The following is a 57,671-nucleotide window of genomic DNA, read 5'->3' on the forward strand; positions in this document are numbered from 1 at the left end:
CCGATCGGGCCGACCTTGCCGTCGTCGTCGATGGTGCCGGTGCCGGCGACGAAGGCGCCACCGGTGAGGCTGCCGGGGGTGAGCTTGTCGTAGATGCCGAGCGCGAACATCAGGCCGGCACTCGGCCCGCCCACGTCGGCGAGCTTGATGTCGATGGTGAACGGGAACGTGTGGTCGGTCCCCGCGGAGATCCCGACGATGGCCCGCTTCTCGCCGCTGTCGTCGGAGGTCGCGGTCGTGATGGTCACGTCCTGCGTCCTGGTCGCCGTCCTGTTCTTCTTCTCGGCGGCGGCCTGCTCCTTCGCGGGCACGATCGTGAAGGAGACCTTCTCCCCCGGCTTGTGCTCGGTCACCAGCTCGGCGACGTCGGCCGGCTCCTTCACCGTCGTACCGTCGACGGCCTTGATCACGTCACCGGCGTGCAGCCTGCCCTCGGCCGGGGAGTCCTTGACGACGGTCGAGACGATCACCCAGGACCGTACCGGGACGTCCAGCTCCTTCAGGGCGGCGACCTTGGCGCTCTCCTGGGACTGGCTGAACTCCTCGGCGTTCTCCTGGGTGGACTGCTCCTCGGTCTTGCCGTCGGGGTAGAGCGTGTCGTGCGGCACGACCTTGTTGTCGTGCGCGAGCCACCCGTAGACGGCCTCGACGAGGTTCATCTTGTAGTCGGCGCTGGTGACCCGCACGGTGGTCATGTTCAGATGCCCGCTCGACCCGTACGTCCTGCGCCCCGAGATCTGGAGTACCGGCTCGCCGTCGTGGTCCCCGAGCGTGTTCACGGTCGGCCCCGGTGACATCTCCGAATACGGCACGTTGATGAAGACTCCCGCGCACAGAAGCGCGATCAGCATCAGGGTGGAGGCGAGCATCGTCGCGGTGCGGCGTGGCATAGCACGACAGTACGGGACGTCCCTGTCAGCGCATCGTCAGGGCCGCGTCCGGGTCATGCGCCGGACGCGTCGGGTCATGTGCCGGAGCGGGGCTTCTCCATGGCCGCACGGAACCGGGCATATCCGTCCAGTTCGGGGCCGTCGCTGCGGGCCTTCCGGGTCCGGTTGGCCCAACTGCCCCACACACCGGCGCCGATCGCGGCCAACAGCGGAATCAGCAACCAGACGAGCGCCCCCATGCCGACCTCCAACCCCACCTGAACGATCGCCACCGAACGATCGCAACTGACTGATCAGCAGATTAACCATCCGCACGGACAACGCTCACGCCAGGGGTGCGGTTACGCAACCGGAGAGGTGAAGGACGAACGAGGGTTCGGCGGGCGGGCCGGATTCAGCGGGCGGGCCGGACTGTGCAGGCGGGCCCGTTCAGCAGGCGCCGACCCACTCCTCGGTCCCGTCGGAGAACGTCTGGTGCTTCCAGATGGGCACCTCGTGCTTGAGATCGTCGATCAGCTTCCGGCAGGCCTCGAAGGCCTCACCCCGGTGAGGGCAGGAAACGGCGACGACGACGGCGAGGTCACCGACCCCGAGGTCCCCGATCCGGTGGACCGCGGCGAGCGCCCGCACCGGGTACTCCGCGACGACCTTCTCGGCGATCCGCCGCATCTCGGCCTCGGCACTGGGGTGACACGAATACCCGAGTGCCTGGACATCGGCACCCCCGTCGTGGTTCCGCACGGTCCCCACGAACAGGGCGGTCCCTCCGGCGGCGTCGTCCCCGACGGCCCGGAAGACCTCGTCCAGGGAGAGAGCCGTCTCACGAATGGCGAGCAGCTTGACCGGGTCCTGCGCGACCTGCTCACCGGGATGGTCGTGTGTGGGTGCCATGCCTCCATCGTGCCGTACGCCGGCCACGACGGGGAACCGCGATCGCCCGGCACGCGCGCGTGGCCGTTCGGAGCCTCCTGGAGAGCCGACGCCGTCAGGCTGCGGGGAGTCGTGCCCCTGGGCGGCACGGACGAGTCGCCGAGGCGGGGAGAGTGGGGGCCCGTGTGGGACGCACGCCCGGCGCGGGCGCCGTCCGAGACCCGCGTGCCGTCGCGTCCCTCAGATCCGCCGCCGCGCCTTGCGGGCCCGCCGGACCACGGCCGCCGCACCCAGCAGGGCCACCGTCGCCCCCGCGGCCCCGGCCGCCGTCGCGTCCTTGCGCCCGAGCCGCCGCCCGACCACCGTGTGCCTCCCGGAAACCTCTTCGAGGAGCTCGGCGAGCACTTCCTCATTGGTCCACCGCGGCCGCCACCCCGCGTCGTGCAGCCGGCTCCCGCTCACCACCCAGGGGTACATCGTGTACGCCAGGTCCCCCGCCGGGGACGGCGTGAGCCCGATGCGGTGCAGCCGGGCCGCCGCCCCGAGCGCGACCGCCGACGGCAGCTCCATCCGCCGGATCCCGGTCAGCTCCTCGACCTCCTCCTGCTCCAGCCATCCGTCGCACCCGACGGCGAGCTCACCGTCGACCTTCTCCAGGACGGCGTACTCCAGCGCACTGCACAGGTCCTCGACGTGACAGAACTGCCAGGCGGGCCGGGACCCGGTGACGACGAGCAGCCGGGGCGACTCGAAGTACCTGGTCAGCGCGGTGTCCGTGCCGCCCACCAGGACTGCGGGCCGCACGACGGTGACGTTGAGTCCCGGATGCGCCCGAGGGGCCCTGCGGGCCAGCCGCTCGATCTCCAGCAGGTCGCCGACCCCGGTCGCCTCCGCCGTCGCCCGCAGCTCGGCGTCCTCCGACAGCGGCAGCTCGTTGTCCGGCAGGGCGCCGTAGACCATGGAGGACGTGCACAGCACGACCCGGTGGACCCCGGCCGCCGCGGCCGCGGTCAGCACGGTCTGCGTCCCCCGCACGTTGTAGGCCGTCCGGGCGGCGGCATCGGTCTCCAGGTCGAGATCGAGAGCCAGGTGCACCACCGCGTCGGCGCCCCGCAGCTTCTCCGCGATGGCCGGATCCCGGACGTCCAGGATGTGCCACTGCGCCGCCGCGCACTCGCCCCGCCGCTCGTCGAGCGCGATGACCTGCCTGATCTCCTGCGAAGCGGCGAGCCGCTCGGTGAGCAGGGCGCCGATGCCGGACGCGGCACCGGTGACCGCGACGACGGGCCCGCGCATGGCGGGACTGGTTGACGGGTTTCGCGCTGCGCGAACCTGCGGATCTGGGGAACTCACCGGGCGTCTCCAGCGGTTGTCTTCAGTACGGACGCGAGTGACGCGTACGTACCAGGTGGCATCCATCCTGCCGCAGGCCGACAGTCGGCGAAGCACCGAGGCCCGAACCGCCCATTGGTGTCTACGCTGGGTGGTGTTATCGGGCAGTCGCGCCGTCGGGACAACCGGCGGCCTTATCAGCCGAGGAATCCCGTGAGTGACACCCCATTCGGATTCGGCCTTCCGCCGGAGGAGCCGGACGACGGCGACGAGGGCAAGAAGAAGGACCCGCAGAGCGGCGGTGGTCAGGGACCGGCCAACCCGTTCGGTTTCGGCGGGCTGCCCGGCTCCGGAGGCTTTGGCGGCCCCGGTGCGGACAATCCGCTCGCTGCCATGTTCGGTTCGCTGAACCCCACCGACCTGGGCGCCGCCTTCCAGCAGCTGGGCCAGATGCTCTCGTACGAGGGCGGCCCGGTGAACTGGGACATGGCCAAGCAGATCGCCCGCCAGACGGTCTCCCAGGGCACCGCCGACGGCACGAAGGACGCGAGCGTCGGCCCCGCCGAACGCAACGCGGTCGACGAGGCCGTCCGCCTGGCCGACCTGTGGCTGGACGACGCGACGTCCCTGCCGTCCGGCGCGGGCTCCGCCGTGGCCTGGAGCCGCGCGGAGTGGGTCGAAGCGACCCTGCCCGCGTGGAAGGAACTCGTGGACCCGGTCGCCGAGCGGGTGGGCGCCGCCATGGGCGACGTCCTGCCGGAGGAGATGCAGGCCATGGCCGGCCCGCTGATCGGCATGATGCGCTCGATGGGCGGCGCCATGTTCGGCACGCAGATCGGTCAGGCCGTCGGCGTGCTCGCGGGCGAGGTCGTCGGGTCCACCGACATCGGCCTGCCGCTCGGCCCGGCCGGCAAGGCCGCGCTGCTGCCGGTGAACATCGAGGCGTTCGGCAAGGATCTCGGCGTGCCGAGGGACGAGGTGCGGCTGTATCTCGCCCTGCGCGAGGCCGCCCACCAGCGCCTGTTCGCGCACGTGCCGTGGCTGCGCTCGCACCTGTTCGGCGCGGTCGAGGGGTACGCGCGCGGGATCAAGGTCGACACGGCCAAGCTGGAGGACGTCGTCGGCCAGTTCGACCCGCAGAACCCCGAGCAGCTGCAGGACGCCCTCCAGCAGGGCATGTTCCAGCCGGAGGACACGCCCGAGCAGAAGGCGGCCCTGGCCCGTCTGGAGACGGCTCTGGCACTCGTCGAGGGCTGGGTCGACGCGGTCGTGCACACGGCCGCGAAACCCCGGCTGTCGTCCGCGGACGCGCTGCGGGAGACCCTGCGCCGCCGTCGCGCCTCGGGCGGCCCGGCGGAGCAGACGTTCGCCACGCTCATCGGCCTGGAGCTGCGCCCGCGCCGCCTGCGGGACGCCTCCCGCCTGTGGGCCTCGCTCACCGACGCGCGCGGTGTCGACGGCCGGGACGCCCTGTGGGCCCACCCGGACATGCTGCCGACCGCTTCCGACCTGGACGACCCGGACGGCTTCGTGCACCGCGAGCAGCTGGACTTCTCCGAGCTGGACAAGATGCTCGGCGAGGCGGCGGGCAAGCCCGACCTGAAGAAGAAGGACGACGGCTCCAAGGACGCGGACAAGGGCGACGACACCGAGTGAGCCTGTACGACGACACGGTCCTCGTCCTGAAGCAGTACGAGGACCAAAGAGAGCTGCGGCAGGCCTACCTCGACCATGTGGCGCAGCACCCGGACGGCCTGTGGAAGGCGTGCCGCTCGGGTCACATCACGGCGAGCGCCCTGGTGATCGACCCGGAGCGCGGCCGGGTGCTGCTGACCCTGCACAGGAAGTTGCGCGCGTGGCTCCAGATGGGCGGCCACTGCGAGCCTCAGGACGCCTCCCTCGACGCGGTGGCCCTGCGGGAGGCCACGGAGGAGTCCGGCATCGAGGGACTGACGCTGCTTCCGGGCGGCCCGGTGCGCCTGGACCGGCATGCGATCCCGCCGCCGTGCCACTGGCACTTCGACGTCCAGTACGCGGTCGTGGCCCCGTCCGGCGCGACACACGCCGTCAGCGACGAGTCGCTCGACGTGCGCTGGTTCGGCTACGACGAGGTGGCGGGCGTGGCGGACGCGTCGGTCGTACGACTGCTCGAGGCGACCCGCGCGCGGCTGTGAACGGGAGCCGCACACGGAAGTAAGGGGCGACCGGCCAGGTGGTCGCCCCTTACGTGTGCCTTCATGGCGTGTGCCGTCCCGGCGTGTCCTACCGGGCGGTGCCTGCGCTCAGGCGTTGCTCGCCCCGAGGGAGTTCCCCCGCATGCCGAACTGGCCGAGCAGCCCCGACGAACGCAGATGCTGCGGCGGCAGCAGCTCACTGGGCTGCACCAGGACGTGGCCGGTCCCGGAGAACTGCATCTCCCAGCCCTCGCCGGTGGAGCCCTTGCGACGCCACACGGCGGACGTGGAGGTGGGCGCCTGGAGCTGGGTCCGCAGGGACGTGGACCAGGCGACCACGGCGTCCGCGTCGCAGCAGACGTTCTTCTCCGGGGTGACCTCCATGACCAGCGGTTCGCCCGAGGTCATGAGGACGACCTGCCCGGTGCCGGACAGCTCCAGGTTGTAGGCGCCCGCCGACGCGATCTCCACGGCGCTGTCGACCGCGACGATGCCGACGCCCAGGGAGCCGTCGAAGGCGAGGACGTAGGAGCTGTCGACGGTCAGGCCGCGGCCGACCTCCATGATGTGCAGGTGCTGGGCCAGGTTGGCGAGGTAGACCACCCCGTTGCCCTTGCAGCGCATGAGCTCCAGGCGCTCACCGGTCATCCGTTCGACGTTGCGCCAGCTGCGGTTGCGGTACTGGCTGTCGAACTCCACCTGCCCCTCGAAGGCCACCATGGCGCCCTGCCGGGCGAGCACGGGGCTGCTGCCCCGGGTGACGTCGGTCTTGAGGAGCTGGGGGTTCTGCAGGGTGTAGCGGCCGGTGGACTCCACCGGGATGTGTGCGAAGAGTGTGCTGTGCATGATGTGCCTGGTGCTCCCCTCAGCCCCGGATCTTGAATCGGTCGCCGGTGTCCTCGCTCGGCTGGACGACCACGAAGCCCTGGCCCTTGAAGCCGATCTGGAAGGCCTCACCGCTGCCCCGCCCGAGGAGGGCGCTCGCCTTGACCGTGCGGCGGGCCTTCATGTCCAGGCCGGTGGTCCACGCGATGAGCGCGTCCGGGTCGACGTAGGTCTCCCGTTCGGCGCAGTCCAGGGCCATCGGAATGCCCCGGCTGACCAGCGCGACCCAGCCCGTGCCCCGTACGACGAGGTTGGTCAGGCCCGAGCCGGACAGCTTGGCGAGCCCCTTGACCGGCTCGATGGTCAGTTCCAGTGAGGCGTCGCAGGCCAGCAGGGTGGCGCCGTTGACGGAGAGTGCCTCCCCGTTGAGGTGCAGGACGATGATGTCGCCGCCGTAGTCGGCGAGGTACAGGTCGCCGTCGCCGCGGCAGAGCATCAGCCGGCCGCCCTCACCGGAGACCATCTCCTGCGCCGAACGGCGCAGGGTGGCGGGCGGTCCGTCGAACTGCACATAGCCCTCGTACGCGATCATCGAGCCGGCCTTGGCCAGCAGATCGTGTCCGCCGGCCATGGTGACCTTGAGCGTCTTGGAGCTGTGCACCGTCATCCGGACGCCGGTCGAAGCGGCGCGGTGCGCGCTGAGAGTCTGGGTGTCCATGGGCCTCACACCTCGAAGGGCTGTACGACGACGAAGTTGCCGGGAGCGCCGCGGAACTGGAGGTTCACGGCCTCCGAGGTCTGCCGGGAGTACCCGGAGCGGCGCAGCCTGAGCGCGGTCGTGGTGACGGCCTGCGCACCGGCGGACCAGGCGATGACGGCGTTCCCGTCGACGTAGGTGGCCGGGCCGACGGGGATGACGACCGGCACGCCGCGGGTCTTCACGGCGACCGCTCCCGTGCCGGAGAAGAGCATGCTGAACAGGCCTCCGCCCGGCAGGCCCGCGCCCTCGATCCGGCGGACCTCGGTGTCCAGCGCCTCGTCGAAGGCGAGCACTCCCTGCGCGCTGGTGAAGAGCTGCTCGCCCTGGAGGCGGATGACGAAGACGCGGCTCGCCTCGTCGGCGAGGAACACCTCACCGTCACCCGAACAGCGCATCAGGGACATGCCTTGTCCGGTGAGCGCCCCGGTGAGCTTGCCGAGCAGGCCGGAGCCCTTGTGGGCGAAGTCGATGTCGCCCTGGTAGGCGACCATGCTTCCCTGCTTGGCGAGGATCGGGGCGCCCTTGGTGAGCGTGGCCCGCACGAGCTGCGGGTTCTGTTCCGTCCAGCGGTCCCCGACGGGGGCTTCGGCGTACTTCGTCAGGACGACCCGCACGTTCGCCTCGGGCGGCACGGCCGCGATCGCCGTACCTCCCCCGAAGGGCTGTGCCTGGCCGGGGAAGGGCGCGGGAGCGCCCGGGGGCGTGAACGTCTGCGGGCCCGCCCCGGGAGGCGTGAACATGTGCGGACTCGTCGGCGCGGCGGGGGCTTGCGGCGGGCCACCGGGCGGGGTGGCGGGCGGGGCGCCGATTCCGCCGGGCGGAGTGGTCCCGATGATGGTGGGTGCCGTGTGGACGGACGGCGCCGGAGCGGGTGCGGGGGCGGGCGCGCCGAAGGCGGGTGCGGGCGGCGGCGGGGTCTGCTGCGGCGGTGGCGCGAACGTCGGTGCCGGGGTCTGCGCCGGGGCGGCCGGCGCGGGCGCGGGTTCCTCCTCGGCGACCTCGCCGCCGAAGTTCTTCAGCAGCGCGTCCAGGCCGCCGTCGAAGCCCTGCCCGACCGCGGCGAACCGCCACACGTCCTTGAGATAGAAGTCGCCCAGCATCACGGCGCGCTCGGTGGAGAACTCGCTGCCGTCGAAGGAGTACCGGGCCACCTCCTCGCCGCCGGCGACGATCCGGACGTATCCGGGGGCGATCTGGGACATCTGACCCGCGCCGTCGAGCGTCGCCGTGAACGACAGTTTCTGGATCTGCGGCGGGATCTGGTCGAGCGTGACCCGGAAGGCTTCGGTGTCGCCTGCCTGCGCACCCAGAAGCTGAATGGATGCCTCGGGGGACTTCGGCTGGTTGAAGAAGATGAAGTACCGGTCGTCCGAGAGCCGTTCGTCGGCGTCGAGACCGAAGCAGCTGATGTCGAAGGTCAGTCCGGGGCCGGAGATCTGTACACCGACGTACAGATCCGTGCCCGCGGTCAGGTCACTGATCTTGGCCTTGTGGCCGCGTTGGAATTCCCTGGCCATGCGTAACGACCGTCCCCCATCCCGAATGCAAGTGCGTCGCGACAGGCTAACGGCAAACTCGGACACCGGCGGAAGTCGGTACAGATCCGGTACGAAATCCCGATCGGGGACGCGGAGGGGATCGTGCGCGGGGGGATCGTCACTCCCCGCGGGCGCCCGGCAGATGGGGCAGCCGCTCGGCGGCGACCACGCCTTCGAGGTAGCCCCGGGCCCGTTCGGTCCGCGGATAGGCCTCCAGCAGCCGCCAGAAGCGCGGCCCGTGTCCGGGCACGAGCAGATGCGCCAGCTCGTGGAGGAGAACGTAGTCGACGACGTACTCGGGCATGCCCTGGAGCCGGTGCGACAGACGGATGCTGCCCTCGGCGGGGGTGCACGAGCCCCAGCGGGTGTTCTGGTTGGTGACCCAGCGCACCGAGTCGGGCCGTGCCCGGCCGTCGAAGTACTGGGCCGACAGCCGTTCCGCGCGTTCGGTCAGCTCGGCGTCGCCGAGGACGCGTTTGCTCTCCTGGGCGGCCAGCTTGTCGAGCATCACGCTCACCCAGCGCTGCTCCTCGGCCTCGGACATCCGGGCAGGGATGAGCACGACGGTGCGATCGCCCTCGCGGTACGCGGAGACCGTCCGGCGTCGACGGGCACTCCTGCGCACCTCGATCGCGCTCGCCCCCGAGCCGCTCGGCGGCTGGCTCGTCGTGCTGCGCTGTGACATTCCGGCGCGGTGCAGTGGGTCGGCGGGCACGCCCCGACGTTACCCGCTGCGCACGGGGGAAGTCCCGACTCCGGGACGGTTGGGTTCCGATCCCCCACACGGGTTTGACGCGTACGACTGACTTGACCGACTTGTGTGACGAATACCCACCGCCTGTGGACAACCCTCAGCACCGGACGGCGAGCCTGGGCCATGCTGGCACTCGACGGCACACGGGGATGTTCCACAGGAGCTACGAGGGTTACGGGGGCCTGCCATGCAACGGACGGACGCGCAGTCGACGCGATCGCAGTCGACGGTTTCCCAGTCGATCGTTCCGGTCGTGAAGCCCGCTCTCAGGCGCGGCTGGCGCGACCTCGGCACCGTGCAGTTCGGGATGACTCCGGCGCACGCGATGACGCTGGGGCCGATGGACGCGGCGACGGGCAGTTTCCTCGGCCTGCTCAACGGCACCCGCGGGCTCGCGCTCCTGCGGGAGGAGGGCCGTCGTATGGACCTGCCCGAGGGACGCGTCGACGTCCTGGTGGAGCGGCTGGCGCGAGCCGGGCTCCTCGACGACGCGAGAGGCGGCGGGCCGGCCGCCGATGCCCTGCGCGCGAAGCAGGAGGTCCTCGACCGGCTGCGTCCCGATCTCGCCTCGCTGTCGCTGACCGCGTCCGAGCCGGGTGAGGCGATCGGGCTCCTGGCCGCCCGCCGTTCCCTGCGCGTCCAGGTCAGGGGCGCGGGCCGGGTGGGCACGGTCGTGGCGTCACTGCTGTCGGGCGCGGGGGTCGGCGAGGTGGAGGTACGCGATGCCGGCCGTGTCGAGCCGGGGGACGTGGCGCCGGGCGGACTGCCCGCCGAGTCCGTGGGCGACCGCAGGGAGGAAGCCGCCCGGCGGGCCGTGCGGCGAGCCGCCCCGGACAGTCCGCCGCGCCGCGGACCCCGCGTCCCGTCCGCGGGCGACGAGGCCGGCCTGTCCCTGGTGATCCTCGCCCCACGCGACGACGTGGACGTGTACGCGCCGATCCCGTCCGCCGCCGACGCCCTGATCAGCTCCGGCACGCCCCACCTCTACGCCGGAGTCGTGGAGGCAACCGGAGTGGTGGGCCCGTTCGTCCTGCCCGGCGAGACGGGGTGCGCCGGGTGTCTGCACGAGGCACGCGTCGACCGGGACCAGGCCTGGCCCCGGCTGGTGGCCCAGTGGCGCTCCGGCCGGCCGCACCCGGCGCGCCCCTGCGACCTGGCGCTGGCCGCGACGGTCGCGGGGCTGACGGCGGCCCACGCGCTCGCCTTCCTGGACGGCCGGGTACCGTCGAGCGCCGGGGCACGCTGGGAGATCTCCCTGCCCGCTCTCACCTGGCATGCTCGGCCGGTCGGGGCGCACTCCGCCTGCCCGTGCGGAGCAGCGGAGAATGGTAAGGAGGAACACACCTCCAAGGGCGGGGAGTCGCACGAGACAATGGCGGAGCAACGACCGTCGAAGGAGTTACGTCGCGGAGTACACGCGGCGCGGCTTGCTGGGACCTGGAGGGCGCATGTCTGATCTTCCCCGGAAGGCGGTTACCCGTACCGCCAAGCTCGCCGCACTCCCGCTCGGTTTCGCCGGACGGGCGACCTGGGGACTCGGCAAGCGGATCGTGGGCGAGTCCGCCGAGCTGGTCGGCCGCGAGCTGCAACAGCGCACCGCGGACCAGCTGTTCAAGGTCCTCGGTGAGCTGAAGGGCGGCGCGATGAAGTTCGGGCAGGCCCTGTCGGTGTTCGAGTCGGCGCTTCCCGAGGAGGTCGCCGGGCCCTACCGGGCGGCGCTGACGAAGCTCCAGGAGGCGGCACCCCCGATGCCGACCCGCACCGTGCACACGGTGCTGGCGGACCGACTCGGCGAGGACTGGAGGGATCTGTTCCGCGAGTTCGAGGACAAGCCCTCGGCGGCCGCCTCGATCGGCCAGGTGCACCGCGCGGTGTGGCACGACGGCCGCGACGTGGCGGTCAAGGTGCAGTACCCGGGCGCCGGCGAGGCCCTGCTGTCCGACCTGAACCAGTTGAGCCGGTTCGCCCGTCTGCTGGGACCCCTGATCCCCGGTGTGGACATCAAGCCGCTGATCACAGAGCTCAAGGACCGGGTGTCCGAGGAACTGGACTACGGCCTGGAGGCACAGGCCCAGCGCGCCCATGCCGAGGAGTTCACGGCCGACCCCGATGTCGTGGTGCCCGGTGTGGTCCACCAGTGCGAGCAGGTCCTGGTCACGGAGTGGATGGACGGCGTCCCGCTGTCGGAGGTGATCTCCGGCGGTACGCAGGAGCAGCGCGACCGGGCCGGTCAGCTGCTGGCCCGCTTCCTCTTCTCCGGCCCCGCCCGCACCGGTCTGCTGCACGCCGATCCGCATCCGGGCAACTTCCGTCTCCTGCCCGGCGGCCCGGACGGCGAGGACGACTGGCGTCTGGGCGTTCTCGACTTCGGCACGGTCGACCGTCTCCCGGGCGGTCTGCCGGTCACCATCGGAACCTCCCTGCGCATGACGCTCGACGGCGATGCCGAGGCCGTCTACGAACTCCTGTGCGCCGAGGGCTTCGTCAAGGAGTCCATAGAGCTGGACCCCGACGCCGTCCTCGACTACCTCCTGCCGATCATCGAACCGGCCCAGGCCGACGAGTTCACCTTCACCCGAGGCTGGATGCGCAGCCAGGCGGGCCGCATAGCCGATCCCCGCTCCCCCGCCTACCAGCTGGCCAAACAGCTCAACCTCCCCCCGGCCTACCTCCTCATCCACCGCGTGACCCTGAGCACCATCGGTGTGCTGTGCCAGTTGGGCGCCACGGTGCGTCTGCGCGAGGAGTTGGAGGAGTGGCTCCCGGGGTTCGCCCCGGAGGACTTCCTGGACGAGGAGGAGACGGCCGCGGAGGCCTGAGTCTCCTCGGAGGTACCGGGTCGGTGGCCGGCCGTCTCGCCACGCCGCCGGGGCGACCACAACGCACCGCGGGGGCCGGTCCGTTCGGCCGGACCGGCCCCCGCGGTGCGAGCTGCGCCTCCCTCGTCGGGAGGCCACCGCCTCAGGTGTTCAGTACTACTGCATGACGGCCATGGCGAGCGCGCGGCGGGCGCGCAGCGAGGCGCGCTCGGCCCGGCGCTGCATCCGGCGGGCGGCCACCAGGCGCACGGCCTGTCGGTCCCGCTCGGCCTCGCGCAGTAGCTCGTGCATATGCGCACGAGCCAGGGCTTCTGGGATGAGTTGCATCTCTCGGGTCCTGTTCTGGCGCGAGTCCATCGCGCCGCTCATGGTGAAGTCTTCAGGCGTGGCGCCTGCGGGTTCGTCGGTGGACGGCTTCATCGGGGCCTGCTTCTTGGGGTCGTGCGTGAGGGGACGGTCGATCGTTCCTGTGGTGTTCATGCCGTGACCGGGTTCTTGCGCGGGCGACCACGCGGCCGCTTCCGGGCGACGACGACACCTTGGACGAACAGCTCGCCACCCCAGACGCCCCAGGGCTCGCGCCGCTCCTTGGCACCGGCGAGGCAGGCCTCCATCAGCGGGCAGGTGCGGCACAGGGACTTGGCGTACTCGACGTCCGCCGGCGACTCGGCGAAGAAGACCTCCGGGTCGTAGGAACGGCAGGGGACGGGTACGCCGAGGTTCTCGATGGCGTCGTCGAGCGCGGTGAGCGCGGTGAGCGGAGTCAAGGTGGAGTCCTCCGTGAGGCCGGGCGGGGGGATCGTTTCGGAAGGCGGTACTGACGGGGCGTGCGCTTCGAGTTGCACGGTTCGTCTTCCTCGTCTGGTCGGTCCGGCCCTGTTGGGCCGGGTGTCGGCTTGGTACCGGGTCTTTTCTTGTCCCGAGGCCCCTTCGCTCCGTCGTCCCCGTTCGAGGACAAACAAATGGGCCGCGGATCCCGGATGGGGTTCCGCGGCCCTGAAGGCGCCGGCCTGATCGACGATCAGGCTGGATCACTCCAGGGTTCTGGCCCACGGAAGGCCCACATCAGGTGGTGCTGCGTCTGCTTCCGGCTACCGGCACCGGCCGCCGTAAAGGCATAGGCCTGCGCCTGTGCCGCTACTGCTCCCAGTGCCTTGGTCGCTCGCTCATTGCGCTCACGGACCGGAAGGCCCGTCGGGGACACGGAGGACGCCGGACGCACGGCAGCGATGCCGGGCAGACCGGTGCCCGGGTTCGAGGCGCCGAGCATGCACGTGGAGACGACCGAGCGATCGGTCACTTTGGCGGTGTTGACGGAGCTGCTGTTGATGATGGTGATCACTGGAATCGCCTCCTCTCGGCGTCTTGAGGGACTGGGTGCACCAGTCCGACGGATAGGTAAGTACAGCACGGAATCGGGGCCCCCGAGAAGGCCTCCGTCCCCGTGGCTAAGAACCTATGGGGATTGCCGGGGCATGCGCAAACTATTTTTTCGACGAGTTCGCGTCAGGCCCCAAGTTATTCTCCCGTGCACTCCTGACCTGCGCAGATGGCGAGAACATCGGCTCCGTAGCGGTTGAGCTTGCGCATGCCGACCCCGGGGATCCGCGTCAGCTCCGCCTCGTCGTCGGGGGCGGCCTCGGCGATCGCCATCAGCGTCTTGTCGGTGAAGACACAGAAGGCCGGCTGTCCGCTGCGCTGCGCCTGGACCGCACGCCACTCCCGAAGTCGCTCGTAGAGGCCCTCGTCCATGTCGGACGGGCAGTCCTCGCAGCGCATCAGCTTCATCTCGCCCGCGTCGGTGAGCGTGCGCCCGCACACCCGGCAGCGGGCCGGCGAGCGCGGCCTCCGTCGCGGGGCGACACCCGGTCTGCTGGTGAAGCCGCGCTCGACGCCTCCAGGACCGCTCGCCGCGGCCCGGCCCGCGGCGGCGGAGCCGGAGCCGGGGCGCAGCCCGTCGAGGAAGCGGCTGGGGCGGCGGTTGGCACGGCCGCCGGGTGAGCGGGAGAGCGCCCAGGAGACGTGGAGGCGTTCCCGGGCGCGGGTGACTCCGACGTAGAGGAGCCGGCGCTCCTCCTCGATCTGCTCGTCGGTCTTTGCGTAGGTGATCGGCATCATGCCCTCGGCGACGCCGACCAGGAAGACGACGTCCCACTCCAGGCCCTTGGCGGAGTGCAGGGAGGCGAGGGTGACGCCCTCCACGGTCGGGGCGTGCTGGGCACCCGCCCGCTCGTCGAGTTCGGCCACCAGGTCGCTCAGCGTGGCGCCGGGTCTGGCGGCCGTGAAGTCCTGCGCCAGGTTCACGAGGGCCGCCAGGGACTCCCAGCGCTCTCTGACGGCTCCGGAGCCGGCCGGGGGCTCGGTGGTCCAGCCCTCGCCCGAGAGCACGGCCCGCACCTGGGAGGGCAGGTCGACCGCGTCGTCCAGGAGGGAGTCGTTGCCGCCGAAGCGGGCCGCGCCGCGCAGGGCGATGCCCGCCTTGCGGACCTCGGGACGGTCGAAGAACCGCTCGGCACCCCGCAGCTGGTAGGGGACTCCGGCATCGGCGAGGGCCTGCTCGTAGGTCTCGGACTGGGAGTTGGTGCGGAACAGGATGGCGATCTCGCTGGCCCGGACGCCGGAGTCCATGAGTTCGCGGATGCGGCGCGCCGCGCCCTCGGCCTCGGCGGGCTCGTCGGTGTACTCGGCGTAGACGGGTTCGGGACCCGGGGCGCGCTGGGAGATCAGCTCCAGCCGGTGGTCGGCGGCTCGGCCGCGGGCCTGGGCGAGCAGGCCGTTGGCGAGGTGGACGACCTGGGGCGTGGAGCGGTAGTCGCGGACCAGCTTGACGACCGTGGCACCGGGGTGGCGGGTGCGGAAGTCGAGCAGATGGTCGGGGGTTGCTCCCGTGAACGAATAGATCGTCTGGCTGGCGTCTCCGACCACGCACAGGTTGTCCCGGTCGCCCAGCCACAGCTCCAGCAGGCGCTGCTGGAGGGGGCTGACGTCCTGGTACTCGTCGACCACGAAGTGCTGGTACTGGGAGCGGACCTGGTCGGCGATGTCGTGGCGGTCCTGGAGGATGGCGACGGTCAGCAGCAGGACGTCCTCGAAGTCGATGACCGCGCGGTCCCGCTTGAGGTCCTCGTAGGCGGAGTACAACTGGGCGATCTCGGCCGGATCGCGGGGGGTCTCACGGCCGGCCTTGGCGGCGGCGAGCGGGTAGTCGGCGGGGACGGTCTGGGTGACCTTGGACCATTCGATCTCGCCGGTGACGTCCCGGAGCTCGCCCCGGTCGAGGCGGACGCGGCAGGCGGCGGCCGCGTCGGCGACGAGCTGGATCTTGCGGTCGACGAGCCGGGGCATGGAGCCGCCGATCGCTTTCGGCCAGAAGTACTGGAGCTGACGCAGGGCCGCGGAGTGGAAGGTGCGGGCCTGGACGCCGCCCGCGCCGAGCTGCCGGAGCCGGCCGCGCATCTCCCCGGCGGCCCGGTTGGTGAAGGTGACGGCCAGCACGGTGGACGGCTGGAGGATGCCCGCCCGCACGCCGTAGGCGATGCGGTGGGTGATCGCCCGTGTCTTGCCCGTGCCGGCGCCCGCCAGCACGCACACCGGACCGTGCAGGGCGGTGGCCACTGCGCGCTGCTCGGGGTCGAGCCCGTCGAGCACCGCGTCGGCCGAGTCCGGTGTCTGCGGGAAGAGGGGGGAGTGCGTTGCTGCTGTCACACAGCCATGCTGCCAGGTCGCCGGAGACACGTGAGCCGGTTGTCCACAGGCAGGCACCCTTAGTCGTACTAATGCGGCAGGCGTCACGTCGGACCGTGCGGCGGGCGTCACTCCTGGTCGACCGGGCGGACGGGAATGGTGGCCCTTTCACGTACGTTCCATGACTGCGAGCACGCACCCCCGAGCCGCCGAAGGAGCACGAGAGACATGCCGGGCACTGTGACGATGTACAGCACCACGTGGTGCGGATACTGCCGTCGGCTGAAGAGCCAGATGGACCGCGAAGGCATCGCGTACGACGAGATCAACATCGAGCACGACCCGGAGTCCGCCGCGTTCGTCGAGAAGGCGAATGGCGGAAACCAGACGGTTCCGACCGTGCTGTTCCCGGACGGTTCGACCCTCACGAACCCTTCGCTGGCCCAGGTCAAGCAGAAGATCGGCGCGTAACCGCTCCCGATGCGTGAGCAGGGCGGTCCCTGAGGATGCCTCAGGGACCGCCCTGCTGTGGTCCGGGCCGCATCGGGACGTGGCCGTGCCTCAGACGAAGGTTCGTGTCGGCAGCGGCTTGCCGTACCAGAGCTCGATCAGGCGGGCCGCGATGGAGATGCCGTACGGCGGGAGCACCTCGCCGGAGTCGAAGGCGGCGCCCAGTTCGTCGCGGGAGAACCAGCGGGCCTCGTGGATCTCGTCGCCGTCGACGTTGATGTCGGTCGAGGTGGCGCGGGCCATGAAGCCCAGCATGAGGCTGGACGGGAAGGGCCACGGCTGGCTGGCGACGTACTCGACCTGGCCGACGGTGACGCCGGCCTCCTCGAACACCTCGCGGCGCACCGACTGCTCGATGGACTCCCCGGGCTCGACGAAGCCGGCGAGCGTCGAGAAACGGCCTTCGGGCCAGTGGACCTGGCGGCCCAGCAGGATCCGGTCGTCCTCGTCGGTGACGGCCATGATCACGGCCGGGTCGGTACGCGGGTAGTGCTCGGCACCGCAGGCCTGGCAGCGGCGGATGTGACCGGCCGCCGCGATGACCGTGCGCTCGCCGCAGCGGGAGCAGAAGCGGTGGGTGCGCTGCCAGTTCTCCAGGCCGACGGCGTGCACCATCAGGCCGGCTTCGCGCGGCGACAGGAGCAGACCGGCCTCCCGCAGGCCCGCGGGGCGCGCGGACTGGTCGATCCGGCCGGGGAGGGCGTCCTTCTGGAGGGCGAAGTAGCGCACGCCGTCCTCGTCGATGCCGAGGAAGTAGCGGTGCGCTTCGGTGAGGGGGGCCTCGAACGCCGGGGTCATGAGGAGTTCGGTGCGGCCGTCCGCCGTCTCGTCGATGAGGACCTGGCCGCCGGAGACCACGAAGCAGCGGGTGGTGGGGTGGCTCCACGCCGCCGCGAGCCAGGCCTCGTCGAGCCGGTGGTGGGCGGCGCGGTCGATGCCGCTCGGGGCGGTGAGCGAGATGGGGCGGTCGGCGGTGTGGTCGGTCCAGGTGGTCACGGGTGCTTCCAACTCCCCCGATGGAAAGGGTGTTTCGCGGGCGGTTCAGCGGGACGGCGGCGGAGGCGACCGGGTCCGGCGGGTGCGGCGGTCATGGGACAGCTCTTCCAGTGTGCCCCGCCCGCCCTGCCGATCCGGACGGTACCTGGACGATCAGGGCGCATGGCGCCAGTGCTCCGCGAGATCGCCCCACAGGTACGCGGTGGTCTCGACGCCCTTGAGGAGCAGATCGAGCTCGGCCTTCTCGTTCGGGGCGTGCCAGCCGTCGGACGGGACGGAGACGCCGAGGAAGAGCACGGGTGCGCCGAGGACCTCCTGAAGGTCGGCGGCCGGTCCCGAGCCGCCCTCCCGGGTGAAGCGGACGGGCTGCTCGAAGGCGCGGCCCATGGCACGGACGACGGACTGCAGGGCCGGGTGGTCGAGCGGTGTCAGGCACGGGCGGGTGGCCGCGAGGAAGGTGATCTCGCTGCGGATCCCGGCGGGCACCCGCTCTTCGGCCCAGGCGCGGACGATCTTCTCGATGTGGTCGGGGTCCTGTCCGGCGACCAGCCGGAAGGACAGCTTCACCATCGCCGAGGACGGGATGATCGTCTTGCTGCCCGGGCCCTGGTACCCGCCGCCGATGCCGTTGACCTCGGCGGTGGGGCGGGCCCAGACGCGCTCCAGGGTGGTGTGCCCGGCCTCGCCGTGGGTGGCGTGCGACTTGGCCGCGCGCAGCCACTGCCGCTCGTCGAAGGGCAGCTCGGCGAAGAGTTCGCGTTCGCGGTCGGTGAGTTCGACGATGCCGTCGTAGAAGCCGGGGACCGCCACGCGCGCGTGCTCGTCGTGCAGCGCGGCGACCAGGCGGGCGGCGGCCACGGCCGGGTTGGGGACGGCGCCGCCGAAGGAGCCGGAGTGGATGTCCTGGTCGGGGCCGTGCAACCGGATCTCGCACTCGGCGAGGCCGCGCATGCCGGTGCACACCGTGGGGGTGTCCTCGGACCACATGCCGGTGTCGGAGACGATCACGGCGTCGGCGGCCAGCCGGTCCGCGTGCTGCTCCACCAGGGCCCGGAAGTGCGGGGAGCCGGACTCCTCCTCACCCTCGACCAGGAGCTTCAGGTGGACGGCGGGGGCGGTGCGGCCGGTGGCGGCGAGGTGGGCTCGGACACCGAGTGTGTGGAAGAACACCTGGCCCTTGTCGTCGGCCGCCCCGCGCGCGTAGAGGCGGCCGTCCCGGACGACGGGCTCGAAGGGCTCGCTGTCCCAGCCGTCCTCGCGGGCGGCGGGCTGCACGTCGTGGTGGCCGTAGACCAGGACCGTGGGCGCGTCCGGCTCGGCGGCGGGCCACTGCGCGAAGACGGCCGGGGCGCCCGGCGTCTCCCACACCTCGGCGGTCGGGAAGCCGGTCTCCTTGAGCTTGGCGGCGAGCCAGTCGGCGCTGCGGCGTACGTCGGGCGCGTGGTCGGGCTGGGCCGACACGGAGGGGATGCGCAGCCACTCGACCAGGTCGTCGAGGAAGGCGGCGCGGTGCTGCTCGATGTACGTACGGACAGCGCTGACGGCACTGTCAACGGGCTGGCTCATGGTCACGAGCCTATCGGCCCCCGGTGACATCCCCGTCGTGCGGTTTCTCACCCTCCGGCTCCCCCACCAGGAGCCGCTCCAGTTCCGCGCGGCCCGGCAGCCCGTCCGGCCGGACGACCTCTCCGCCGCGCACGTACACGAACGCGGCCGTGACCGACTCCAGGGGAACGCCCTGCTGCTCGGCCCAGGCGAGCCGGTACACCGCGAGCTGGAGCGGGTCGGCGGTGCGGGTGCGGCCGGTCTTCCAGTCGACGATCTCGTACGTCGTTTCCGACCCGTCGCCCACCTTGTAGACGGCGTCGATACGGCCCCGGACCACGCGGCCGGCGAGCGCGAGCTGGAAGGGGGCCTCGACGCGGTGGGGGGTGCGCTGGGCGTACTCGGTGCGCTCGAAGGCCTCCTTGAGGGCTTCGAGGTCGCGTTCGTCGGCGATCTCGGCCTCGCTTCCGGGCAGTTCCTCCGGCTCCAGCATGGGCAGTGTGAGCTCTTCGAAGCGGGACTCGACCCAGGCGTGGAAGCGGGTGCCGCGGCGAGCGGCGGGCTGTGGCCGGCTCGGCATGGGACGGGCCAGCTCCTGGGCGAAGCCGTCCGGGTCGGCGGCCAGGCGCAGCAGCTGGGAGGCGGTGAGCGAGGCGGGCAGGGGGACGTCGGTGACGCTCCGCCGGGCGCGCAGGAGCTCGCCGGTGAGGGCGTCGAGGTCGCGGTCCCAGGAGGCGATGGTGCGGGCCTCCTCAAGGGTGAGGGGCGCGCTCGCCGGTTCCGCGGGGTGAGGGCGGGCGGGTTCCGTGCCGGAGTGCTCCGCGGGCGCCGCCTGGTGCGGGACGGTCGGGCGGGCCGCGCTCCAGGAGTCCCAGTCGGCCGGGTCCTCGTCGGCGAAGGGGTCCTCCCCGGCGGAAGGGGCCTCTTCGTAGGAGCCCTCTTTGTAGGAGTCCTCTTTGTAGGAGTCCTCTTTGTATTCGTAGGGGTCCTCTTTGTAGGAGTCCTCTTCATAGGGGTCGCCGCCGGGAGCCGCGTCGTCGTCCGGGGGGACGGGCCAGTCCGGGTCGTCGTGGCGGTCGGGGTCGTGTGCGGCCGAGGGATGGGCGTCCGTGTGAGAGGCGAGGGCCTCCAGGTGGGCCAGGACCGTCTCGGCGGCCGCCCGGCGCCGGGCCATGGCCGCTTCGTCCAGGGGCAGGGGCCACACCTGGTCGGCGGACTCCTGGTGCAGGACGGGGTTCTCCTCGTCCTCGGCGGGCTCCTCGGCCCAGACGTCGATCTCGCCGTGCCCGGCCTCGCAGTGCTCGTACAGGGCGTGCAGGAAGCCGGAGGGACCGCGCGGCTTCTTCTGGCTGGGGCCCCACCAGTGCCCGGAGCCGAGGAGGAGGGAGCGGGGCCGGGTGAAGGTGACGTAGCCGAGGCGGAGCTCCTCGGTGTGCTGGTGCTCCTTCATGGCCTCCTGGAAGGCTTTCAGGCCCCGGGAGTCCCAGGAGGCGACGTCGGGGAGGGTGTCGGCGTCGCCGCGCAGTTCGTGCGGCAGCACCTTTCCCTGCGAGGTCCACTTCTCGCGGCCCTGGGTGCTGGGGAAGGTACCGGTGACCAGGCCGGGGACGGCCACGACGTCCCACTCCAGACCTTTGGACTTGTGCGCGGTGAGCACCTTGACGGTGTTCTCGCCGCCGGGCAGGGCGTTGTCGAGGCCCTTCTCGTACTGGGCGGCTGTGCGCAGGAAGCCGAGGAAGGCCAGCAGGGTCGCCTCGTTGTCGCCGGCGGCGAACGAGGCGGCGACGTCCAGGAAGTTGGACAGGGTCTCGCGGCGGCGGGCGGCCAGGGCGTGCGGGGACGCGGAGAGTTCCACTTCCAGTCCGGTGACGGCGAGGACGCGGTGCAGGACGTCCATCAGGGGGTCGGCCAGGGAGCGGCGCAGGTCGCGCAATTCGGTGGCCAGGCGCGCGAACCGCACGCGCGCGTCCGGGGAGAAGGGCAGCCCGTCGTCGTCCCCGTGGCCGTCGAGCGGGCTCTCCAGGAACGTGTCGAGGGCGTCCGCGAGCGAGATCACCTCGGACGGGTCGACCCCCTCGACGGCCTCGGCGAGCCGGCGGTCCGGATCGTCGTCGCCGTCCACGCGCGCGTGGGACACCAGGAGCCGGGCGCGCCGCCCCAGGAGGGCGAGGTCGCGCGGGCCGATGCGCCAGCGCGGGCCGGTCAGCAGACGGACCAGGGAGGCGTTGGCGCCAGGGTCCTGGAGGACCTCGCAGACGGCGACCAGGTCGGCGATCTCCGGCAGGTGCAGCAGCCCGGACAGGCCGACGACCTCGACGGGGACGTCCCGGGCGACGAGCGCGCCCTGGATCTCGGCGAAGTCGGTGGCCGTCCGGCACAGGACGGCGATCTCGCCGGGAGCCTTGCCCGTGTGCACGAGGTGGGCGATGGAGTCGGCGATCCAGTCGATCTCCTCGGCGTGGGTGGGCAGCAGGGCGCAGCGCACCAGGCCGTCCCGTTCGGCGCCGGGAGCCGGGCGCAGGGCCTGCACGCCCGCGTGCATGGCGCGCAGGGGCTCGGCAAGGCCGTTGGCGAGGTCGAGCAGGCGACCGCCGCTACGGCGGTTCTCGCTCAGTGCCTGACGGGTCGCGGGGCTGCCGTCGGCGTGCGCGAAGTGCTCGGGGAAGTCGTCGAGGTTGGCGACGGAGGCACCGCGCCAGCCGTAGATGGCCTGGCAGGGGTCACCGACGGCGGTGACGGGGTGCCCGGTGCCGCCGCCGAACAGGCCCGCGAGCAGGATGCGCTGGGCGACGGAGGTGTCCTGGTACTCGTCGAGGAGCACCACGCGGAACTCGTCGCGCAGGATGCGGCCCACGTCGGGGTTCTGGGCGAGCCGGGCGGACAGGGCGATCTGGTCGCCGAAGTCGAGCAGGTCGCGTTCTCGTTTGGCGGCGCGGTAGCGGACCACCAGGTCGGCCAGTTCACGGCGGGCGGCGGCCGTCTCGGGGACCTTGCGCAGATCCGCGTTGGTGAGCTTGGCCCCCTCCAGTGTGCGCAGCAGCTCGGCGTCGTACGCGCGCAGGTCCTCGGGCCGTACGAGGTGTTCGGCGAGCTCGGCGTCGAGGCCGAGGAGGTCGCTGACGAGGTCGGCGAAGGAGCGGGTGAGCGCCGGGTAGGGGCCAGGGGCTTCGCGCAGCACGCGCGCGGCGAGCTGGAAGCGGGTGGCGTCGGCGAGCAGGCGGGAGGTCGGCTCCAGCCCGATACGCAGGCCGTGGTCGGTCAGCAGACGGCCCGCGAAGGCGTGGTACGTCGAGATCACCGGCTCGCCCGGCGGGTTGTCCGGGTCGATGACGTCGGGGTCGGTGACACCTGCCTTGACCAGGGCCTTGCGGACGCGTTCGGCGAGTTCGCCGGCGGCCTTGTTGGTGAAGGTGAGCCCGAGCACCTGCTCGGGAGCGACCTGGCCGGTGCCGACCAGCCACACCACACGGGCCGCCATCACCGTGGTCTTGCCGGAACCCGCTCCGGCCACGATCACCTGCGGGGCGGGCGGCGCGGTGATGCAGACCGTCTGCTCCGGGGTGAACGGGATACCGAGGAGCTCCTTGAGCTGATCGGGGTCGGTGATACGCGCGGGCATGTCCGAGAGGCTAGCGGCGGCCACTGACAGCAGAGGCCACATTGCCCCCGGAGTCAGGAGAAGCGCAGCTCAGCACATGTGGTGCGGTCGATCACACCGAGCCCGGAGAGTTCCGTGCGTCACTCGATCACGTGCCGTCCCTCGGATCGCGCGCTGCACGACGCCCGGAACGCGCAGTGGGTGCAGTGCTGGCCCGCGCTCGGGGTGAACCGTTCGTCGAGGACCTTGCCGGCCGCCGTGGCCAGCAGGTCGCCCACCCACTCCCCCTTCAGCGGCTCCTGGGCCTGCACCTTAGGCAGGGTCTCGCCGCCGTCCCGTTTCGCGGCGCCCTGACGCAGCTGCACGAGCTCCGCGCCGCCCGGTTCGGGGCGCACACCGTCGAAGGCCTCGTCGACGGCGCCCTCGCGGACGGCGAGCTGGTAGACGGCGAGCTGGGGGTGGTGTGCCACCTCCTTGGCGCTGGGCGCCTGCTTGCCGGTCTTGAAGTCGACGACGTAGGCGCGGCCTTCACCGTCGGCCTCCACCCGGTCCATCTGGCCGCGGATGCGCACCTCGTAGTCGCCCGCTTCGAGGGTGACGTCGAAGTCGTGCTCGCTGGCCACCGGTGTCCGCCCGGTGCGGTCCATGACGTGCCACTTCAGGAAGCGTTCCAGCGCCACGCGCGCGTTGGCCTTCTCCTGCTCCGACTTCCACGGCGCGTCGAAGGCGAGCGCGTTCCACACGGAGTCGAGGCGTTCCATGAGGACGTCGAGGTCGGCCGGGGTGTGCCCGGACGCGACTTCGTCGGCGAGGACGTGCACCACGTTGCCGAAGCCCTGGGCGACCGTCGAGGGTGCGTCGGCCTTCACCTCCCGGCCCAGGAACCACTGGAGGGTGCAGGTGTTGGCGAGCTGGTCCAAGGCGCTGCCGGAGAGCACCACGGGCTGGTCCCGGTCGCGCAGCGGCACCTTGCTCTCGGTCGGCTCGAACATGCCCCACCACCGGTAGGGGTGGGCGGACGGCACCAGGGGCCGGCCGTCCTCGTCCGCGAGCGCGGCGAGCCGGGCCAGCCGGCGGGCGGCGGCCTCCCGGAGAGTGCCGGACACGCGTGGGTCGACCGTTGTTGCGCGCAGTTCGGCGACGAGGGCGGCGACGGACAGCGGGCGGCGCGGACGGCCCGTGACGTCCCTGGGTTCGACGCCGAGTTCGGTGAGGAAGCGGGAGGGCTGGTCGCCGTCGTCCGCGGGCGCCTTGACCGCCGTGACGACCAGCCGCTCCCGCGCGCGCGTTGCGGCCACGTAGAACAGGCGGCGCTCCTCGGCGAGCAGCGCTCCCGGGGTGAGCGGTTCGGCCAGGCCGTCGCGGCCGATCCGGTCGGCCTCCAGGAGGGAGCCACGGCGGCGCAGGTCCGGCCAGAGGCCCTCCTGGACGCCCGTGACGACGACCAGGCGCCACTCCAGTCCCTTGGAGCGGTGCGCGGTCATCAGGCGGACGGCATCGGGGCGTACGGCACGCCGGGTGAGCGTGTCGGCGGCGATGTCCTCGGCCTCGATCTCCTCCAGGAAGTTCAGGGCGCCCCGGCCGCCGGTGCGCTCCTCCGCGCGGGAGGCGGTGGCGAACAGCGCGCAGATGGCGTCCAGGTCGCGGTCGGCGTTGCGGCCGGCCGCGCCGCCGCGCCGGGCAGCCCGTTCCAGGCGCGTGGGCCACGGCGTGCCCTCCCACAGGTCCCACAGCGCCTCCTCGGCCGTTCCGCCGCCCGCGAGGCGCTCCCGGGCTTTCCTGAGCAGCGCGCCGAGACGCTGGGCGCCCCGCGCGTACGCGGGGTCGTGCACGGCCAGCCGCTCCGGCTCGGCCAGTGCCCGCGCCAGCAGCTCGTCCGACGGCGGCGGCAGGGCGTTGCCCGCGGCCCGCTCCTCGTCGCGCAGGGCCCGTCCCAGGCGGCGCAGGTCGGCGGCGTCCATGCCGCCGAGCGGGGAGGCGAGCAGCGTCAGGGCGGTCTCGGTGGCGAGCCAGCAGGCGGTCGGCTGCGGCTCCGCGGATACGGGTCGCGGATCACCGGAGTCAGGTCGCGGCCCGTCCGGAGCCGTCCGTGAACCCCCGGCAGCCGGCTCAGGCGCTTGGGAGGTGTCGTCCCCCTCGCTCCGTGTCTCACCGGCAGCCCCCTTGGCACCCCCTTCGGAAGGCTCCCCTTCGGAATGCTCCGCTTCGGACGGCTCCGCATCGGTAGGTTCCGTCACCTCCGCCGTGGCCACCGCGCGCAGGGCCGTCAGCAACGGTGACACCGCCGGTTCGTGCCGCAGGGGCAGGTCGTCGCCGTCGATGTCGAGCGGCACCCCGGCGGAGGTGAGTGCGCGGCGGACCGTCGGGAGGGTGCGGGCTCCGGCGCGCACCAGGACGGCCATCTCGCTCCAGGGGACGCCGTCCTCCAGGTGCGCCCTGCGGAGGATGTCGGCGACGTTGTCCAGCTCGGTGCCGGGTGTCGGGTACGTGTAGACCTCGACGCGGCCCCCGTCCCGCACCGGGGCGAGTTCCCGGTGGGCCCGCACCTTGTCGGACGGGAGGCGGGTCAGCGGCATGCGCTGGGTCAGCAGCCGGGTGGCGGCCAGCAGGGCGGCACCGGAGCGACGGGAGGTGCGCAGGACCTCCACGGGTGCGGGCCGGCCGTCCGCGCGCGGGAAGTCCCGCGGGAATTCCAGGATGCCGTTCACGTCGGCGCCCCGGAAGGCGTAGATCGACTGGTCGGGGTCGCCGAAGGCGACGAGAGTGCGGCCGCCGCCGGCGAGGGCGTGCAGCAGCCGCACCTGTGCCGGGTCGGTGTCCTGGTACTCGTCGACGAAGACGGCGTCGTACTGGGCGGCGAGCCGTGCGGCGACCTCGGGGCGGCGGGCGAGGAGGACCGCGCGGTGGACCAGTTCGGCGTAGTCGAGCACACCCTGGAGGTCGAGGACGTCGAGGTACTCGGCGAGGAAGGCGGCGGCGGCGCGCCAGTCGGGGCGGCCGATGCGGCGGGCGAAGGCGTCCAGGGTGCCGGGGCCCAGGCCCAGTTCGCGGCTGCGGGCGAGGACCGCGCGGACCTCGTCGGCGAAGCCTCGGGTGGTCAGGCAGGCACGCAGCTCGTCCGGCCAGCGCACGTGTGCGAGGCCGAGCCGCTCCAGGTCGGGCTGGCCCGCGAGCAGCTCACGGACCGCGACGTCCTGCTCGGGGCCGGACAGCAGGCGCAGCGGCTCGACGAACAGGTCGACGTCCTGGTGGGCGCGGACCAGGGCGTAGCAGAACGAGTGGAAGGTGGTCGCCTGCGGGGCGCGGGCGGCTCCTATCCGCAGCGCCATGCGGTCACGCAGCTCGACGGCCGCCTTGCGGCTGAACGTCAGCACCAGCACGCGCGCGGGGTCCCCTCCCCGGGCGATCCTGGCCGCCACCGACTCGACCAGCGTGGTGGTCTTGCCGGTGCCCGGACCTGCGAGGACGAGCAGCGGGCCGGTCCGGTGGTCAACCACGGAGCGCTGCGCGGCGTCAAGACGAGGGGGGTCCACCCGGGCCGCCGGGGTACGTACCAGTCGGTAAGCGCCACGGTTCCCCTGTCGCACCGGGGTGTGCGACAGGCGCCTGGTGGAGGAAGAGGAGCTCACGTGGTTCGCCGGTCCTGGTGGGTGTGCGGTTGGTCACTGCCGGCGCTGAGCGCCGTCGTCGGGGGGTGGTGGTCGGTCGACGGATGGGCGGACCACCGCGCGGGGAGGGCGGTGGCCGAGGGATGAGGGCGACGCGCGCAGCCGACGGTACGCCGACGCGGGGTGCGGAAGCAGGGCTTCCCCTTCTTCCGTCACGACCCTCACGGCACGTACGCCCCTCGCCCCATGAACGTACGGCATGCGGCGGACGTGCCCCGTTTCCCCCGTACGGACGTCGGGGTGCCCCTGGGCCGGTCCGATGGCGGAAGCTGTCAGGTGTGACCTTCCGCGCGTTCGCCGCCGTCCCATCGCGCCCGTCTCATGTCGATGCGGGGCAGATGTCCTTCGGTGGCTCTGCTCGCGTCCTTCAGGGGGGTGCCCTCCGTGCGGTAGCGGCCGAGCGCCTCCAGTTCGTGGCCCGGGAGCAGGACGCCGTCCGCGCGGACGACCCGCCACCACGGGACGGCCCCTCCGTAGAGGGCCATGACGCGTCCGACCTGACGCGGCCCGCCCTCCTCCAGCCACTCGGCGACGTCGCCGTAGGTCATCACGTGCCCGGGCGGGATCCGTTCGGCGACGTCGAGGACCCGCTCGGCGTACTCCGGCAGACCGTCCGCGTACTCCGCACGGACGTCGGCCGGAAGGCTCTCCTCGCTCATCCGCCCCATCCTGCCCCACCCCACCGACAACGTGACGCGCTCGTGACGGTCCGTATCCCTCGCTCCCGGGCGGCGCTTCCGGCAGACTGTGCGCCCCCGCGGGTGCACCCTGATACCACCGCGTGTCGGTGGGGCATGCCACCATCGTGCGGGCGGTGAGCCGGTGATACGAGACCAAGAAGAGGCGATGAAGCAGCAGGGCGTGCACCCCGAGGACGCGGAGAGCACCTCTGACGCCTCGTCGCGCCCGGGCACCGGCGAGGCGGACCCGAAGGACCCCGGGAAGAAGGCCACGGAGGGCTCCGACCTCGTCGTGGACGAGCCGGAGGACGTGCACGCCGACGAGGTCGAGGGCGACGAACCGCTCCTCCCCGCGCGCGTGCACCGGCCCTCCGACCTCATGCGGCTCCTGATCGGCGTCCTGGCCGTCGCCCTGCTGCTGGCGATCGCCGCGTTCGCGCACGGCACCACCTCGGGTCTCGAACAGGACATCAGCAAGGGCACCGGGCAGGCGCCCGACCTGCTCATCAAGATCGCGGGGCTGGCCTCCAGCATCGCGATCCTCCTGGTGCCGGTCGCGTTCGCGATCGAGCGGCTCATCAAACGCGACGGACTGCGCATCGCCGACGGCGTGCTCGCGGCGGTCCTCGCGCACGGGGTGACCCTCGCGACCGACCTGTGGGTCGCCGAAGCCGCTCCCGGCTCGATCCAGGAGGCGCTCACCCAGCCCTCCCCCGGGGACATCCACGCCCTCACCGACCCGGTGCACGGCTATCTGGCCCCGGTCATCGCCTACATGACCGCGGTCGGCATGTCCCGCCGACCGCGCTGGCGGGCCGTGCTGTGGATCGTGCTGATGCTCGACGCGTTCTCGATGCTCGTCACCGGCTACACGACACCGTTCTCGATCATCCTGACGGTGCTGATCGGCTGGACGGTGGCCTACGGGACGCTGTACGCGGTCGGCTCGCCCAACGTCCGTCCCACCGGCCGGACCTTGATGGCGGGCCTCAGGACCGTCGGCTTCCACCCGGTGAGCGCCGCCCGCGAGGAGGCACCGGACACCCCGGAGAACGGCGACCGCGGCCGGCGCTACTTCGTCACCCTGGAGGACGGCAGACCACTGGACGTGACGGTGGTCGACCGGGAGCAGCAGGCCCAGGGGTTCTTCTACCGTGCCTGGCGCAACCTGACCCTGCGCGGCTTCGCCACCCGCAGCAGCCTCCCGTCACTGCGGCAGGCGCTGGAGCAGGAGGCCCTGCTCGCGTACGCGGCCATCGCCGCCGGCGCCAACGCCCCCAAACTGATCGCGACCTCGGAACTGGGCCCCGACGCGGTGATACTCGTCTACGAGCACACCGGCGGACGCACCCTGGACTCGCTCCCGGACGAGGAGATCACCGACGAGCTGCTGCGCGACACCTGGCACCAGGTGCGCTCCCTGCAGTCCCGGCGCATCGCGCACCGCAGGCTGGTGGGCGACGCGATCCTGGTGGACCGTTCCGGCACGGTGATCCTCACCGACCTGCGCGTCGGCGAGATCGCGGCGGGCGATCTGCTGCTGCGCATGGACATCTCCCAGCTGCTGGTGACGCTCGGCCTGCGGGTGGGCGCCGAGCGGGCCGTGGCCGCCGCGCTGAGCGTGCTCGGCCCCGACGCGGTGGCCGACTGTCTGCCGATGCTCCAGCCCATCGCGCTGAGCCGCTCCACGCGCGCGACGCTGCGCAGACTGGCCCGGGAACGCGCCGAGCGGGAACGCGAGGCGGTCCTGGAGGCGTCCCGGCAGGCCAAGCAGATCCGTCCGGAGTCGGCGCTGCACGACACCAGGCCCGTACTCGAGAAGCCCGACAAGAAGGCCGTGCGGGCGGAGGCCAGGGCCGAGAAGCGGGCCATCGACGAGGCCGTGGAGGAGGCGCGCGAGGAGGATCTGCTCACTCAGATCCGCCACCAGGTGCTGCTGATCAGGCCGCAGGCGCCGGTGGAGCCCGCCCGGCTGGAGCGGGTGCGACCGCGCACGCTGATCAGTTTCATGGCCGGCGCGATCGGCGCGTACTTCCTGCTGACGCAGCTCACGCACATCGAGGTGGGCCCGCTCGTGGCCAACGCCGAGTGGGGCTGGGTCATCGCCGCGGTGCTGTTCTCCACGGCCAGCTACTTCGCGGCGGCCATGGCCCTGCTGGGCTTCGTGCCCGAGCGGGTGCCGTTCCTGCGCACCGTCGGGGCGCAGGTCGCCGGATCGTTCGTGAAGATCGTCGCGCCGGCCGCGGTGGGCGGTGTCGCGCTGAACACACGCTTCCTGCAGCGTGCGGGGGTGCGGCCGGGGCTCGCGGTGGCCAGTGTCGGCGCGTCGCAGCTGTTCGGGCTCGGCTGCCACATCCTGATGCTGCTGGCGTTCGGCTATCTGACCGGCACCGAGAAGACGCCGTCGCTGTCGCCGTCCCGGACGGTCATCGCCGGTCTGCTGACGGTCGCGGTGCTCGTGCTGGTCGTGACCTCGGTGCCGTTCCTGCGGAAGTTCGTCGCCACGCGCGTGAGGTCGCTCTTCGCGGGCGTCGTGCCGCGCATGCTCGACGTGCTCCAGCGGCCGCAGAAGCTGATCACCGGTATCGGCGGCATGCTGCTGCTGACGGCCTGCTTCGTGATGTGCCTGGACGCCTCGATCCGCGCGTTCGGCGACGAGACGACCTCGCTGAGCATCGCCGGCGTCGCCGTCGTCTTCCTCGCGGGCAACGCGCTGGGGTCCGCCGCGCCGACCCCCGGCGGTGTGGGCGCGGTGGAGGCGACGCTCACGGTCGGTCTGATCGCCATCGGCCTGCCCAAGGAGGTCGCCGCTCCGGCCGTACTGCTGTTCCGGCTGCTGACCCTGTGGCTGCCGGTGCTGCCGGGCTGGCTCGCCTTCAACCACCTGACACGCAAGGGCGCGCTGTAGCGCCGCGATACTCCTTACAGCCCGTGCCCCGAGCGTCCACCCGCAGACAGCTCCAGGATGGAACCATGCCGAACCCCTCCCGACCGCGTGTCGCCGCCCTGACCGCCGCCGTCCTGCTGTCGGCCTCCGTGCTGGCCGGCTGCGGTGCCGACGCGCAGGACGAGGACCTGCCGGCACAGAAACTGAGCTGGGAGGACTGCCCGGCGCCGTCCGCGGCCGAGGGCGGCGGTGACGCCCCGTCGCCCCTGCCGGACGGCGACACATGGCAGTGCGCCACCCTGAAGGCACCCCTCGACTGGGACAGGCCCAAGGGCGACACCATCGACCTCGCGCTGATCCGGGCGAAGGCGAGCGGTGCGGCGAACCGGCGCATCGGCTCGCTGGTCTTCAACTTCGGCGGCCCCGGCGGCTCGGGCGTCACCACCCTGCCCTCCTTCTCCGACGCCTACACGACCCTGCGCACCCGCTACGACCTGGTGAGCTTCGACCCGCGCGGGGTCGGCCGCAGCGCGCCCGTGGAGTGCGCGAACGACGCCCAGCTCGACGCGTACTTCCAGCAGGACGCCACCCCCGACGACGCCGCCGAGCGCACCGAACTGCTGGGGAACACCAAGGAGTTCAACGCGTCCTGCGAGGACAACTCCAAGAAGGTGCTGCCGCACGTGCGCACCACCGACGCGGCCCGCGACATGGACCTCATGCGCCAGGTCCTCGGCGACGACAAGCTGCACTACTTCGGCATCTCATACGGCACGGAACTCGGCGGTGTCTACGCCCACCTGTTCCCCGAGCACGTCGGCCGCGCTGTCTTCGACGCGGTCGTCGACCCGACGCAGAACCCCGAACAGGGCTCGCTCGGACAGGCCAAGGGCTTCCAGCTCGCCCTCGACAACTTCGCCGAGGACTGCGCGTCGAAGGGCGAGGACTGCCCGCTCGGTGACAGCGCGCAGGACGTCAAGGACCGCATCGCCAAGCTGCTCAAGGACCTGGACAGCAAGCCGGTCCCGGGTATCTCCCCGCGTGAACTGACCCAGACCGCGGCGACCAACGGCATCGCGCAGGCCCTGTACTCGAAGGACTTCTGGGAGTACCTCACCGAGGGGCTCGAACAAGCGTACGAAGGCAACGGGCAGACCCTGATGGCGCTGTCCGACGCGATGAACGGGCGCGGCCAGAACGGCGAGTACAGCAACATCACCGCGGCCAACATCTCCATCAACTGCGCCGACGACTCACCGCGCTACACCGCCGCGTACGTCGAGCGGAAGCTGCCCGAGTTCCGGGCCGCCTCGTCGGTGTTCGGCGACTTCCTGGCCTGGGGCATGGTCAGCTGCACCGACTGGGCGGTGCCCGGCACCGCCGACCACCCCGACGTCAGCGCGCCCGGATCCGCGCCGATCCTCGTCGTGGGCAACACCGGCGACCCGGCCACGCCGTACGAGGGCGCGCGAAAGATGGCGGCGGCGCTCGGCGAGGGCGTCGGTGTCGAGCTGACGTACAAGGGCCAGGGGCACGGGGCGTACGACAGCGGGAACACGTGTGTGCAGGACGCGGTGAACGACTATCTGCTGGAGGGGAAGGTACCGGCGGCCGGGACCGTCTGCGCCTGACCCAGGCAAGCCCTGACCTCGCACCCGATTTTCGATGAACAAGCAGGTCAGAACGTTATCCACAGGCTCCGGCGGGCTTCTCGCGATCCGCCTACTATGGCCGGACAGCCATCCGCGGCACAGAGCGGGAGGCCTGCGAGGGGGGACCGCGATGAGGCGATGCGCACGGTGGGCGGCTCTGGGTGCCGTTGCCGCACTGCTGGCGACGGGGTGCAGCGGCGGCTCGTCCGGTGACGACGGGAACGGCGGCGCCGGCGAGAAGAGCGACCGGCCGTCGGCCGGCTCGGCCGTCCGGCTGCCCTCCGCACTGACCTCGCAGAAGCTCGACTGGGGACGCTGCAAGGCCGGCGCCGATTCCTCCGCGCCGGGCAGCGACTGGCAGTGCGCGACCCTCAAGGCGCCGCTGGACTGGTCGAAGCCGGACGGCGAGACGATCGGGCTCGCGCTGATCCGCGCCAAGGCCCGCGGCGAGAACCGCATCGGCTCACTGTTGTTCAACTTCGGCGGTCCCGGCAGCTCCGGCGTGGCCACCATGCCGGCGTACGCCGACGTCGCCTCCCCGCTGCGCGAGCGGTACGACCTGGTCAGCTGGGATCCGCGTGGCGTCGCCGCCAGCGAGGGCGTCCGCTGCCGCAGCGACAAGGAGATCCAGGCCGCCGAGACGGTGGACATCACCCCGGACACCCCGGCGGAGGAGAACGCCTACTTCCGGGACGCGGCCGACTTCGGCAAGGGCTGCGAAGAGGACGCCGGGAAGCTCTTGGCGCACGTGTCGACCACCGACACCGCCCGCGACATGGACCTGATGCGGCAGGTCCTCGGCGACGGGAAGACGCACTACTTCGGCATCTCCTACGGCACCGAACTCGGCGGGGTGTACGCGCACCTCTTCCCACAGAACGTGGGACGGCTGGTCCTGGACGCGGTCGCCGACCCGAGCGCCGACACCGTGGGCCACGCCAAGAACCAGGCCCGGGGCTTCCAGCGGGCACTGGACGCCTACCTGACATCCACCGGCCAGGATCCCGGGCAGGGCTCGCGGAAGATCGCGGAACTGCTGAAGCGGCTCGACGCCGACCCGCTGCCGACGTCGTCGGGACGGAAGCTGACGCAGGCGCTCGCCTTCATCGGCATCGTCCTGCCGCTGTACAGCGAGGACAGCTGGCCGTCCCTGACCAGCGCACTGGCCACGGCGGAGCGGGGAGACGGTTCGGAGCTTCTGGCACTCGCCGACGACTACAACGAACGTGACCTGTCGGGGCACTACGGCACAGGGGCCCATTCACAACGGGCCATATCGTGCTTGGACGACAGGCAGCGGCTGACGTCCGAGGAGACGAAGAAGCTGCTGCCGGAGTTCGAGCGGATCTCGCCCGTGTTCGGAGCCTTCCTGGGCTGGGACACCGCCGGCTGGTGCCACGACTGGCCGGTGCCCGGACAGTACGGGACACCGCAGGTGAGCGCGCCCGGCGCGGCGCCGATCCTGGTGGTGGGTACCACGGGCGACCCGGCGACGCCGTACGAGGGGACTCGGAAGATGGCGGACGAGCTGGGCGAGGACGTCGGTGTGATGCTCACCTGGAAGGGCGAGGGACACGGTGCCTACGGCAGCGGCAGCGACTGCGTGGACTCCACGGTGAACGCGTATCTGCTGAGCGGCACGGTGCCAAGGGACGGCAAGGTCTGCACATGACGGCGGCGGGGGCTTCGGGCACCCGTGGTGTCCGAAGCCCCCGCCGGCATCCGACAGGGAAGAGCCGAAGCTCAGTACACCGGCTTGTGCGGCTCGATCTGGTGGACCCAACCGATCACACCGCCGCCGACGTGCACGGCGTCGGAGAAGCCCGCGGACTTCAGGACGGCGAGGACTTCCGCACTGCGGACACCCGTCTTGCAATGCAGGACGATCTTCTTGTCCTGCGGGAGGGTCTCCAGGGCGGTGCCCATGAGGAACTCGTTCTTCGGGATCAGCTTGGCGCCCGGGATCGAGACGATCTCGTACTCGTTGACCTCGCGGACGTCGATGATCTCGATGTTCTCGCCGTCGTCGATCCACTCCTTGAGCTGCTTCGGAGTGATCGTCGAGCCGGCGGCCGCTTCCTGGGCCTCCTCGGAGACGACACCGCAGAAGGCCTCGTAGTCGATGAGCTCGGTGACGGTCGGGTTCTCGCCGCAGACCGCGCAGTCCGGGTCCTTGCGGACCTTGACCTGGCGGTACTGCATCTCCAGGGCGTCGTAGATCATCAGGCGGCCGACGAGCGGCTCACCGATGCCGGCGAGCAGCTTGATGGCCTCGTTGACCTGGATGGAGCCGATGGACGCGCACAGCACGCCCAGCACGCCGCCCTCGGCGCAGGAGGGCACCATGCCCGGCGGCGGGGGCTCCGGGTAGAGGCAGCGGTAGCAGGGTCCGTGCTCGGACCAGAAGACGGAGGCCTGGCCGTCGAAGCGGTAGATCGAGCCCCACACGTACGGCTTGTTCAGCAGCACGCAGGCGTCGTTGACCAGGTAGCGGGTGGCGAAGTTGTCCGTGCCGTCGACGATCAGGTCGTACTGGCTGAAGATGTCCATCACGTTGTCGGCTTCCAGCCGCTCCTCGTGAAGGACAACGTTCACGTACGGGTTGATGCCGAGGACGGAGTCGCGCGCGGACACGGCCTTGGAACGGCCGATGTCGGCCTGGCTGTGGATGATCTGGCGCTGCAGGTTCGACTCGTCGACCTCGTCGAACTCCACGATGCCGAGCGTGCCGACGCCCGCCGCGGCCAGGTACATCAACGCCGGCGAGCCCAGGCCGCCGGCGCCCACACAGAGCACCTTGGCGTTCTTCAGCCGCTTCTGCCCGTCCATCCCGACGTCGGGGATGATCAGGTGGCGGGAGTACCTGCGAACCTCGTCTACGGTGAGCTCGGCGGCCGGCTCGACCAGGGGTGGCAGCGACACGGGGACTCCGTTGGTCGGTCAATCACTACAGTAGTTCTCCCCGTAACAGTGCCATGGCCTTTTTCATTCCGAGACACCCGTTCCGATACGCGAGACGATGTCGTCCCAGTAGCCGGGCATGGTCTCCCAGGGGTCGCTGCGGCCGCGGCGGTCCGTGCGATCGGTGCGATCGGTGCGATCGGTGCGATCGGTGCGATCGGTGCGATCGGTGAAGTAGATGGTCGCGGCGCCCTGCCAGCGGGCGATGCGCAGCGCCTCGTCGAGGTGGCCGCGCGGCACGCCGTGCACGAAGTGGCAGAAGCACCCGGGCGGGTAGTCGGCGGTCCACTCGGCGACCTGCGACCAGCGGTAGTCGCTCCACGGGCCGGCGAAGGTGACCAACTGGTCGGCGTTCTCGGCGTAGCCGGGGTACGGGTGGGTGCCGTGGCCGAGGACGATGTGGGCCCCGTCCCGCAGCGCGCGGAGCGTGGTGACCGTACGACGGACCTCGGGGAGTGCGGCGCGGTCGGTGGGGCAGCGGTCCAGCAGGAAGCCGTCCGCCCGGTACCAGTCGATGTAGCGCTGGGCGTCGGAGAACATCTCCCCCTGGGCGCGGGCGCCGTAGGCGGCGTCGAGACGGCCGAGGACCCGGACACCCGCGTTGCGCAGGCGGCCAGCCGCCTCCAGGCAGTGCGGGTCGGGGCGGAAGCCGGGGCCGTTGCCCGAGACGTTGAGGACGACCCAGTGCAGCGGTGTGCCGGGGCGGGTGAGCTCGCCCCACTCGGCCGGCGCGACGAGGGGGTGGGCGAGGCCCGGGATGCCGAAGCCGGTGCGCAGGCCGGTGTCGGCCGTGCCGGGGGCGGCACTGGTCAGATGCGGCATGCCGCCTCCATCCAGATGTCGGCCAGGGACTCCTCCAGGTTGATCCGCGGGCGCCAGCCGAGCCGGTCGCGGGCGGTGCGCACGTCGGCCTGCTGCCAGTTGCCGCAGCCGTCCGGGTACGGGTACGCGACCGGGGCCGCGTGCTCCGCCTCGGTGCGGGGGTGGCCGATGGTCGCCCTGAGGTGGGGGCCGGGAGGACCGTCGAGTTCGTGGAGGGCACCGGCGTATCCGGCGACGCGGGCGAGGACCGCGGCGGCGTCGCGGAGCCGGACGGCGCGGCCCGACCCGATGTTGATGACGCCCTGCGCGGCGGAGAGCGAGGCCGCGTGCACGGCGCGGGCCACGTCACGTACGTCGACGAAGTCGCGCTGGGCGCCGAGGCCGCCCAGTTTGAGTTCGCCGTCACCGGACTGCATGGCGCGGCGCATGGCCTCGGCCAGGCGGCCGAGCGGGGACCCTGCGGGGGTGCCGGGGCCGGCCGGTGAGAACACGCGAAGGACCACGGCGTCCAGGCCGGAGCCGAGGACGAGCTCGGTGGCGGCGAGTTTGCTGACGCCGTACGGGCCGCCGGGGCGCGGGACGGCGTCCTCGGCGGTGGAGGAGCCGGGCTGGCTGGGGCCGTACTCGGCGCCGCAGCCGATCTGCACGAGGCGGGCGCCGCAGCCGCTGCGCCGCAGGGCCTCGCAGACGGTGGCGACGGCGACGGTGTTGTGGCGGGTGAGGTCACGGGCGCCGCCGCGGGTGGCGCCGGCGCAGTTGATGACGACGCCGGGGTGGACCGCGTCGAAGAAGCGGGTGAGGGCACCGGGGCTGCCGGACGCGAGGTCGAAGCGGACGTCGGCGTCGTCGCCGCGGCCGAGAGCGGTGAGCTGGACGGCCGGGTCGGCGAGCAGACGGTCGGCGACGTAGCGGCCGAGGTAGCCGTTGGCTCCGATCAGCAGGACTCTCATCGGGCGGCTCCCGGAGCCGAGGCGTCGGGTCGGGAGGTGATCATGTGGTGGTCTCCTTCGGGAGGGGGCGGTGCGGGAGCCTGTGGCGGTCAGTGCGCGGGGATGCGCATACGGCGGGTTCGCCCACCGCTGGAGCGGGGTTCGGCGGCAGCCGGCACGGGGCGTCCTGTGCTGGGGCGGTCACCTCGGTTCGCCCGGCCGGGCATGAGCCGAGGCCCGCGTCAGCGTGCGGGTCGCGTGGATCAGGAGAGTCAGGGCGCCCATGCCGCAGACCAGGGTCTGGATGCCGCCCGGGCCCCAGGTGTCGGTGACGGCCCGGACGGGGGTGGAGAGGAGCTCGCAGCCGGGCAGGCGGGCCGCGAAGACCGTGGCCAGAGCCACCGCCTGGGCTGCGGCGGTGGCGATGAGGACGACCCTCGGGGCGTGGGTGAAGCCATGGACGGTGAGGAGGCGGGCGAGGAGCAGGAGGGCGCCGAGGGTGGCGGTCTGAGCGTAGGGAGGTGCTTCGCCGAGGACGGATCCTGATACGGCCAGGAGGACGCAGAGAGCACCGCCGAACAGGGCGAACGTGCCCAGCAGCAGGGGACGTACGGAGGCGGCGAAGTCCTCCAGGCGTCGGCTGGCCGTCAGTTTGCGGCGGGCGCGGACCGCGAGCAGGTGAGCGCTCCAGGCAGCGGGTGCGCAGGCCCAGGCGAGGGCCAGGACGGGGGCGGTGACGAGGGGCCAGGGCGCGTTCGCGGTGCCGTCGGGGAGGGCATCGGGGCCGCCGGCCAGGGCCGCGGCGAGCAGGCCGTCGCCGAGGAGGGCGTAAGCGAGGAGCCAGGAGGTCCAGGTGCCGGTGCCGTTCGGGTGCGTGCGGGTTCTGGTGGCGAGCGGGCCACGGATGAGTGCCGCGCGTACGCCCAGGGCCACGCCGAGAACGCCGGCGGCGGCGACGGCCAGGCGGGCTTGTCCGTGGGTGACGTGCAGGCCGGCCACGGTGGCCGTGCACAGGGCGCCGGGCAGGAGGGTGAGCAGGACCCAGTCGGCGCGGGTCCGGGGGATGTCCCGCGGGGCGGGGCGCGGAGGGGTTTCGCCGTCGCGGGGGACCCGGGCGTACATCTCCTCGGCGAGGGAGAAGACGTCACGGTGGCGGAAGCGGGCCGCGGTGCGGTCGGTGACGCCGTGGGCCTCCAGGCCCGCCGCGATCTCCAGGGGGTCCACCGCCCGTTCGCACAGGTCGTGGTGGCGGTGCATCAGAGCCTTCACCGGGTCGGCACCGGCTCGGCGGACGGGGGCGGGCCGATGGGCTGCCGCCGCCTCGACGGCACCCGTGCTGTCGGTGTCGCCGACGTCACGCCTGGCGGCTGCGTCACGGAGTGCGCCGCTGTCGCCGGCGTCCCGTCGGGTGTCCGGATCGCCCGCGTCGCGGAGGGCGCCGGAGCCGGTGTCTGAGACGGCGCCAGGGTCGGTGTCCGAGCCGGCATCGGGGCCGGTCAGGGCGTCAGTGTCGGCGTCGGGACCGGCGTCGACCGGTTCCCGTTCCCCTCCGTCCCGCTCCGTCGTGAGCCACTCCTCCGATCGCGTGCCCTCTGGTCCGGCGCCGCTCGGGGTTCCGGAGCGGTCCAGTTCGCCCAGCCCGCTCATCACGCTCCCTCCGTCGCGGGGACCTGTGTGGCGGGGACCTGTGTCGCGGGGACCTGTGTCGCGGGGACCTGTGTCGCGGGGACCTGTGGCGTGGCCCGCACCGGCGGTCCCGCCGCCCAGCCGGGTCCGCCGCGGGCGCCGACGCGGGCGCCGCGTTCGGTCCATCTGCCCGGTACGCGGGACTCGGCCGGGGCGGCGAACGGCAGGGGTTCGCCGTCCTCGTCGAGGACGACCCGCCGGACGGGAGTGCGCGAGACGATGTCCAGGTAAATGCCGTGAAATGCCGTGACGTTCTGCTCGACGGTGAACAGTTCGAGCGCTCGGGCGCGTGCCGCGGCGCCGAGTCGCGCACGGCGCCCGGGGTCGCGCAACAGCGCCACACAGGCCTCGGCGAGCGCCCGCGGATTGCGCGGGGGCACGACGAGCCCGGTGCCGCCGATCACCTCCACGACCGCGCCGACGTCCGTGGACACCGTCGCGCGGCCGCAGAGCATGGCCTCGACCAGTCCGGCCGGGAAGCCCTCGACGACGCTGGACAGGACGGTCACGGCGCCGGCGGCGTAGACGTCGGCGAGGGTCGGCAGGTCCGGACCGCCCCGCTCCTCGAAGGACACCGGATTGTCGCCGACGGCGTGCGGACCGTCGGCCTCGTCGGGGAAGAGCTGCGCCGCCAGGGCCTTGCAGTGACCGAGGTAGGCGGCACCCTCGGGACCGGAGGGAGCGCCGACGATCCGCAGCCGGGACTTGGGCTCCTCCTTGCGGATCTCGGCGAAGGCGTGCAGCAACGACACCAGGTCCTTGGCCGGCTCCACCCGTCCGACCCAGACGAGGGTGTCGGGGTCCGCGCACTCCGGGGACTCGCCGACCTCCGCGAAGGGAGAGGCGTCCATGCCCGGGTAGACCGTGCGGATCTTGGCGCGGTCGGCGCCGCAGCGCTCCTGCCAGCGGCGGGCGTGCGCGTTGCCGGGCGTGACGATCGCGGCCCGGCCGTACGTCTCGGCGGCGAGCCTGCCGTGGAAGGCGGTGAGCAGGGCCCGCACCGCGGGCGGAGCCTGCGTGGCGGTCAGGTAGTGGGTGCGCAGCCGTACGCCGTACTCGGTCACCAGCAGGGGTACATCGAAGAAGTGGTGCGCGAGCAGCCCGGGCAGGGCCGCCGGGCCGCCGGATGCCGCGTGGCACAGATCGACGGAGCCGAGGCCCGCGTCCTCGTACCAGTCGAGGGAGAGGGGGCGCAGGGCACGCTCCAGGTGCGCGGCGACGGCGAGCAGATCGGGTACGCGCGCCTCCCGCGCCGCGCTCGGGGCGCCGGGCGCACGACAGGCGCGTTCGAGGGCGCGTACGGCGGTCTCGGAGCGGAGGGCGGCCACCAGCCCCCCTTCGTCGCGGGCAAGGTCGGCAAGCCCGTACAGCGCGCTGGCGAAACGGTCCGCCTCAGTCGCCGACGGCTCCTGGGCGGCATCCGTGCCGAGGTCCGTGCCGGGATCCGTGCCGCCGCTCCCTGTACAGAGCACGGCCGCGAGCTCGCCGTACGACTCGGCGAACCGCCGGCGCGCGCGCCGCCCATGAGCCCACCCGCCGCCCGCCGCCACTCTGCCCAGGAGGCTCGTCGGGGCGTTTCTCCAGATGTCGTCGTCGGCCGACCAGAGCGGGGCCGTGCGCACTCTGCTGACCTGGGGCGGCAGCGGGACCCAGCCCTCGTCCTCCTGGCGCTCGCTGCGGCTGAGCGCGTAGATGTCGAACTCGTGCTGCTCGAGCCCGCGCACGAGCCGGTCGCACCAGAGCCTGGCGTCACCGCTCACATACGGATAGCCACCCTCCGTAAGCAGTCCGATGCGCACGAGTGCACCCCCGATCTCCCTTATGGGGAGCCGCCCTTGACTCGGCGGCTCGCAGCGGGACGAACGTATGCGGACAAGGCGGTGGCGCGACGGACGGTTGTCCATCACGCCACCAAAAGGGGTGAACGGTCGTAACTTTCGCGTGCGGAGCGCGTTCTGTCGCGCTAAGAGATCATGCACCTACGGATGGTCACAGTCGGCGTGCCGCTCTCACGTCACGGTGAGCGCCCGTCGGGCCGCCCTGCGCCGCGCCGCGACCTCGGGGTCGAGTGCCGGTACGGCGGCCAGGAGCTGCCTGGTGTACGGGTTGCGCGGGGCTCCGTACACCTCGTCGGCCGGGCCGGACTCGACGATCCGGCCCTGCCGCATCACCGCGATCCGGTCGCTGACCTGGCGTACGACGGCGAGATCGTGCGCGACGAAGACGAGGGCCAGCCCGAGTTCGCGCTGCAACTCGCCGAGCAGGGCGACCACCTGGGCCTGGGTGGTGACGTCCAGCGCGGACACCGGCTCGTCGCAGACGATGACGCGCGGGTCGGCCGCGAGCGCCCGCGCGATGCCCACACGCTGGCGCTGTCCGCCGCTGAACTCGTGCGGGTACCGGTCGTAGTGCGCCGCTTCGAGCCCCACGCGCTCCAGCAGCTCCCGTACGCGCCCCCGGATGCGGTCCTCGTCCCTCCCCCGCTCCCGGTGTCGTTCGAGCGGGGATGCCCCCGTGCCGCGCGCCCGCAGCGGGTCGGCGATCGACTCGCCCACGCTGCGGCGCGGGTTGAGGGAGGAGACGGGATCCTGGAAGACCATCTGCACGGCCGGACGCACACCCACGCGCGCGTGCCCCTCGTACCGCACCTCCCCCGCCGTCGGCTCCAGGAGTCCGACGAGCATGCGGCCCAGGGTCGTCTTGCCGCTGCCGCTCTCGCCCACGATGCCGAGGGTCTCGCCGCGGCGGACGGTCAGCGACACGTCGTCCACGGCGGCGAACGTCCGCTTCCCGCGCCCGAACTCGCGCCGGAGGCCGGTCGCCTCGATCACCACCTCGCCGGACGCCTCGCAGGGGGCGCGCCGTGCGTCCACCCGCGGGACGGCCGCCAGCAGGTCACGGGTGTACGGCTGGGCGGGCGACCCGAGGACCGCGCCGGCCGGTCCGTGCTCGACCGCCCGCCCATGGCGCATCACCAGCACCTCGTCGGCGCTCTCGGCGGCGACGCCCACGTCGTGCGTGACCAGCAGCAGCCCCATGCCGCTCTCCTCGCGCAGCGTGTGCAGCAGATCGAGGATCTGGGCCTGGACGGTGACGTCGAGCGCGGTGGTCGGCTCGTCGGCGATCAGCAGATCGGGGGCGCAGGCCAGCGCCATGGCGATCAGGGCGCGCTGCCGCATGCCACCGCTGAACTCGTGCGGGCGCGAGCGGGACCGGCGCCGTGCGTCCGCGATGCCCACCCGGTCCAGTACGTCCACCGCACGCGCGCGTGCCGCTCGCCGTGACGCACGCGTGTGGACGCGGTACACCTCGGCGATCTGGTCCCCGATCGCGTAGTACGGGTCGAGCGAGGACAGCGGGTCCTGGAAGACCATCGCGGCCTTCGCGCCCCGCAGGTGCCGCAGTTCGTCGTCCGACGCCTGCTGCACGTCGGTGCCGGCGACCTCGACCGAGCCGCCGACGCGCGCGCCGGTGCCGCGGTGCAGTCCCAGCAGGGCGGAGGCGACCGTGGATTTGCCGGAGCCGGACTCGCCGACCAGGGCGAGGGCGGCGCCCTGCTCCAGGCGGAAGGAGATGCCGTCCACGGCGCGCAGCTCGCCGAACGCGACGCGGAGGTCGGTCACCTCGACGAGGCCGCGAGGAGAGGCCTCCCGGGAGCCGCCCGCACCCGCGTCGTTCACGCCGACGTCGTTCCCGCCCGCGCCATTCACGCCCCCACCACTCACGCCCACGCCATTCACGCCCACACCACTCACGCCGAGCTCGCTCATGTCAGTACCACCCGTCGGTCGGCCACCGCGTACAGCACGTCCGCGACGGCGTTGGCGACGACCACGAAGAAGCCGATGACCAGGACCATGCCGACGACCACGGGAAGGTCGACGACGTTGACGGCATGGACCAGTTCCTGTCCGATGCCGGGCAGGCCGAAGAGGGTCTCGGTGAGAACCGCGCCACCGACGGCCGAGCCGACGTTGTTCGCGTTGAGGGCGATGACCGGCGCGAACGCCCCGCGCAGCGCGTGCCGCCCGATGACCGACCGCTCGCCGACGCCGTACGCCCGGAAGGTCCGGATGTGGTCCTCGGCGAGCGTCTCAAGCATCGACGCCCTGGTCAGCCGGGCGAACGCGGCGGCCTCGATGAGGGCGAGCGAGAGCCACGGCAGCAGCAGGTTCCAGGCCCACTGTTCGGGGTCGTCGGTGAGGTCGACGTACTGCGGGAAGGGCAGCAGCTCCAGTTCGCCGCAGACGACGATCATGAGGACCAGGCCGATGACGAAGACGGGGGTGGCCACGCCCGCGAGCGTGATACCGGTCAGCACCCGCTCGGAGATCCGGCCGCGCCGCCAGGCCGAGAGGACGCCGGTGCCGACGCCGAGCGCCAGCCACAGCACCATCGCACCGCACACCAGCGACAGGCTGACCGGCAGCTTCGCCAGGATCAGCCGGGTGACCTGCTGGTCGCTCTGGTACGACAGCCCCAGGCAGGGCGCCGGGCAGTGCTGGACCGACGTTCCCGTCGAGTGGTCCTGGCCGGCGACGAGGCCCTGGAGGAAGTGCCCGTAGCGCACGTACAGCGGGTCGTCGAGGTGCAGCTGCTCGGCGACCTGCTGCACCTGGGCGGGCGAGCAGCGGGGGCCGCAGGTGATCTGGGCGACGTTGCCGGGGGTGACGTAGAAGACGACGTAGACGATCACCGAGATGGCCAGCAGGGTGATCGCGGTGCCGATGAGCCGGCGCAGGAGAAAGCCGCCGAAGCCGTTCACCGGGTGCCTCCCTGGTCCGCCCTGGTCTGCTGTCTGCGGCCCGTGCCGACCCGTAGACGCGAGGCCGCGCGCGGGTCCAGGGCGGTGCGGACGCCGTCGCCGAGGACGGTCAGCGCGAGGACGGTCACGAACAGCGCGCCCGCGGGCAGCAGCAGGTACTGCGGGGCCGCCTGGTACCAGATGTCGGCGGCGGTGAGCATCTGGCCCCAGGAGGGCGTCGGCGGCTTCACGCCGACGCCGAGGAAGGACAGGGCCGCCTCGACGGAGATGTTCGCCGGGACCAGGAGCGCGGAGTACGTGATGACCGGTGCGGCCAGGCCCGGCAGCAGCTCCCGGCGGGCGATCCGCCAGGTGCCCCAGCCGCTGAGCCGGGCGGCGGCGACGTAGTCGAGCCCCTTGAGGGTGAGCGTCTGCGCGCGCACGATCTTGGCGATGTTGCCCCATGCGATCAGCCCGATGACGAGGGCGACCAGTACGGGTCGGGGGAAGCTCGACGGGACGATCGCGAGCAGCGCCAACGACATGATCATCAATGGCATGGCGACGATGATGTCGGTGATCCGGCTCAACAGTTGATCAACCCATCGACTCCCGAGCGCCGCGGCGACGCCCACGACGACACCGATGGCGACCTGGACGACGGTCGCCGCCAGCGCGACACCCAGGGAGACCCGGGCACCGTGGACGAGCCGCGCGAACAGGTCGCGCCCGGTCTGCGGTTCGACGCCGAGCCAGTGGTCACCGCTGATCCCCCCGAAGGACCCGACGGGCACGCCGCCACGCGCCGAGTCGACCAGGGAGGGGTGGTAGGTGGTCGGGTCCTGGCCCTCGATCGCGGTGAGCAGCGGCGCGGCGAGCGCGACCAGGACGAGCAGCGCGACGACGACCGCCGCGACGAGGGCGGCGCGCTGCGCCCGCAGCCGCCGCCAGAACTGACGGGCCCCGAAGACCCCCGGGGCGGCGATGTCCGCCCCGGGGATCTGGGAGGCGACAAGTGCCTCGCTCATGGCGCTACTTGACCGCGACCTGCGAGATGTCCAGCACACCGGTCCAGTCGCTGATCACGATGCTCTTGACGTCCTCGCCGTACAGCCGCTTGTAGACGGGGTGGAACAGCGGCACGGTCAGCGCCCGCTCACCGATCTTCTTGTCCAGTGCGCCCCACCGCTCGGCGGCAGCGTCAAGATCGGTCAACTTGTTGATCGCGTCAATCTCGGCATTGACCGACTTGTCATTGAGGAAGCCGGTGTTGAAGTTCGCGCCGTCCTCGACGATCTGCCGGCCATCGAAGATCGGAGCGAGGAAGGGACCGCCCGAAGGCCAGTCCGCACCCCAGTGGGCGAGGAAGAGGCCTGGTTCGGTCTTCACGTCGTGGATCTTGTCGGAGTAGTCGTTCTCCTCCAGGCCCTGGAGCTCGACGGTGATGCCGGCCTGCTTGAGCGCGTCCTGGACCGCGGTCGCGATCTCCGGGCTGGTCTCGAAGTCTTTGCTGTTGGAGTGGGTCAGGGTGACGGTGAGCCCGTTCGCGTACCCGGCCTCCGCGAGCAGTTCCCTCGCCTTCGCCGGGTTGCCGGTCCTGCCCGCCGGGAACAGGTCGTACGGCGTGTGGCCGAAGGACTTCTGGTCCGGCAGGAAGGTGGTGGCGGGCTCGGCGAGCGCGGAGCCGCCGGCCGCGTTGATCACGGACGACCGGTCGATGGCGTACGAGATCGCCTGCCGCACCTTGACGTCGTCGAACGGCTTCACCGTCGGGTTGAACGCGAGGTAGTTCGTGTAGCCGAAGCGGCCGGTGCCGACGCGCGCGGCCAGTTCCTTGTCCCCCGTCACCTTGGCGAGCTCGGCCGGACCGAGGTTGGTGTCCGTGGTCACCGCCGCCGCGTCCGCGCCCTGGGACGCCGACAGCCGCTGGTTGATCACGGACGAGTCGAGTCCGGACCGTACGTCGATCGTGTCCGGGTACGCCTTGCGTTCGGCGTCCGTCGAGGCGGACCAGTACGTGTTGCGTTCCAGGACGAGGTGTTCACCGTCGTTCTCGTTCCTGACGACCTTGTACGGGCCGGACGAGAGCGGGTGCTTCTCGTACGCCGTCCCCGTGTCCTTGCTCTTCGGGACGGGCGTGAACTGCGTTTGTGTGGCCAGGTACGGGAACTCGCCCTCGGGCTTGTTCAGGTGGAAGACGATGGTCCGCTCGTCCGGCGTCCCGATCGCCGAGAGCCCCTTCTTGTCCTTGTAGGGCCCCTGGTAGTCGGCCGCGTCGACCAGCCAGTCCCTGAGGTACGGGGCGCCGCCGGACAGCTCGGGGGCGAAGGAACGCTCGATGCCGTACTTGATGTCGGCCGAGGTGATCGGGGTGCCGTCCTCGTACTTCAGCCCCTTCTTCAGGGTGTACGTCCAGACGGTCGCGTCCTTGTTGGGGCGCCCGGTGTCGGTGGCGAGGTCCGGGACGACCTCGGCACCGGCCGCGCCGTCCTCGCGGTTGCGGGTGGTGAGCGTGCGGAACACGAGGGAGGGGACGTTGCCGCCGCCCGAGGTGTACAGGCGGGCCGGGTCGAAGTCCTCCTGCGGGCTGGAATTCAGGACCGTGAGGGTGCCGCCCTTGCGGGGCGTCGCGTCGCCCCCGCCGGAGACCTTGGCATCGTTGTCCTCGGGCCCGCAGGCGGTGGCGCCCGCTGCCACCACCAGGCTGAGCAGAACGGCTGCCGCGCGGGCTCTGTGTACGGACGGTGGACGCATCGGAGACGACCTCTCGAAGAATGTGTCCCGGATCACGAGACAGTGAGACGAGGAGTGAGACAGAACGGGACAGACGTCTGCCCGGGCGTCAGGTCGCCGGAAAACGGAAACACCGTGAGTGTGCCACGGAGGGGGAAGGAGTTCGCGACGCGTGCGCCAGGGGCGGGCGTCAGCTACAGAGGATGTCGGCCACGCAGAGCGAGGTCACGCCGATCAGCGCCAGCTCGATGGCGGCGCGGACGGAGACATGGCGGGACGACATGCGCAGCAATATGGACGACTTTTCTGCGCATGTCAACGCGAGGTCAGGGCCTGCCCCTCAACTCCCGGGATACGGCCAGGGGTTGGCCTTGCACCGGATTCCGTCGTGGTCGAGGAACTTGGTCTGCTGCTGCATGACCGGCGCGAGTTCGCCGTCCTTGTCGCAGGTGACGTGGCCGTGGCCGAGGCGGTGGCCGACTTCATGATTGATCAACATCTGCCGGTAGGCATGGATCGCATCACCGTAGGTCGTCGACCCCTGCGCCCATCGATACGCGTTGATCATCACGCGTTCGGTGGCGGCCGAGTCGCACGACACGTTGTCCACGGTGGTGTCCAGACCGGACTTGGCACACCACTCGGCCGTCGTGCCGGGGCTGGCGAGCGTGATCACGAAGTCGGTCCGGCCGGAGTACACCCGCTCGAAGGCACTGGCCCCGTTGTGGGCCCAGCTCCGGTCGTCGTTCAGCGTCTTGTGGACGGCCTGCGCGAAGAGCTCGCCGTCGAGCCCGAGCCCCTGCTCCACGTCCACGCGGTAGGTGTACTTCTGCCCCGGGCCGGGTGCCTTGTCCACGCCGGTGACCGCGTCGAACTTCCCCGAGCCGTCGAGGGTGGCGCTGAGCGGGTACGTCCTGTCCATCTTCTGCTCGTACGTCAGCGGTGCCGCCGAGGCCGATCCGGACGGCGTCGGCCGCTCGCCGAGCCGCGAGGCCGAGTCGCGGGCGTCCCGCGCCTGGTCGGCGGCGCTCTGGGTCCGTACGTCGCTGCCGTCCCGCCGGTCGGCGACCTGGCCGGCCACGACGATGGCCAGCACGGTGGTGACGGCGGCCGCCGCGATACCGGTGAACGTCCGCCCCTTGCCGCCGTTGGCCGTCGCGGGCTCACCCGTCGGCGGCGCGTCGTCGTCACCGCCGTCGAGACCCGCTCCGTCGGGCCACGCGGTGGCCGGCGCGTGCGGACCGGAAAGGTGCGCGACGGTCTGAAGGTGCGCGGCGCTCTGGACGCGGGGCGGCGCGGAGGCCGTGCCGGCTCCGGACGCGGGCGTGCGGAGTCCCGCCGCGGGCGGACGGGGCCCGGAGGCGGGCGTACGGGACGCGAAGACGTCGTCGTCGGCCTCGAAGGCGTCGAGGTAGTCCTGGCGTGGGCGCGCCTGCGGTGCCGACCGCTGCCGCGGTATCACGGGGCCCGCCCCGGAACCGCCGCGCCCGGCGCCGGGCCGTCCGTTCGACTCGCCCCAGCCGCCGCCGCGTTCCCGCTGCTCGGGGTGCCCGCCACGAACCTGGGGCACGCCGCGGTCGGGCGGGCCGTCGGAGAGCTGGGGGCTGCCGTGCGGGGGCGTGCCGTCGGGGAGGCGCGGCACGCCACGGGCCGGCGTGCCGTCCGGCAGACGCGGCACCCCGCGCGCGGGGGTGCCGTCCGGGAAACGTGGCACCCCGCGCGCGGGCGTGCCGTCGGCGAACCCCTCAGTCCCCTGAGGGGGCGTCCCGTAGCCCGGCCCGCCCGCCGGCGGCGCCTGCTGCCCGCGTCGGGCGGGCGGCGGAACCGGAAGCCGGCTCCGGCCGCCCGCCACCTGCGTGCCGTTGTCCTTGTCCTTGCTGTCGCCCTTGGGAGCACTCTTGGGGGCAGGTCCACGTCGACTGTGGCGTCCCACGTCCCGCCTCAGCTCCCCGATCCGGTGGTACTCGTCATCTCGGATCCCCCGCCGGGGACACCCGCTCCCTCACCGGAGCCACCGGCCCCGCCGTCGGACGCGTGCGCCTCGCCGTCGAAGACGGCCGCTCCCCCACGGGGGGCCTCCGTCTCCAGGAGGAGGTCACGGAACGCCATCGCCACCGTCTCCGGGTACTCCATCATCGCCACGTGCCCGGCCTCCGGCAGGGTGAGCAGGCGGGAGTCGCGGAAAGTCCGGGCCGCCCGCTGGGCCATGCGGAAGCCCACTAGTTGGTCCCGGCCACCATAGACGAGGAGCGTCGGGGCGAGAACACGTTCGGCCTGGCGCCACAGCGCGTGCTGGCCGCCCAGGGTGTACGCGTTCACCAGCCCGCGCGCGGAGCGCGTCAACGCGTCCCAGAAGTACGGCAGTCGAAGCCGCCGTTCCATCTCCTCCACCGCGTGCCGGAACCCCTCGGGCGTCACCCGGCCGGGGTCGCCGTAGCACAGCGCCGTGACGCCGCGGACCCGCTGCTCAGCCGTCCACTCCTTGGTGAACCGGGTGAAGAGGCCGGCCACGCCGGGCAGCGCCAGCAGCCCGGTCGGCACGGCGGTGCGCTGGACGCGGATCTCCGGCAGCGCGGGCGAGACGAGCGTGAGCGTGCGGACGAGATCGGGCCGCGCCGCGGCCACGCGCGTGGCGACCGCGCCGCCGAGGGAATTGCCGAAGAGATGCACGGGACCGCGCCCGGAGGCGTCGAGGTAACGGATGACCGCGCGCGCGTGCCCGGTGAGGGAGTAGTCGCCGTCGTCCGGCGGCGGGGAGTCCCCGAAACCCGGCAGATCGACGGCCTCGCCGTCGACGGCGTCCTCCAACTCCAGCATCAGCGCGGACCAGTTCTGCGAGGAACCGCCCAGGCCGTGGACGTACAGCGCGGGCGGCAGGCCCTCTCGCGCCGGCGGTCGCGAACGGACCGTCAGCGTGATCCCCGGCAGCCCGGCCGACCTCAGACGCTCACCGTCCGCGACCCTGACGGGCGCCACTTTGGGGAGCACGTTGGCGGGCGGCACGAACGGCAGCTCGGTCGAAGGCATGCGGCAATGTTACGAGACGATCACGCACTGGTTCATGTGTTCGCCATCACAGACGGGTGCCCGGATCGATGGCGTCCAGATCGTGTGTCTCCTAGGCTCGAACGCAGGGCACCCGCATGTGGCCCCCTGTTGCACTCAGGGACGTACTAGGAAGGGAGCCCGACATGACCGTTGACCCCAGTGACCCCGAGACCTTCGTGCACGAGGACACCGAGAAGGACGAGGAGTTCGCCGTCGAGGCCCCCGAGGCCGACGCGGCCGAGCAGAGCGCGGAGCTCGCGCCGGACCGCGACGATCCGCTGACCGGCGTCGACCCGGACCGCGGCAGCGAGGCGGATCTCGTCGAGCAGGCCCGTGTCGTCTCCCTCGACGAGGACGACTACCGGTGAGACGACCACCGGTGACATGCGGGATGGACCACTGCTGAACAGCGGTGGCGCCCCTGATGCCCGGTAGGCACCGTCTTGAAACCTTCTGTGCCGCTTTCACCACCGTCCGGTCTGTGAAATTGTGCGCTCTCAGCGCGCACACCACGGTTACCGAAAAGTACGATGGCCGCGCGGCGCACACCGCGAGTGGACGACTTTGGGAGGCGGCGTGACAGCCATCGAGCAGACAGAGGCAGCACGCCCGCGAGGTACGCGCCTGCCGCGCCGTGCCCGACGGAACCAGCTGCTGGGCGCCGCCCAGGAGGTCTTCGTGGCGCAGGGCTACCACGCCGCGGCGATGGACGACATCGCCGAGCGGGCCGGTGTCAGCAAGCCGGTGCTCTACCAGCACTTCCCGGGCAAGCTCGACCTGTACCTCGCACTGCTGGACCAGCACTGCGAGTCGCTGATCCAGTCCGTACGCAACGCGCTCGCGTCGACCACCGACAACAAGCAGCGCGTCCGGGCGACCATGGACGCCTATTTCGCGTACGTCGAGGACGACGGCGGCGCCTTCCGCCTGGTCTTCGAGTCGGATCTGACGAACGAGCCCGCGGTGCGCGAGCGCGTCGACAAGGTCACGAACGAGTGCGCCGAGGCGATCTGCGACGTGATCGCCGAGGACACCGGTCTCTCGCGCGCGGAGTCGATGCTGCTGGCGTCGGGCCTGGGCGGTCTCGCGCAGGTGGTGGCCCGGTCCTGGCTGCACAGCGACCGCAGTGTGCCGCGCGACCAGGCCGTCCAGCTGCTGACGTCCCTGGCCTGGCGGGGCATCGCCGGCTTCCCGTTGCACGGCACCGACCACCACGACCACCACTGACCCGCGCACACGCGTGGGAGGCGTCTGTTCCCGCCCGATGTTCGCTCCTGGCGTTCTCGGGCGGAGCATGTACGTCCCCTCACCGGGCTAATGTGTGCTGGTACGGCGCGGAAGGTCGCGCACTTCACTGACCGTCGGAGGGACATAGCCGTGGAGGTCAAGATCGGCGTGCAGCACGCGCCCCGCGAGATCGTTCTGGAGAGCGGTCAGAGTGCCGAGGAGGTCGAGCGGGCGGTGTCCGAGGCGCTGGCGGGCAAGTCTCAGCTGCTGAGCCTCGTGGACGAGCACGGCCGCAAGGTCCTCGTGCCGGCCGACCGTCTCGCCTACGTCGAGCTCGGTGAGCCGGCCCCGCGCAAGGTGGGCTTCGGCGCGCTGTAGTCATACGCGAGTCTCATTCGCGCGTGCGCGCGACGCGAGGGGCCCGGCGACCGTGTGTCGCCGGGCCCCTCGCGGTCTCTCCCCACATATGGAGCCCACATATGGAGCACACGCCGCGCACAGGGGAGGATTGCATTCCGCAGGTCACGGGTAAGACGGGCTAGGACCGTGAACGCGCAGTGTGGCCGTCTGGGAGGGACCCCATGATGTTGCTGGAAACGCTCGGCTCCGCTCTGCTCGGTCTCGTGCTGGCGGGGACGGCGATCCACCGGCTGTCACACCGCCTGCCCACCCGCTCCCTGGTGCTCGCGACCGGTGTCGCCGGGGCCCTGTTCGGCGCCTTCGTCACGCACAGCGCGCTGGACGCCGGGGGTGTGGCACTGCCCTTCGTCGGCGCGGTGATCGTCTCCGCGGCGTCGCTCTCGCTGCTGCTGCGCCCGGCGGGAAGACTCCGCCGCCGGTCGGCGACCGCCTGACCCACCGCCGATCGCGGCACCCCTGAGGGACCGGGACGACGCGCGACGGACCGCGGCCGTGGGACGGGCCGAAGAGCCGGGGCCGCGATCCGTACGCGGAAGGCCGGAACCAGCCGGCCAGGCCGGCGCCGCCGCTCCCGACCGATACGCCTACGCCGCCAGCCCCAGCGCCGCCATCCGCTTGGTGTGCGCCTCGGTGATGCGGGAGAACATGCGGCCGACCTCGGCGAGGTCGAAGCCGTCCGCGACGCCGCCCACAAGCATCGTCGACAGGGCGTCCCGGTCGGCGACCACCCGCTGGGACTGCGACAGGGCCTCGCCCATCAGCCGTCGCGCCCACAGGGCGAGCCGTCCGCCGACCCGCGGATCCGCGTCGATCGCCGCGCGCACCTTCTCCACGGCGAAGCCGGCGTGCCCGGTGTCGTCGAGCACGGCGAGGACGAGTTCCCGGCTGTCCGAGTCGAGGCGCGCGGCGACCTCACGGTAGAAGTCACTGGCGATGGAGTCCCCGACGTACGCCTTGACGAGGCCCTCCAGCCAGTCCGACGGCGCCGTCTGCTTGTGAAAGCCGTCCAGCGCGGCGACGAACGGCTCCATCGCCAGGGTCGGCTCCTCACCGATCTCCGCGAGCCGGTCGCGCAGCTTCTCGTAGTGGTGGAACTCGGCCGACGCCATCTTCGCCAGCTCCGCCTTGTCCGCCAGCGTCGGCGCCAGCTTGGCGTCCTCCGCGAGCCGCTCGAAGGCCGCCAGCTCCCCGTACGCGAGCGCGCCGAGCAGGTCCACGACCGCGGCCCGGTACTGCGGTTCCGCGGAGGCCCGGGCCCAGTCCTGGGCGGCGACTCCGGTGACCTCGGGGGCAGCGTCTGCGGGGGCGTCAGAGGTGTTGTCAGGCGTCGTCATGAAGCGCACAATAGCCCGCTCGCCGTGCGCCGGAAGTCGCTGGTCAATCACTGTGACGACGACTACGTGACCAAATCGGCCATCACATGTGCGCGATTCCGGGGTATGGTGGTAATGCGCCCGCTGAGTACTCTGACGTATCTCGACGGGCCGCACGAATGAGGATGCCCGGTCGGTGGCCCGATCGGCTCCGACCCGACAGCCCTCCTCGTCCGTACGGCGCACTGTGCGTACGGAGTCCGGAGGGGGACCCTCAGCGGTACGAGCGCTAGAGCGTCGGCAGTGGTCCCGTGTCATACGGCTCGCCCGTAAGGCAGTCGACGTCCCCGGCACGGTCCCAGACGACCCCCGCGCTCGCCTCGCACCGCCCACACAGAAGAGGCAGCACCCTGACTACGACTTTCCGAGACCTCGGAATCCTCCCCGAGACGGCCGAAGCACTAGAGGCCGTCGGCATCATGACCCCCTTCCCCATCCAGGAGATGACGCTTCCCGTCGCCCTCTCGGGCAACGACGTCATCGGCCAGGCCAAGACCGGCACCGGCAAGACGCTGGGCTTCGGCCTCCCGCTCCTCGAGCGCGTGACCGTACCCGCCGACGTCGAGGCCGGCCGCGCCAAGCCCGAGGACCTCACCGACGCCCCGCAGGCGCTCGTCGTCGTCCCCACGCGCGAGCTGTGCACGCAGGTCACCAACGACCTGCTGACCGCGGGCAAGGTGCGCAACGTCCGCGTGCTGGCCATCTACGGCGGCCGGGCGTACGAGCCCCAGGTCGAGGCCCTCAAGAAGGGCGTCGACGTGATCGTCGGCACCCCGGGCCGTCTGCTGGACCTGGCGGGCCAGAAGAAGCTCGACCTCAAGCACATCAAGGCGCTCGTCCTCGACGAGGCCGACGAGATGCTCGACCTGGGCTTCCTGCCCGACGTCGAGAAGATCATCAACATGCTGCCGGCCCGCCGCCAGACGATGCTGTTCTCGGCGACCATGCCGGGCGCGGTCATCGGCCTCGCGCGCCGCTACATGTCGCAGCCCACGCACATCAGCGCCACCTCGCCGGACGACGCGGGCCAGACGGTCCGCAACACCATGCAGTTCGTCTACCGCGCGCACAACATGGACAAGCCGGAGATGGTCTCGCGGATACTGCAGGCCGACGGCCGCGGTCTCGTGATGGTCTTCTGCCGCACCAAGCGGACGGCGGCGGACCTCGCCGACCAGCTCCAGCAGCGCGGCTTCGCCTCCGGCGCGGTCCACGGCGACCTCGGCCAGGGCGCCCGCGAGCAGGCGCTGCGCGCGTTCCGCAACGGCAAGGTCGACGTCCTCGTCTGCACCGACGTCGCCGCCCGCGGCATCGACGTCGAGGGCGTCACGCACGTCATCAACTACCAGTCCCCCGAGGACGAGAAGACGTACCTGCACCGCATCGGCCGTACCGGCCGCGCGGGCGCCAAGGGCATCGCGATCACGCTCGTCGACTGGGACGACATCCCGCGCTGGCAGCTCATCAACAAGGCGCTGGACCTCGGCCTGAGCGACCCGCCGGAGACGTACTCCACGTCCCCGCACCTCTTCGAGGAGCTCAACATCCCCGCGGGCACCAAGGGGGTCCTGCCGCGCGCCGAGCGCACGCGTGCCGGGCTCGGCGCGGAGCAAGTGGAGGACCTGGGCGAGACGGGCGGCCGCGGCGCGCGCGGTCGCGGTGACCGGGGCGGCCGCGGGGGCCAGGACAGCCGGGGCGGCCGCAGTGACCGAGGTGGCCGGGACGAGTCCCGGTCCGCCGACAGTGAGCGTGCCGCGCGTACGCCGCGTCGCCGTCGCCGTACGCGCGGCGGGACGCCGGCGGACGCCACGGCGCCCTCCGCGGCGGCCGAGGTGACCGTGCCCGCGGAGAGCGGCTCGGCGGTCACGCCGGTCACGCCGGTCTCGTCGGAGGACACCGCGCCCCGCACCCCGCGTCGTCGCCGCCGTACCCGCGGTGGCGCGCAGGGCGAGGGCGTGCCGACGACGGACGCCGCTGTCGAGGCCGTGGCGCCCGAAGCAGCCGCGCAGACCGCCGTCACGACGGCCGAGGGCACGGCTGCCGCCGTGGACTCCCCCGAGGCCCCCGCGAAGACGCGTCGGCGCCGTACCCGCAAGTCCGCGGAGGCGGCGGTCACGCCGTCCGAGCCGACCGCGCCGGTGACCGTCGAGACGGTCGCGGAGACGGTCGCGGAAGCGGCGCCGGTGTCGGAGGCGCCGACCGTGTCGGAGACGCCGACCGTGTCGGAGACGCCGACCGTGTCGGAGCCCGAGGCTCCCGTCACCACGCCGCGCCGCCGCACCCGCAAGGCGACGGCCGCGGCCCCCGCCGAGACCGCCGTCGAGGGCACGGCCGAGGCCACCCCGGAGGCCACGGAGGCCAAGCCCCGTCGTCGTACCCGCAAGGCCGCGGCGGCTCCCGCCGAGGCCGAGGCCGCCCTCGACACCGTCGAGGTCCCGGAGGCCGCGCCGCGTCGCCGTACGCGCAAGGCCGCCGCCGAGCCCGTCGCGGCCGTCACCGCCGAGATCCCGGCGCAGGCGGCTCAGGACCCGGAGCCTGCCGAGGCCAAGCCGCGCCGTACGCGCAAGACCGCGGCGCCGGCCGAAGCAGCCGTGGACACCGCCGAGGGTGCCGAGGCCAAGCCCCGGCGCGCCCGCAAGACCGCAGCCAAAGCCGAGCCCGAGGCCGCCGTGGACACGGCCGAGGACGCGCAGCCCGCGCCCCGTCGCCGTACCCGCAAGGCCGCCGTGCCCGCGGTGACAGCGGAGAACGCGGAGCCTTCGGACGCCGCGCAGGCCACACCGCGTCGCGCCCGGAAGACCGCGGCGGCCGTGGAAGCGGCCGTCGACCCCGCCGAGGGAGTCGCGGCCAAGCCGCGCCGTACCCACAAGGCGGCCGCGGCCAAGGCGGCGGACGACATGGCCGAGGCGGCCGAGTCCAAGCCGCGTCGCACCCGCAAGACCGCTGGCGCGGCTGCCGCCGCTGCCGTGGACACGGCGGAGGGCGCCGAGGCGAAGCCCAAGGCACGCCGTACCCGCAAGGCCGCGCCCGCCGCGGAGTCCGCCGCGTCGGAGGCTTCCGCCGGCATCCCGGCGCAGGCCTCCGAGGAGCCGGACGCCACGCCTCGGCGCCGGGCCCGTAAGGCCACGGCGGCTCCCGCCGAGGCCGCCGGCGAGACGGCCGAGGCCAAGCCGAGGGTACGACGGGCCCGTAAGGCCACGGCCGCCACGGAGCCCGCGGACAGCTGATCGCCTGCCCGACGGCCCGGTTCACCTCCCGTGAACCGGGCCGTCGGCGTTCTGTCCCGGGCCACCCGCTACTCTCCCCACGTGAGCCGTCACGTCTCCTTCACCCCGCCCCCGGGCGCCCGCGCATACCCCCTGCGGACCGCGCGCGGTGACTTCGCCGTCGTCGATTCGCCCCTGCCCCCCGGGGTCGAGGCGAGGGGGACGGTGTTGATGCTGCCCGGGTTCACCGGCAGCAAAGAGGACTTCACCCTGCTGCACGAGCCCCTCGTGGCGCGCGGGTACCGGATCGTGGCCGTGGACGGACGCGGGCAGTTCGAGTCGGACGGGCCCGAGCTCGACGAGTCCGCCTACGCCCAGGACCGACTGGCGCGGGACGTGCTCGCGCAGGCCGAGGCCCTCGGGACGCCCGTGCACCTGCTCGGGCACTCCCTCGGCGGGCAGATCGCCCGTGCGGCCGTCCTGCTCGACCACTCCCCCTTCCGCTCGCTCACCCTCGTCTCCTCCGGCCCGGCGCAGATCTCCGACTCCCAGCAGCAGCGCGTGAAACTGCTGCGGGACGCGCTCGCCGTGATGGGCATGGCCGAGGTGTGGCAGGCCATCCAGGCGATGGGGCCGCCGGAGGAGGTCGACGGGCCCGCCCTCGGTATCGGGGACGCGGACCAGCTGCGCCGCCGCTGGCTGTCCACCAAACCGGCCCAACTCCTCGCGACCGGACGCCAGTTGTGCGGCGAGCCCGACCGGGTCGCGGAACTGGCCGCCGTCCCGCTGCCGTTCCACGTGCTGTCCGGCGCCTACGACGACACCTGGCCGGTGACGCTCCTCGACGACATGGCCGTCCGGTTGAGGGCCCGCCGCACGGTCGTCCCGGGTGCCGAGCACTCCCCCAACGCGGATCAGCCCCTGCCGACCGCCCGCGCCCTCGCCGACTTCTGGGACACCGCGGCCGGCACCCCGCGGGAAGCCCGCTAGTGTCCCGCGCCGGAAGTACCCAGGTGGCTGCGTGGCGCCGCCGGCGCCGCATCTCGCCGCCGGCCAGGTATGTCAGGGGATGTCCGCTGCCAGCAGCGCCGCCGGAACTCCGCTAGGTCTCTACGGACGTCTGGCGCGGGACATCAATACTGCGTCTGCAAGTGGTCCCAGAAGCCGTCCCGCAGGGACCGGCGCAGGTCCGCCTGGCCGCGCAGCGAGTACTGGAGCAGGCCTTCCGCCTCCACCAGCAGGTCCTGGTCCACCGAGCCGGGCAGATACGGATGGCCCGGCAGCAGTTCCACCAGTGCCTCGCGGCCCCGCGCCGCCAGCCACTTCGCCGCGATCTGCGCGCCCACGAAACGGACGTCCTCACGGGTGGGCCGGGCCGCCGCCGCCTCGTAGGCGGGGGACGCGCGCCGGGCGACGTACGGCTTGAAGAAGTCGAGGTCGAAGGTGCGCTGGCTGTCGACCTCCCAGAGCAGCGGTTCGGCCTGGTTGCGGCCCTCGGGTGCCTCGATGCCCCAGAGGTGGACCCGGGCGCCGTACCCCTGTGCCGCCTCCACCGCCGAGACCAGGTCCTCGTCGCCGCCGAGCAGCGCCGCGTCGCTGATGGCGCGGTGCCGGGCGAGGGACTCCAGGTCGGAGCGGATCAGCGAGTCGACGCCCTTCTGCTGGTTGTTGGCGTTCAGGTTGCCCAGGCGGACCTTCACGTCCGGGAGTTCGGCGATCGACTGCTGCTCCGCGGTGTGGATGCGGCGTCTCGCGCCGTCGTACCAGTAGACCCGCAGCAGCCGGCTGTCCGCGAAGATGGTGCGGGCCCGGTCGATGAGCGCCTCGATCAGTCCCTCGGTGTCGAGCTCGAAGGCCCGGCGGTCCTCGGTGCCGGCGACGAGCCGCCCCGCGGCCGCGTACAGGTATCCCGCGTCGACGAAGATCGCATGGGTCGAGGGTGTCTTCGCCACCTCGGCGAGCATGCGCTGGAGCAGCTCGTTGGTGCGGTCGATGCGGGCGCTGAGGGCCGCGAGGTCGTCGTTCATCGTCTCCATTGTCCCGGCGGTCACGCTGCGAACACAACCGGTCCCGGTCAGTCCCCGTCTTGTCTCTGCGCACTACTTACCGGTCAGTAGTTAGCTGTTCGAAAAATTTCTTTAGCGTAGGGAATGTTTGTAACACGCATCCCGTTGACTCCGTAGGGAACACGGACACCGATGCTCCGTGAGCCACCCACCGAGTAGTTCTCCTCAGGAGGATGACCAGACGAAGGGAGAAGCCCATGCGCTTCGAAATCATGCGACTCGACGACGTCGACGGCTCGGCCGTGGACAGCACCGTTGTGGACGCCGCCTCCGTCAACCGTATCGTTCAGCAGGCTGCCTCGATCGGGCAGCGGCTGTGGATCCGCCCGGCCGAGACCTCGGCCTCGTAGTACCAGGATCCCTCTACAGGTTTCAGAGCCCCCTCCGGCACCGACGCCGGACGGGGGCTCTGCGCGTTCCCGGGCAGGCCCCCGGAGCCCCACCGCGCAGCCCGCCCGGACTCAGTCGTTCCGGACTCAGCTGTTCCGGACTCAGCTGCTCCGGATCACCTGCGTGACCCCGTTGATGATCTGCTGCACGGCGATGGCGGAGAGCATCATGCCCGCGAGGCGCGTCACCAGGACCACGCCACCGTCCTTGATGACCCGGATGATCAGCAGCGAGTACCGCATCACCAGCCACAGCACGACATGGATGGCGAGGATCGCCGACCACACCGACACCTGGGTCGCGACACCGCCGGCCTGCTGCACGGCCAGGATCACCGACACGATGGCGCCCGGCCCGGCCAGCAGCGGGATGCCGAGCGGGACGAGGGCCGCGTTGACGTCCTTGGTCTGCTTCGGCTCGTCCGTCTTGCCGGTGAGCAGGTCCAGCGCGATCAGCAGGAGCAGCAGCCCGCCCGCGATCATCAGCGCGGGCACGGAGACGTGCAGGTAGTCGAGGATCTGGTGCCCGAGGAGACCGAACACCGTGATCACCCCGCCGGCCACACAGACGGCCTGGAAGGCCATCCGCTTCTGCACCTTGGCCGGGCGTCCGGCGGTCAGCGCGAGGAAGATCGGGGTGATCCCGGGGGGATCCATGATGACGAAGAGGGTCAGGAAGAGGGAGCCGAAGACGGCGACGTCGAACATGAGGGCCTTGCGCAGTGATGACGGACGGACACGGACGGCAGGGGCAGGCCTCGGACCCCCGTGAGGGGGCAGCCCTTTTGGAGGGGCAGGCCGTTCAGACCCCGCCGGCCCCGGGAACGGGAAAGGCACCCGTCGCCCGCCGCGTGATCTCCCCGTACACCTCGGGGTCCGTGGTGT

The 57,671-nt window shown here is 72.0% G+C and carries 48 protein-coding genes (1 of these 48 running past the window's edge); 15 read left to right on the forward strand and 33 right to left on the reverse strand.

The genetic code is table 11. The features are described from left to right. The 4 genes from ACWD0J_RS25135 to ACWD0J_RS25150 all read right to left on the reverse strand — a co-directional run. A partial coding sequence (locus tag ACWD0J_RS25135) for a YlbL family protein (protein WP_451498083.1) occupies positions 1 to 890 on the reverse strand: 890 nt, incomplete at its 3' end. 74 nt (positions 891 to 964) lie between these two features. Then, positions 965 to 1,162 carry a hypothetical protein gene (locus ACWD0J_RS25140; RefSeq protein WP_451498140.1) on the reverse strand — a complete coding sequence of 66 codons (198 nt, stop codon included), beginning with the start codon at positions 1,160 to 1,162 and terminating at the stop codon, positions 965 to 967. Between the two features lie 157 nt (positions 1,163 to 1,319). Beyond that, positions 1,320 to 1,781, reverse strand: a complete 462-nt coding sequence (locus ACWD0J_RS25145; protein WP_451498084.1) for a molybdenum cofactor biosynthesis protein MoaE — start codon at positions 1,779 to 1,781, stop codon at positions 1,320 to 1,322. 219 nt (positions 1,782 to 2,000) lie between these two features. Beyond that, positions 2,001 to 3,113 (reverse strand): SDR family oxidoreductase, encoded by a 1,113-nt coding sequence (locus tag ACWD0J_RS25150; protein ID WP_451498085.1) that lies wholly within the window; start codon positions 3,111 to 3,113, stop codon positions 2,001 to 2,003. Between the two features lie 192 nt (positions 3,114 to 3,305). On the opposite strand from ACWD0J_RS25150, the gene ACWD0J_RS25155 reads away from it, so the two are divergent. After that, complete coding sequence (locus tag ACWD0J_RS25155) at positions 3,306 to 4,748, forward strand: zinc-dependent metalloprotease (protein WP_451498086.1); 1,443 nt, start codon at positions 3,306 to 3,308, stop codon at positions 4,746 to 4,748. Then, on the forward strand, positions 4,745 to 5,266 hold the full coding sequence (locus tag ACWD0J_RS25160) for an NUDIX hydrolase (RefSeq protein WP_451498087.1): 522 nt from the start codon (positions 4,745 to 4,747) through the stop codon (positions 5,264 to 5,266). Before ACWD0J_RS25155 ends, ACWD0J_RS25160 begins: the two co-directional genes overlap by 4 nt. A gap of 108 nt (positions 5,267 to 5,374) precedes the next feature. Here ACWD0J_RS25160 and ACWD0J_RS25165 read toward each other — a convergent pair whose 3' ends face one another. The 4 genes from ACWD0J_RS25165 to ACWD0J_RS25180 all read right to left on the reverse strand — a co-directional run bounded on the left by ACWD0J_RS25165 (position 5,375) and on the right by ACWD0J_RS25180 (position 9,104). Further along, complete coding sequence (locus ACWD0J_RS25165; protein WP_451498088.1) at positions 5,375 to 6,112, reverse strand: AIM24 family protein; 738 nt, start codon at positions 6,110 to 6,112, stop codon at positions 5,375 to 5,377. A 19-nt stretch (positions 6,113 to 6,131) separates the two neighbouring features. Beyond that, a complete protein-coding gene (locus ACWD0J_RS25170) occupies positions 6,132 to 6,809 on the reverse strand; it encodes an AIM24 family protein (RefSeq protein ID WP_451498089.1) in 678 nt (225 codons plus the stop codon). 5 nt (positions 6,810 to 6,814) lie between these two features. After that, positions 6,815 to 8,368 carry a TerD family protein gene (locus ACWD0J_RS25175; RefSeq protein ID WP_451498090.1) on the reverse strand — a complete coding sequence of 518 codons (1,554 nt, stop codon included), beginning with the start codon at positions 8,366 to 8,368 and terminating at the stop codon, positions 6,815 to 6,817. 139 nt (positions 8,369 to 8,507) lie between these two features. Beyond that, positions 8,508 to 9,104 (reverse strand): M48 metallopeptidase family protein, encoded by a 597-nt coding sequence (locus tag ACWD0J_RS25180; protein ID WP_451498091.1) that lies wholly within the window; start codon positions 9,102 to 9,104, stop codon positions 8,508 to 8,510. Positions 9,105 to 9,384: 280 nt separating this feature from the next. Between ACWD0J_RS25180 and ACWD0J_RS25185 the strand changes: the two genes are divergently transcribed. After that, on the forward strand, positions 9,385 to 10,599 hold the full coding sequence (locus tag ACWD0J_RS25185; RefSeq protein WP_451498136.1) for a TOMM precursor leader peptide-binding protein: 1,215 nt from the start codon (positions 9,385 to 9,387) through the stop codon (positions 10,597 to 10,599). Further along, positions 10,592 to 11,962, forward strand: a complete 1,371-nt coding sequence (locus tag ACWD0J_RS25190; RefSeq protein WP_451498092.1) for an ABC1 kinase family protein — start codon at positions 10,592 to 10,594, stop codon at positions 11,960 to 11,962. The genes ACWD0J_RS25185 and ACWD0J_RS25190 overlap by 8 nt, the downstream gene beginning before the upstream one ends. A 156-nt stretch (positions 11,963 to 12,118) precedes the next feature. Here the strand turns inward: ACWD0J_RS25190 and ACWD0J_RS25195 are convergent, their stop codons facing one another. From ACWD0J_RS25195 to ACWD0J_RS25210, 4 genes are all read right to left on the reverse strand, one after another. Continuing rightward, complete coding sequence (locus ACWD0J_RS25195; RefSeq protein ID WP_451498093.1) at positions 12,119 to 12,442, reverse strand: hypothetical protein; 324 nt, start codon at positions 12,440 to 12,442, stop codon at positions 12,119 to 12,121. Beyond that, positions 12,439 to 12,807, reverse strand: coding sequence for a WhiB family transcriptional regulator (locus ACWD0J_RS25200; RefSeq protein WP_005480495.1), 369 nt, complete (start codon positions 12,805 to 12,807; stop codon positions 12,439 to 12,441). The genes ACWD0J_RS25195 and ACWD0J_RS25200 overlap by 4 nt, the downstream gene beginning before the upstream one ends. Before the next feature lie 176 nt (positions 12,808 to 12,983). Beyond that, entirely contained in the window at positions 12,984 to 13,301 is a 318-nt protein-coding gene (locus ACWD0J_RS25205) for a hypothetical protein (protein ID WP_451498137.1), read from the reverse strand. Between the two features lie 179 nt (positions 13,302 to 13,480). Further along, complete coding sequence (locus ACWD0J_RS25210; protein WP_451498094.1) at positions 13,481 to 15,667, reverse strand: ATP-dependent DNA helicase UvrD2; 2,187 nt, start codon at positions 15,665 to 15,667, stop codon at positions 13,481 to 13,483. A 207-nt stretch (positions 15,668 to 15,874) separates the two neighbouring features. Here ACWD0J_RS25210 and ACWD0J_RS25215 point away from each other — a divergent pair, with 207 nt between their 5' ends. After that, positions 15,875 to 16,117 (forward strand): mycoredoxin, encoded by a 243-nt coding sequence (locus ACWD0J_RS25215; RefSeq protein ID WP_451498095.1) that lies wholly within the window; start codon positions 15,875 to 15,877, stop codon positions 16,115 to 16,117. A 90-nt stretch (positions 16,118 to 16,207) separates the two neighbouring features. On the opposite strand, the gene nudC is transcribed toward ACWD0J_RS25215, so the two are convergent. The 5 genes from nudC to ACWD0J_RS25240 form a co-directional block, all read right to left on the reverse strand. Then, positions 16,208 to 17,152, reverse strand: coding sequence for an NAD(+) diphosphatase (gene nudC / locus ACWD0J_RS25220; RefSeq protein ID WP_451498096.1), 945 nt, complete (start codon positions 17,150 to 17,152; stop codon positions 16,208 to 16,210). A 153-nt stretch (positions 17,153 to 17,305) separates the two neighbouring features. Next, positions 17,306 to 18,718 (reverse strand): dipeptidase, encoded by a 1,413-nt coding sequence (locus ACWD0J_RS25225; protein ID WP_451498097.1) that lies wholly within the window; start codon positions 18,716 to 18,718, stop codon positions 17,306 to 17,308. A gap of 10 nt (positions 18,719 to 18,728) precedes the next feature. Then, positions 18,729 to 22,316, reverse strand: a complete 3,588-nt coding sequence (locus ACWD0J_RS25230) for an ATP-dependent helicase (protein ID WP_451498098.1) — start codon at positions 22,314 to 22,316, stop codon at positions 18,729 to 18,731. A 119-nt stretch (positions 22,317 to 22,435) separates the two neighbouring features. Beyond that, the gene (locus tag ACWD0J_RS25235; RefSeq protein ID WP_451498099.1) at positions 22,436 to 25,924 is read right to left on the reverse strand and encodes a UvrD-helicase domain-containing protein; all 3,489 of its coding nucleotides are present in this window, start codon (positions 25,922 to 25,924) and stop codon (positions 22,436 to 22,438) included. Positions 25,925 to 26,235: 311 nt separating this feature from the next. Beyond that, positions 26,236 to 26,622 (reverse strand): MGMT family protein, encoded by a 387-nt coding sequence (locus ACWD0J_RS25240; RefSeq protein WP_451498100.1) that lies wholly within the window; start codon positions 26,620 to 26,622, stop codon positions 26,236 to 26,238. A 187-nt stretch (positions 26,623 to 26,809) separates the two neighbouring features. On the opposite strand from ACWD0J_RS25240, the gene ACWD0J_RS25245 reads away from it, so the two are divergent. The 3 genes from ACWD0J_RS25245 (at position 26,810) to ACWD0J_RS25255 (ending at position 32,854) form a co-directional block, all read left to right on the forward strand. Beyond that, positions 26,810 to 29,551, forward strand: coding sequence for a lysylphosphatidylglycerol synthase domain-containing protein (locus ACWD0J_RS25245; protein ID WP_451498101.1), 2,742 nt, complete (start codon positions 26,810 to 26,812; stop codon positions 29,549 to 29,551). Positions 29,552 to 29,616: 65 nt separating this feature from the next. Then, complete coding sequence (locus tag ACWD0J_RS25250) at positions 29,617 to 31,161, forward strand: alpha/beta fold hydrolase (RefSeq protein WP_451498102.1); 1,545 nt, start codon at positions 29,617 to 29,619, stop codon at positions 31,159 to 31,161. 151 nt (positions 31,162 to 31,312) lie between these two features. After that, positions 31,313 to 32,854: an alpha/beta hydrolase gene (locus ACWD0J_RS25255; protein ID WP_451498103.1), complete on the forward strand. Its 1,542-nt coding sequence runs from the start codon at positions 31,313 to 31,315 to the stop codon at positions 32,852 to 32,854. A gap of 71 nt (positions 32,855 to 32,925) precedes the next feature. Here ACWD0J_RS25255 and moeZ read toward each other — a convergent pair whose 3' ends face one another. The 12 genes from moeZ to ACWD0J_RS25315 all read right to left on the reverse strand — a co-directional run bounded on the left by moeZ (position 32,926) and on the right by ACWD0J_RS25315 (position 48,084). Further along, entirely contained in the window at positions 32,926 to 34,104 is a 1,179-nt protein-coding gene (gene moeZ, locus ACWD0J_RS25260) for an adenylyltransferase/sulfurtransferase MoeZ (RefSeq protein WP_451498104.1), read from the reverse strand. A 63-nt stretch (positions 34,105 to 34,167) separates the two neighbouring features. Then, complete coding sequence (locus ACWD0J_RS25265; RefSeq protein WP_451498105.1) at positions 34,168 to 34,965, reverse strand: spherulation-specific family 4 protein; 798 nt, start codon at positions 34,963 to 34,965, stop codon at positions 34,168 to 34,170. Next, positions 34,953 to 35,915, reverse strand: coding sequence for an NAD-dependent epimerase/dehydratase family protein (locus tag ACWD0J_RS25270; protein ID WP_451498106.1), 963 nt, complete (start codon positions 35,913 to 35,915; stop codon positions 34,953 to 34,955). Before ACWD0J_RS25270 ends, ACWD0J_RS25265 begins: the two co-directional genes overlap by 13 nt. A gap of 180 nt (positions 35,916 to 36,095) precedes the next feature. Continuing rightward, complete coding sequence (locus ACWD0J_RS25275; RefSeq protein ID WP_451498107.1) at positions 36,096 to 37,541, reverse strand: hypothetical protein; 1,446 nt, start codon at positions 37,539 to 37,541, stop codon at positions 36,096 to 36,098. After that, positions 37,541 to 39,379, reverse strand: coding sequence for a DUF3492 domain-containing protein (locus ACWD0J_RS25280; RefSeq protein WP_451498108.1), 1,839 nt, complete (start codon positions 39,377 to 39,379; stop codon positions 37,541 to 37,543). Before ACWD0J_RS25280 ends, ACWD0J_RS25275 begins: the two co-directional genes overlap by 1 nt. A 210-nt stretch (positions 39,380 to 39,589) precedes the next feature. Then, positions 39,590 to 41,350 carry a dipeptide ABC transporter ATP-binding protein gene (locus ACWD0J_RS25285; protein ID WP_451498109.1) on the reverse strand — a complete coding sequence of 587 codons (1,761 nt, stop codon included), beginning with the start codon at positions 41,348 to 41,350 and terminating at the stop codon, positions 39,590 to 39,592. After that, positions 41,347 to 42,345: an ABC transporter permease gene (locus ACWD0J_RS25290; RefSeq protein ID WP_451498110.1), complete on the reverse strand. Its 999-nt coding sequence runs from the start codon at positions 42,343 to 42,345 to the stop codon at positions 41,347 to 41,349. Before ACWD0J_RS25290 ends, ACWD0J_RS25285 begins: the two co-directional genes overlap by 4 nt. Continuing rightward, positions 42,342 to 43,352: an ABC transporter permease gene (locus tag ACWD0J_RS25295; RefSeq protein WP_451498111.1), complete on the reverse strand. Its 1,011-nt coding sequence runs from the start codon at positions 43,350 to 43,352 to the stop codon at positions 42,342 to 42,344. Before ACWD0J_RS25295 ends, ACWD0J_RS25290 begins: the two co-directional genes overlap by 4 nt. A gap of 4 nt (positions 43,353 to 43,356) precedes the next feature. Next, positions 43,357 to 45,078, reverse strand: a complete 1,722-nt coding sequence (locus ACWD0J_RS25300) for an ABC transporter substrate-binding protein (protein ID WP_451498112.1) — start codon at positions 45,076 to 45,078, stop codon at positions 43,357 to 43,359. Positions 45,079 to 45,247: 169 nt separating this feature from the next. Beyond that, complete coding sequence (locus tag ACWD0J_RS25305) at positions 45,248 to 45,340, reverse strand: Ms4533A family Cys-rich leader peptide (protein ID WP_451498113.1); 93 nt, start codon at positions 45,338 to 45,340, stop codon at positions 45,248 to 45,250. 57 nt (positions 45,341 to 45,397) lie between these two features. Then, positions 45,398 to 46,990, reverse strand: a complete 1,593-nt coding sequence (locus ACWD0J_RS25310; RefSeq protein WP_451498114.1) for a DUF3152 domain-containing protein — start codon at positions 46,988 to 46,990, stop codon at positions 45,398 to 45,400. A gap of 8 nt (positions 46,991 to 46,998) precedes the next feature. Continuing rightward, positions 46,999 to 48,084 (reverse strand): alpha/beta fold hydrolase, encoded by a 1,086-nt coding sequence (locus ACWD0J_RS25315; protein ID WP_451498115.1) that lies wholly within the window; start codon positions 48,082 to 48,084, stop codon positions 46,999 to 47,001. Positions 48,085 to 48,248: 164 nt separating this feature from the next. On the opposite strand from ACWD0J_RS25315, the gene ACWD0J_RS25320 reads away from it, so the two are divergent. The 4 genes from ACWD0J_RS25320 to ACWD0J_RS25335 all read left to right on the forward strand — a co-directional run bounded on the left by ACWD0J_RS25320 (position 48,249) and on the right by ACWD0J_RS25335 (position 50,186). After that, positions 48,249 to 48,473: a hypothetical protein gene (locus ACWD0J_RS25320; protein WP_451498116.1), complete on the forward strand. Its 225-nt coding sequence runs from the start codon at positions 48,249 to 48,251 to the stop codon at positions 48,471 to 48,473. A gap of 208 nt (positions 48,474 to 48,681) precedes the next feature. After that, complete coding sequence (locus tag ACWD0J_RS25325) at positions 48,682 to 49,332, forward strand: TetR/AcrR family transcriptional regulator (protein ID WP_451498117.1); 651 nt, start codon at positions 48,682 to 48,684, stop codon at positions 49,330 to 49,332. 150 nt (positions 49,333 to 49,482) lie between these two features. Beyond that, positions 49,483 to 49,710, forward strand: coding sequence for a DUF3107 domain-containing protein (locus ACWD0J_RS25330; protein WP_019754243.1), 228 nt, complete (start codon positions 49,483 to 49,485; stop codon positions 49,708 to 49,710). Positions 49,711 to 49,916: 206 nt separating this feature from the next. Continuing rightward, positions 49,917 to 50,186 (forward strand): hypothetical protein, encoded by a 270-nt coding sequence (locus tag ACWD0J_RS25335; protein ID WP_451498138.1) that lies wholly within the window; start codon positions 49,917 to 49,919, stop codon positions 50,184 to 50,186. 150 nt (positions 50,187 to 50,336) lie between these two features. Here ACWD0J_RS25335 and ACWD0J_RS25340 read toward each other — a convergent pair whose 3' ends face one another. After that, a complete protein-coding gene (locus tag ACWD0J_RS25340; RefSeq protein WP_451498118.1) occupies positions 50,337 to 51,095 on the reverse strand; it encodes a ferritin-like fold-containing protein in 759 nt (252 codons plus the stop codon). Between the two features lie 473 nt (positions 51,096 to 51,568). Between ACWD0J_RS25340 and ACWD0J_RS25345 the strand changes: the two genes are divergently transcribed. Beyond that, positions 51,569 to 54,352 carry a DEAD/DEAH box helicase gene (locus ACWD0J_RS25345; protein WP_451498139.1) on the forward strand — a complete coding sequence of 928 codons (2,784 nt, stop codon included), beginning with the start codon at positions 51,569 to 51,571 and terminating at the stop codon, positions 54,350 to 54,352. A gap of 81 nt (positions 54,353 to 54,433) precedes the next feature. Further along, positions 54,434 to 55,321 carry an alpha/beta fold hydrolase gene (locus ACWD0J_RS25350; RefSeq protein WP_451498119.1) on the forward strand — a complete coding sequence of 296 codons (888 nt, stop codon included), beginning with the start codon at positions 54,434 to 54,436 and terminating at the stop codon, positions 55,319 to 55,321. Positions 55,322 to 55,464: 143 nt separating this feature from the next. On the opposite strand, the gene ACWD0J_RS25355 is transcribed toward ACWD0J_RS25350, so the two are convergent. Then, positions 55,465 to 56,358 (reverse strand): NYN domain-containing protein, encoded by an 894-nt coding sequence (locus ACWD0J_RS25355; protein WP_451498120.1) that lies wholly within the window; start codon positions 56,356 to 56,358, stop codon positions 55,465 to 55,467. Positions 56,359 to 56,594: 236 nt separating this feature from the next. Here ACWD0J_RS25355 and ACWD0J_RS25360 point away from each other — a divergent pair, with 236 nt between their 5' ends. Then, positions 56,595 to 56,747, forward strand: coding sequence for a hypothetical protein (locus ACWD0J_RS25360; RefSeq protein WP_451498121.1), 153 nt, complete (start codon positions 56,595 to 56,597; stop codon positions 56,745 to 56,747). A 141-nt stretch (positions 56,748 to 56,888) separates the two neighbouring features. Here ACWD0J_RS25360 and ACWD0J_RS25365 read toward each other — a convergent pair whose 3' ends face one another. After that, positions 56,889 to 57,494, reverse strand: a complete 606-nt coding sequence (locus tag ACWD0J_RS25365) for a MarC family protein (RefSeq protein WP_451498122.1) — start codon at positions 57,492 to 57,494, stop codon at positions 56,889 to 56,891. Between the two features lie 94 nt (positions 57,495 to 57,588). Continuing rightward, positions 57,589 to 57,671, reverse strand: the final stretch of a protein-coding gene (locus tag ACWD0J_RS25370; RefSeq protein WP_451498123.1) for a PHP domain-containing protein. It continues 775 nt past the right edge of the window; 83 of the gene's 858 nt are visible here — the last part of the coding sequence; its start codon lies beyond the right edge, outside the window; its stop codon occupies positions 57,589 to 57,591.

Source organism: Streptomyces sp. NPDC003011, assembly GCF_053591515.1.

Excerpts from the sequence above, each read along its gene's own strand:
- ACWD0J_RS25145 (WP_451498084.1), bottom strand. The coding sequence starts at position 1,781 with ATGGCACCCACACACGACCATCCCGGTGAGCAGGTCGCGCAGGACCCG.
- ACWD0J_RS25165 (WP_451498088.1), bottom strand. The coding sequence starts at position 6,112 with ATGCACAGCACACTCTTCGCACACATCCCGGTGGAGTCCACCGGCCGC.
- ACWD0J_RS25170 (WP_451498089.1), bottom strand. The coding sequence starts at position 6,809 with ATGGACACCCAGACTCTCAGCGCGCACCGCGCCGCTTCGACCGGCGTC.
- ACWD0J_RS25175 (WP_451498090.1), bottom strand. The coding sequence starts at position 8,368 with ATGGCCAGGGAATTCCAACGCGGCCACAAGGCCAAGATCAGTGACCTG.
- ACWD0J_RS25190 (WP_451498092.1), top strand. The coding sequence starts at position 10,592 with ATGTCTGATCTTCCCCGGAAGGCGGTTACCCGTACCGCCAAGCTCGCC.
- ACWD0J_RS25195 (WP_451498093.1), bottom strand. The coding sequence starts at position 12,442 with ATGAACACCACAGGAACGATCGACCGTCCCCTCACGCACGACCCCAAG.
- ACWD0J_RS25215 (WP_451498095.1), top strand. The coding sequence starts at position 15,875 with ATGCCGGGCACTGTGACGATGTACAGCACCACGTGGTGCGGATACTGC.
- ACWD0J_RS25225 (WP_451498097.1), bottom strand. The coding sequence starts at position 18,718 with ATGAGCCAGCCCGTTGACAGTGCCGTCAGCGCTGTCCGTACGTACATC.
- ACWD0J_RS25230 (WP_451498098.1), bottom strand. The coding sequence starts at position 22,316 with ATGCCCGCGCGTATCACCGACCCCGATCAGCTCAAGGAGCTCCTCGGT.
- ACWD0J_RS25240 (WP_451498100.1), bottom strand. The coding sequence starts at position 26,622 with ATGAGCGAGGAGAGCCTTCCGGCCGACGTCCGTGCGGAGTACGCGGAC.
- ACWD0J_RS25245 (WP_451498101.1), top strand. The coding sequence starts at position 26,810 with ATGAAGCAGCAGGGCGTGCACCCCGAGGACGCGGAGAGCACCTCTGAC.
- ACWD0J_RS25250 (WP_451498102.1), top strand. The coding sequence starts at position 29,617 with ATGCCGAACCCCTCCCGACCGCGTGTCGCCGCCCTGACCGCCGCCGTC.
- ACWD0J_RS25255 (WP_451498103.1), top strand. The coding sequence starts at position 31,313 with ATGAGGCGATGCGCACGGTGGGCGGCTCTGGGTGCCGTTGCCGCACTG.
- ACWD0J_RS25265 (WP_451498105.1), bottom strand. The coding sequence starts at position 34,965 with ATGCCGCATCTGACCAGTGCCGCCCCCGGCACGGCCGACACCGGCCTG.
- ACWD0J_RS25270 (WP_451498106.1), bottom strand. The coding sequence starts at position 35,915 with ATGAGAGTCCTGCTGATCGGAGCCAACGGCTACCTCGGCCGCTACGTC.
- ACWD0J_RS25275 (WP_451498107.1), bottom strand. The coding sequence starts at position 37,541 with ATGAGCGGGCTGGGCGAACTGGACCGCTCCGGAACCCCGAGCGGCGCC.
- ACWD0J_RS25285 (WP_451498109.1), bottom strand. The coding sequence starts at position 41,350 with ATGAGCGAGCTCGGCGTGAGTGGTGTGGGCGTGAATGGCGTGGGCGTG.
- ACWD0J_RS25295 (WP_451498111.1), bottom strand. The coding sequence starts at position 43,352 with ATGAGCGAGGCACTTGTCGCCTCCCAGATCCCCGGGGCGGACATCGCC.
- ACWD0J_RS25300 (WP_451498112.1), bottom strand. The coding sequence starts at position 45,078 with ATGCGTCCACCGTCCGTACACAGAGCCCGCGCGGCAGCCGTTCTGCTC.
- ACWD0J_RS25305 (WP_451498113.1), bottom strand. The coding sequence starts at position 45,340 with ATGTCGTCCCGCCATGTCTCCGTCCGCGCCGCCATCGAGCTGGCGCTG.
- ACWD0J_RS25315 (WP_451498115.1), bottom strand. The coding sequence starts at position 48,084 with ATGCCTTCGACCGAGCTGCCGTTCGTGCCGCCCGCCAACGTGCTCCCC.
- ACWD0J_RS25320 (WP_451498116.1), top strand. The coding sequence starts at position 48,249 with ATGACCGTTGACCCCAGTGACCCCGAGACCTTCGTGCACGAGGACACC.
- ACWD0J_RS25335 (WP_451498138.1), top strand. The coding sequence starts at position 49,917 with ATGTTGCTGGAAACGCTCGGCTCCGCTCTGCTCGGTCTCGTGCTGGCG.
- ACWD0J_RS25345 (WP_451498139.1), top strand. The coding sequence starts at position 51,569 with ATGACGCTTCCCGTCGCCCTCTCGGGCAACGACGTCATCGGCCAGGCC.
- ACWD0J_RS25355 (WP_451498120.1), bottom strand. The coding sequence starts at position 56,358 with ATGAACGACGACCTCGCGGCCCTCAGCGCCCGCATCGACCGCACCAAC.
- ACWD0J_RS25360 (WP_451498121.1), top strand. The coding sequence starts at position 56,595 with ATGCGCTTCGAAATCATGCGACTCGACGACGTCGACGGCTCGGCCGTG.
- ACWD0J_RS25365 (WP_451498122.1), bottom strand. The coding sequence starts at position 57,494 with ATGTTCGACGTCGCCGTCTTCGGCTCCCTCTTCCTGACCCTCTTCGTC.